Below are 56,293 nucleotides of genomic sequence, written 5' to 3'. Positions count from 1 at the left end.
GATGCCGGCGCCACATTCATGCTCGACCCAACACCACAACCACAAGAAAAACAATAACCATGCACTCAGGACTTGAATATATTGATGGTTAGTGGCATGTCGGGGATCCCGGTATCGGACCAGAGGAAGACTGGATGATCAGCGTTGCTGAACTTATGCTGTGCTTTATCACCATTCATACCGATAATGGCAATCATGAGTTCTTCTTCGGCGCGAATCCCGTGATGGTTTTCGGCGTTGAACCGGAGCTGGTACCGGATTATGACATTGATGAATTCATCGACTTCTTTACCACTGCTTACCCGGATGCAGTAGAGGGTATCAACCGTTTTGTAGATACCTACCGGGTGGTGTCTACAGATACTGAACCGCGGTATCGATCTGAAGCGTCCTGGGGTTTTAATTCCGCTTCATTTGCGACCCTGTGTTGATGGGCCGGGTGGAAAACATCCGGGGCGCCCCACTATGGCGCTCCCCACGTGGGCACCTGGTATCCAACACCATCCACCTCTACGGAGCGATGACGCTCCTGTATGGGAGGTAACTAGCGCAGGATGTCACGGCCGTACTTCAGTGCGGCCGTGAGTAGGCCTGCCCATTTCTCGGGAGCCAGGCCTTCCGGGCCACCGATGGGCACGATGCGCTGCTCAGCGACGGTACGGGACTCGGTGTACTTGAGCAGACCACCGTCGCCGTGGCGGCGGCCCACGCCGGAGCGCTTCCAGCCACCCATGGGGGCGCCGATGGAGGACCAGCCGGCGGAGTAGCCCTCGTTGATGTTCACGGTACCGGCCTCCAGGTGGCGCGCGATCTCCTGCGCGGTGGAGCTCTTGCCGAAGATGGACGCGTTCAGGCCGTACTCGGTGTCGTTGGCCTTCGCGATTGCCTCCTCATGCGAGTCGACGACCTCGATGTACACCACCGGACCGAACACCTCTTCGCGGTACAGGCGTGCGTCTTCCGGCACGTTCAAAAGTACGGTCGGGGCGTAGAAGTTCGGCCCGATGTTCGGCAGGCGCTTGCCACCGGTGGCGACGGTAGCGCCCTTAGCCACGGCATCGTCGACGAATTCGGCGACGGTATCGGCGTGGTCTGCAGAGATGAGGGAGCCCATGTCGATGTCCCAGTCGTGGCCCGCGCCGATCTTCATCTTCTCCACGCACCGCACGAACGCCGGGATAAACCGATCCGCCACGTCACGGTGGACGTACATGCGCTCAATGGAGATGCACAGCTGGCCCGTGTTGGAGAAGCATGCGTGGCGTACGCCAGATACAGCCTTATCCACGTCCACATCTGCCGTCACAATCAACGGATTCTTCCCACCCAGCTCACCGGAGAAACCGATGAGGCGTTCACCGGCCTGGGCAGCGAGTTTGGCACCGGTGGCGGAAGAACCAGTGAACATGAGGTAATCGACTTGCTCCACGAGAGCTTGGCCCACTTCGCGGCCGGAGCCAGGGATGACGGTGAGGACGTCCTTGGGCAGACCTGCTTCGGCGAGCAGTTCAGCGGCGCGCAGCGAGGTCAGCGGAGTGTTGGAGTCCGGCTTCAGCACCACGGTGTTACCGGCCAGGATCGCGGGGATGGCGTCCGAAATGGCCAGCACCAGCGGGTAGTTCCATGGGGCGATGATGCCTACAACGCCGACGGGGGCGTACTGGACCTGCGTCTTGGTGGCAATCGGCAATGCCACCTTCGCGCGGTCCGGCGACAGGAGTTTCTCCGCGCGGTAGGCGTAGTGGCGGGCAGTCAACGCGTTATCAAGCACCTCTTCGAAGGCGGCGCGACGGTTCTTGCCGTTCTCGTCCTGGATGATGTCCAGGAGTTCGTTCTGGTGCTTGAGCACCAGGTCGTGGTAGCGCAGCATGATCTTCTTGCGCTCTTTGACCGGGGTGGCTGCCCACTCGGGCTGCTTGGCGCGGGCGCGCTCCACGATCTGCGTGGCAGTTTCAGCGCCGTAGTAGTTCGTGGTGCCGACGATGGTGCCGTCGGCAGGGTTCTTGATTGTGATGGTCGTGTCAGAATCATTGTGCAGGCGCGTTGTCATAGTCCCCCAAGATAATGCACTTCTGCCTTTCGGGGCAGGGGGTTCGGGAGAAAACTTTCGCCTTAGAACACGAACTTGTGCACCAAAGAGCGGTACGCCTTCGTGGTCAGTTCCACATCTTCGATCTCAACGTATTCATCGTGCGAGTGCAGTTGGTCGAGTACTTCACCGAACCCACGACCAGCAGCGTGCAGAGCAAAACCGTAGCCCACTCCACCTTTGCGGCGGCCGAAGCGGAGGTCGGAACCACCGGCGGCAATCGTCGGCACGACGGGCACGCCGGGGAAGAACTCCCCGAAGGTTTCCACGATCGCCTCGTACAGCGGCCCGGAGGCGGGGGATACGGTGGCGTCTTCAGTGATCAAGTGCTCGATTTCCACCCGGTCCGCCAAATCGCCGAGCGCTTCCCGCAGTACCTCGTCGACTTCCTCCTGCGTCTGCCCAGGCAGCGGACGGATGTCCAGTTCAACGTACGCGTTCGACGGCAGCACGTTGATGGCTCCACCGGCACGGATCACGGTCGGCGCCACGGTGAGGTGGCTCATGGCGTGGGAGTAGCGGGCAAGAGGGCCAAGCGCCTCATAGTTTTCCCCGCGGAGCAGCTGCTGCTCCGTCGAGGGGTCGAAGCGGAAGGCACGGACGTAGCCTTGCCACAGGTCATCGGAGACAACAGGGGGCTCGATGCTGGCCAGTCGACGCGCAACTTCGCCCACCAGCCCCACGGTCAGCTCCCGCCCATATGGCGCAGACCCGTGGCCGGCGTCGCCGTGGATAGTGATGCGCCGTTGCGCCGCACCCTTCTCACCCACGACCACAACGAGAGCGTCGGGCAGGTGGGACCCAGAGGTCTCGGAGAGGCAGTTGCGCCAGCTGAACGCGTCCGGCTCGTGTTCGGCGATCCAGCCGGCGCCGAGTCCACCGCGGGCCTCCTCATCAGCGCAGCCCACGAAGGTCAGGGTGCCGCGCGGCCGCTGCGCCGACTGCGCCACTTCGCGCGTGACCGCCGCCATCGCTGCGGTGATGAACAGCATGTCCATCGCACCCCGCCCGTAGATACGTCCGTTCTCAATTTCCGCACCGAACGGATCCTTCGTCCATTTTGGCTTATCCACGGGCACCACATCCGTATGCCCCAACAACGTCAACGGCTCCGCCTCAGGGTCCGCCCCTTCGACGGTGAATGCGACGGACACGCGACCGGGGTGTGGCTCAAAACGCTGTACTTTCACATCCGTGTCGGCGAAGAACTCTTCCAGGGTTTCAGCGTTGCGTACCTCCTGGCCGGAATCCGGGGTGAGGTCATTGACGCAGGCGTTGCGGATGAGTTGGCGTAGCAGATCGATGGTGGTTTGTTCAGTCAACCTTTGCCTCCTTGAGATAGTCGGCGACCTGGGTGAGTGCCTCTTGGCAGTCTTCCTCGGAGCCGTCGAGGGAACGGGCAGCGATGGCGATGCCGTACGTGGTCTGGCCAACCGTGATGAAGCCGAATTGGCGGGTGTGCCATGATCCGTCGGGTGCATCGGACCAGCCGCCCTTGAATGGCACATTATCCAGTTGGCCTAGGCCGTAGCGATGTTCGTCCACAATTTTACGCATTTCGACGATCACTGGGTTATCCGCCGGCACCTCCGCCAACTGGTACCCGTACCGCGCCTGACCAGGCAAAGTCCACGATGTGGTGCCCCATGCAGGCTCCGGGGTGACCGTGACACCACTCTTAGCGATCTCCTCTGACACCAGTCGGCCCGCCTCCGCATCCGAACCAATGCAGACCCACAGCTGATCGGTGGCATCATTGTCTGACCACTCGATGGCCGCCTCTGTGAGTCCCTCTAGCGCACTCTCCCCGTATGGGCAGTGCTCTTGGGCCACCAACGCAATGGGCACTTTGATGGTGGACCACGCCGGCATGACGCCCACGGAACCTGCGGTGATGTCCTGTGTGCCGTCGAAAAGCGCCACGCCCACCTGGACACCCTGCTGCTTCTCAATCACAGCCACCTTCTTATCCAGGTCGCCCAATTCAAGGTGTGGTCCATCCGGAGCAGCAGACACCGGTCTCAACTCAGGCGACGGCAACTCCTCCACGCGCGAGCAACCGCCCAGGAGCACCCCAAAGGCGCCCGCCAGTGCCACATGCCGCTTATTCACACCGAGGATCTTATAGGCTTGGGCGGCATGGGGCAGTTGGATGTAGTGGGAAGTGTGAGTGAGGCCGTCGATAAGCTAAAAGAGCTGTATGCGGCGTCCTGTGCACGCGCGCGTGAATGCGTCGCTACCGGCGACTATGCGCGCTACAACGAGGTGCTGTACCCGAAAATCGCGGTGCGCATCACTGAATGGAAACCCATCGACCGCTCCCAACCCTTCGGCTACGTGGATGAGGCCGGCACTTACTCAGCGGTGATCTCGCGGCCCGACATGATGGAGGCCTACCTGCGCCACCAGCTCGAATGCCTGGCCACCAACTACCCGTGCGAGATCTCGGTCGGCTACTCCGACGTGGGCATTCCGCCCGAATACATCCGTGGCCACGTCCCCGTCAGCGAAGCACGCCGCACTGACATCCCGCGCCCCACGCTTGACGACGTCCACGATGCCATCATCGACGCCGACTGGGACGCCTTCCACGGCCCCGAAAAACCCCTCTTCCACTTCGGCCCCCAACGTTTCGACATCGCCTGCGAACGGATTGAGCACTACACCGGCATCGAAGTGGACTCGGTGCAGCGCTACATCCTGTTCACTAACTACGACATGCACACCCGCGAATTCGTGCGCTTCGGCTTGAGCGAACTCGCGCGGGAGGGAACCCGGTACACCGCCCTGCTGCTGCCAAATGGGCGACGTATCACCCCCGCTGACGTTGCGTCCGTGGACGAGATGGCTGCTGACGTGACCTCCAGCTACCAGATGCCACGCTACGACCTGGTGGCGGAAAACAATTCCGGCGTCACCATGATCAACATTGGCGTGGGGCCGTCGAATGCGAAGACCATCACGGACTGTTTGGCGGTGCTCCGCCCCGAGTGCTGGATCATGATCGGGCACTGCGCCGGCCTGGACGCCCGCATGCGGATCGGGGACCTCATCCTAGGCAACGCCTATGAGCGGCGCGACCACGTACTGAACAACCACATCGAGCGTGAACTGCCCATCCCGGCGATCCCAGAGATTCAGCGGACGCTGGAGAAGACCGTCAAGCGGATCTATGGGGATGAGGAGCAGTCCCTCATGCGCACGGGCACGGTGCTGTCCACGGATGACCGCAACTGGGAGTGGCAGACCCCGCGGGACCTGTGGGCGTGGCTGCGGGGGTCGACGGCGGTGGCGGTGGACATGGAGTCCTCCACCATCGCGGCGAATGGCTACCGCTACCGCGTGCCGTATGGGACGTTGTTGGCGGTGTCGGATCTGCCGTTGCATGCGGTGCCGAAGTTGCCGGCGGCGGCGCAGGCCTTCTACTCCAATTCGAAGGAGGCGCACGTGATGTGTGCCGTGCGGACGATGGAGAAGTTAGCTAAAAATCCGGAGCGGTTACGGACACGTAAGTTACGTCGCACACAAGGCGAGGTTCCCTTCCGCTGATTTGCCCATCCAGGGGGTATCTTTTTCACTGTGGAAACCGGTGAGAAGCGCAGTGTAAAACAATTCGCAGGTCAGGCAACGGTGGCGGGTGCGCTGCTTGTTGCGCTCGTGGTGTTTGTGTACCGGTACTGGGCGAATTTTGAAGAGTACAACAGTGTCTTCAAAACAGACATCCCCCTTGACCTGTGGATTTACCTGCGTGGCGGGGAGCGTGTCATCGCGGGAGAGGACCTGTACAGCGGGTTCCTTATTTTTGACCTGCCGTTTACCTACCCGCCGTTTTCGGGGCTGCTGTTCGCGTTCTTGAGCGTGCTCGATGACATCACGGTGACGGTGCTCTGGCACACCATGTCCATCCTGGGGACCCTGCTGGTGCTGTGGTTATGCTTCGTGCGGCTGGGGGTGAAGATGACGCCGGTGTTTGCCGTCATCCTTCCTGCTTTGGCCGCTTTCTTCCTTCTGGGTACGGAGCCGATGCACGCCACCCTGTTCTGGGGCCAGGTGAACATCCTGCTCATGGTGTTGGTGTGTTTGGATTTCCTGACCGGCAAGTACCGGCTGCCCGGTATCGGGGTGGGTTTGGCTGCCGGGATCAAGCTGACACCGGCGTTTTTCGGGTTGCTGTTTTTGGTGCAGCGACGGTGGGTGGCGGCGCTCGGGAGTATTGTCACGTTCCTTGTCACCGTCGTCGTGGGGTGGCTTGCGGTGCCGGACGCGAAGGCCTTCTGGACGGACGCCATGTTCTCCTCCGACCGCGTCGGTGACCACTCGAATCCGGGAGCGCAGTCCATCAAGTCGGTGTTGGTGCGCGACTTCGGCATTGAGTCCGGTGCGGTGTGGCTGGTGCTGGCCCTTGTCACCGTGGCGCTGGTGGCGTGGGCTGCGTGGCTGGCGGTGCAGCGCGATAACCTGCCCCTGGCGGTTGGCTTCGTGGGGTTGGGTGCGTGCCTTGTTTCACCGTTTTCTTGGTACCACCACTGGGTATGGATTGTTCCGCTGGGCGTGGCCATCCTCGTCGGTGTGAATCGTGCCGCGGCGCGCGTCATGCCGGCGCAGCTCGCGGGGTTAGTGTCCTGCCTCGCCTTGTTCCTCGTGATGGTGCCGTTCTCGGCGGTGAACATCGAACCCATCGTGGGCCAGCTGCGCTCCTCACTGTACGTATACACAGGTCTGGCGCTGATCATTGGCTACATTATCTACGCCCAGATCGCGCGCATCCGGCTACGCTAGGGCGCATGCTCTACAGCTTCGAAGGTGCGCACCCGGTTATTCACCCGACGGCGTTTGTGGCGAAGGAAGCCACGATCATCGGCAACGTCACCATCGGCCCGGACGCGGCGATCTTCCCTGGCGTGGTCATTCGTGGGGACGTCGGCGCCATCCACATCGGCGCCCGCAGCAATGTCCAGGACGGCAGCGTCATCCACGTCCAAACGGACACGGAGAACGTCATCGGGGAGGACGTGACCATCGGCCACCTCGCCATGGCCCATGGGGAGCGCATCGGCAACGGCACCCTCATCGGCATGGGTGCCACAGTCCTCGCGTACTCCACCATCGGCGCAGGCTGCATCATTGGGGGTGGGGCAGTGGTCCTTGAAGGTCACGACATCCCGGACGGCTCCCTCGCAGCCGGCGTTCCCGCCAAAGTCCGCCGCGAACTCAGCGCAGAGGAGCGCGCCGGGCTGATCACCCACGCAGCGAAGTACGTGGACCTAGGGCGTCGCCACCGCGAGGGGCTCACGGAGTACCAGGTCTAGGGCCACAGCCCGGGCAATATCGCGCACCATTTCGCGGTGCGTGGGAATCATCCGCAGGGACGCGTTCGGCAGGGCGGAGCGGACGGAGCGGGCGAAGAGGGAGGGGGCCAAGGGGTCGTCGATAAGCGCGGAACCTGCGACAACCAACGCGGGAGTCGAGTGCTCTTTCATGAGCTCTGCGGCGAGCTCGCCAAGTTTCTGCGCGCGCGCATCAAGCTTTTTGCGTAACGACGCATCCCCCGACGCCGCCTTAACCGCCTCAACCAGCGCCTGGCCGCCGAGCACCCCACGGGTGGTCAGATCCGGCCGGTCAACCGCGATGGGCAGCACCCCCTTGTCCTGAGTGACGGCCGCACCGATGGAATCGTCCGCGAACAGGGCCATCATCGGCGCACCATCCACCGTCAGTGCGGACTGGATCTCTGAACCGATGATCGCGGACACCGCCGACGTCACCTGCACGGGCACCGAGAACTGCTCCCGCATCTCGGAGCCGAACGGCGCATCTGTCCACCCCAGGTTCGGCGCGTTGACCACGCCGTCGGGGCTGACACTACCGGATGTGGTCACCCCCACCGTGGCCAGCGGGCGCCCCAAGTCCGCCATGAGGCGGTTGAGCCCAGCCATGATGTGCTGGATGAAGTCGTCCTGGCTCATATCGGCGACGTGGATATCCAGTTCGGAGTCGCGGATGGTGCGGCCTTTGATGTCAAAGAGCGCGATGTAGGTGGAACCAGTACCCACGGCGATGCCGGCGTGGATGGCGGGAGTGTCTGTCAGCTCTAGCGGGATGATGGGGCGACCGCGGCCCTGGGAGCGGGTGAGGTCGGTGCGCTCGGTGACGTACCCGGCCCCCATGAGTGCGGCGATGGCCCGAGTGACGGTGGGCTGTGAGAGGCCGGTTGCGGTGACGAGCTCACTGCGGGAGGTCACCTGGTTGAGCCGCACGAGGTGAAGGCATTTTGCCGTCGGGTTGTGCGGGCGCGAGAAGGCGGACCACTGGGTCTTCATAACGAATATATTACGGCCTACCTAGTCAAGGTCTGCTATCAGTGCGGGGAGGGCGTTCGCGGCGGTGTCCAGAAGTGTGACGGTGGCAAGCGGCGTGAGGTCGGTTTCCATGGGTGTGACCTCGATGATGGGGGTGCCTTGTTCGTGGGCAAGACGGGGGAGTCCGGCGGCGGGGTAGACCACGCCAGATGTGCCCACAATGACCACGAGGTCAGCCTCCCGCATGCGCCGTTCCGCCTCCTCCCATTCGCGCGCGGGGAGGGGCTCGCCGAACCAGACGACGCCAGGCCGGACGAGGTTGCCGCACAGGGGGCATTGCGGAGGCGCAGGCTTTTCCACGTCCCCCTTATACGGCCGCCCACACACCGCACAGCGGTAATGGAAAAGCGAGCCATGCAGGTGCACCACGTCGCGGGAACCGGCACGCTCGTGGAGGTCGTCGATGTTCTGCGTGGTCACGGTTAGGGGGGTATACGTGGCCCATTTCGCCAGTGCCAGGTGCCCCGCGTTGGGCTCCGCCTGGCTGGCGAGGTGGGCGCGCCAGCGATACCAGGCCCACATGGTGTCGGGGTCTTTGGCCCAGGCGTCGATGGACGCCATTGCGGTGGGGTCCACGTTTTCCCAGATGCCGGTGACGGCGTCGCGGTAGGTGGCCAGGCCGGAGTCGGCGCTTATGCCGGCGCCGGTGAACACTTCGACGCGGCGGGCGGTGGCTACGAGTTCGCGGGCGTGATCAAGGGCACGGTCTGATGCGGTCATGGGCCTCACTCTAATGGGGCGGATCATCGGTACACTCTTCTTTTATGTGTTCACCGGAGCGGCAGCCGTCCCTGCTTGATGCCACCTGCGAGGACTTTGTGTATGACCTTGCGGAGCTTTCGCCCACCTTGGCTACCACCTTGGGCATCGACGGGTATGACGACCAGTTGCAGGATTTCTCCCCGGAGCATTGGGGTGCGTTGGCGGATCGGATCAGGGATCTGATCGCGGACGTGGATGCCCTGAATGACGGGACGGATTCGTCGGACGATGATGATGATTTTGATTCCGTCGATTACGTTACCGGCGCCATCCTGCGTGACCGCATGGCGGTGGAGTTGGATCTGCACCACAGTGGTGAGGATCTGCGGATGCTCAATAACGTGACGTCCCCGGTGCAGGTGATCCGTAACTGTTTGACGGTGATGCCGAAGGAGACGCAGGAGGACCTGGATAACCTCACGACCCGGTTGTTTGCGGTGCGGACGTCGTTGGCGGGCTACCGGGAGTCTTTGGCGGAAGCGGCCAGTCATGGTGATGTGGCGACGCAGCGCCAGATTAATGCGGTGATCAGCCAGTGTGAGGCGCTGGGGGAGCACGGCTCCGTCCTGGAAACTTTGGGGCTTGCCGCTGATGCGGAGTCCGTCGCTGAGGCGAAGGACGCGTTCAGTGAGATGGCGGATTGGCTCTCCACTGAGCTTGCGCCGTTGGCCCACCACGAGGATGCGGTAGGCAGGGAGCGCTACGAGCTGTTTTCGGAGTTCTTCCTCGGCCGTTCGGTGGATTTGGATGATGCGTATGAGTGGGCGTTGGAGGAGTTGAGGGGGGTCGTCGATAAGCAGCAAGCTTTGGCGCGCGAGCTTTACGACGAATGCACACCCCGCAGCGCCTGCAAGCGCCTGGACGCGGACCCGAATTACACGATCACGGACCGCCATGCGCTGGTGGAGTGGATGCAGCGGACCACGGACCAGCTGATTGAGAAGCTGGACGGCACGATGTTCACTCTGCCGGAGGAGATCCGCACGCTGGAATGCCGCGTGGAGGAGACTGGCACGGGCGGCATGCTGTACACCCCGCCGTCGGAGGATCTCACGCGCCCTGGTCTGCTGTGCTGGTCTGTGCCGGAGGGCCAAGACGCATTCCACACGTGGCATGAGCTGGCGCGCATTTGCCATGAAGGTGTGCCCGGCCATCACGTGCAGCAAGGCATCGCCATGACGCAGCGCGACACCCTCAACTTGTGGCGCCGCGCCATCAATTGGAACGCCGCGCACGGCGAAGGGTGGGCCGTATACGCCGAGGCCCTCATGGGTGAGCTGGGGCTTTTCGACGACCCCGCCTACCGCATGGGCCTCCTCGACTCCCTGCGTTTGCGCATGGCGCGCGTGGCCGTGGACATCGGTGTGCACCTGCAGAAGAAGACCCCGGACGGCTCCGGCTACTGGGACGCCCCCTACGCCAAGGCTTTCCTGCGGGAGAACACCGCGATGAATGAGCAGAACCTCACCTTTGAGATCGACCGCTACATGGGCTGGCCCGCCCAAGCCACCTCCTATGCCCTGGGGTATCGCGACTGGATGGACCTGCGCTCCAAGGCCCGCGACCGCGGCATGACCCTGCGCGAGTTCCATGACAAGGCCCTGCGTTTGGGGTCCATGCCGATGGACATGTTGGCGCACCAGATCTTGGACGCCTAGCCGCGCCTAGCATCGGCTTTTAGTCGCGGCGTTTGTCCATGCGGCGCAGGATCGTGGGCAAGGCTGCTGCGAACACCACGATGCAGATGAGCCGAATCAGCTGCAACGCGACCACCGCTGGACCCCCACCGCCTTCGGCAGACAGCGCCAGCACCGTTTCAATCGCGCCGGGGCTGGTGGCTAGGTAGCCCTCGAAGTAGGTGATACCCAACCACTTGGCCACGCCCCATCCGGTGCCGGCACAGGCCCCCATGACCACGATGATGAAGGTGATGGTGGCGGGCAGCAGGCTGGCAAAGTGCTTCAAAGCAGGCACGCTGAGCCCCCCACCGCAGGCCCAGCCGATGGACAGGAAAGCCATGATGGCGAGTGGTTCGGGCGGGGCGAGGGGGATGGGGAGGAGACTGGCGATAATCGCTGTGAGGATCAGCGGCCCAAAAACCGCCGGTGCGGGGAGGTGGCACCAGGAGGCGATCGGTTTGCCGACCATGGCCACGGCGATGACCAGCAGCCACATCCACCAGGTCACTTCAATGCCCGCGGCGTGGTTGCTTCCTGGTGTGGGTAGGAAGGATGCGACGAGTGGCAGTGTCATGGATACCGCTAATAGCCGCAGGTATTGAGTGAGCGCGACGTAGCGCATGTTGGCGCCGAGTTCAGTGGCTAGCGCTGGCATGATGGAGGACCCGCCGGAGAGCATGGACAGCACACCAGTTTCGCGGCTGACGCCTTCGCCTCGTTTGGTGGAGTAGCGGGCAAGCAGAAGCCCGCCAACAAAGCCGATGCCCACGATCACGGCCGCGGACACGAGGCCCGGCACGAGGTAGCGCGCGAGTTCCCCCACTGGCACCCCCGCCAGGGGTAGTGCGGCGAGAACGCCGATGATGCCACGGCAGAACTGGTAGAAGGTGGCGTTGAGCTTCAGTTCTCGCCCGGTGCCCAGGGCGGAGGCGCCGGAGACGATGATCCCAGCCAGAATCCAGGCTGCCGGCACATGGAGCAGGGTCAACGCGTATCCAAGCAGTACCGACACGGGTGCCACGATCATCCATCGGCTGCGTTGTTCCACGTTTGGCATAGTAGCGTGGGCTTCCATGATTGCCCTATTGCTCGCCGCCGCTGCGCTTGCCGGTTGGGTGGATGCGGTGATTGGGGGTGGCGGCCTCATCCTCATCCCGGTGCTGATGGCGGGTACGCCGTTGCCGGGGGCGGCGGTTCTGGCGACGAATAAGGTGGCGTCGGTCTCAGGCACGGCGTCGGCAGCCTTCACGATGGTCCGTCGCGTGGGTGTGCCCCGCCGCACCTGGGCTTACGCTCTCATTGCGGGTGTGTTGTCTGCGGGTGGTGCGCTCATCGCATCGCTTATTAGCGACGCCCTCATCCGCCCCCTCATCCTCATCCTGCTCGTCGCCGTAGGGATCTTCGTGGCGTTTAAACCGGAGTTCGGCACGGCTGAGTCTGAGCCGGTGGTCACGCGCGCTCGACTCGCCGGCGGGGTGTGCCTGGTGGCGGCCATCGGGTTTTATGACGGCACCTTTGGCCCCGGCACCGGCATGTTCCTCATCATGGGGTTCACGGCACTGTTCGCGCAGAACTTCCTGCAGTCCGCCGCGATGGCGAAGGTGGTGAACACGGCCACGAACTTAGGCGCCCTCGGCGTGTTCATCGCGGCCGGATATGTTGATTGGGCTTTAGCATTGTCCCTGGCAGCGGCAAATATTGTGGGCGCGCAGATCGGCGCCCGGACGGTGCTCGGTGGCGGGGCGAAGCTAGTGCGCTATGCCATGCTCACCCTGGTGGTCGTACTGACGGTCTACCTGGCGCTCGACCTTTAAGCTTGCCTTGGTGCCGGATGTGTGCTTGTCGCTCGATTTTTAATCGAGTGACAAGGAGCCGTTCAGCAGTCCCACGACGGCAAAGATCGAGCCCACCACAACCACGAGGACCACGGCCCATTCGAAGGTGTTGAAGGGCTTTTCGCGCTGCGCCAGGCGGGTCCACACGTAGGCGATGAGGCCCGGGATCACGGCCAAAGCGCCGAAGAGGACGTACACCAGGTCCGCCGCGTAGATGAGCCACAGTGAGTAGATGAAGCCGATGATGCCGATGACTAGGTGGCGGCGGTTGTCGGGGGTGGAGACGGTGGGGCCGGAGTCGTCGAAACGCGTTCCGGCGTGGGGGTGTGACAGGCCCTTGCCGCGGACGGCGAGGAGCACGAGGTACAGCGACGAGAAGATGTACGGCAACAGGTACATGATGGTGGCCAGCTGCACCATGGCGTTGTAGGACGTCTCGTTGGCGAAGAAGACGATGACGAAGAACTGCACCACACTGGTGGACAGCAACTGGGCCATGAACGGTGCGCCGTTCGCGTTCTTCTGGGCGAGCTTGTTGGGCAGCAGGTTGTCGCTGGCCATCATCACGATGGGTTCTGCGCACAGCATCTGCCAGGAGATATACGCGCCCAGCACGGACAGGCATAGGCCGATGGAGATCAGCGCGCCACCCCACGGGCCGACGGCGGCTTCCAGCACGGCGCCCATGGAGTTGGACGGCAGCGCGGCGAGCTCTTCGCGGGTGAGCACACCATAGGAGAGCGTGGACACGGCAACGAGCAGCGCGAGCACCGACAGGAAGCCGATGACCGTCGCGCGGCCAATATCCTTACGGGAACGTGCCTGCTTGGAGTACACGGAGGCACCCTCAATACCAATGAACACCCACACCGTGAACAGCATGATGCCCTGGATCTGCTCCCGCAGCGGGATGCCGGAGTCCGCGCCCCAGAAGTCCAGGGTGAACTTGTCCCAGCTGAAGCCCACGAAGGCGATGAGCACGATGAACGCGAGGATAGGCACCAACTTCGCAATCGTGGTGACCAGATTCATCACCGCCGCCTGTTTCACACCGCGAGTAAGCGCGAAGAAAATGGCCCAGGTCAGCGCCGACACCGCCAAGGCCACGATCCACGGGTTCTCCTCATTGAAGAAGGGCAGGTAGTGCCCCGCAGTGCCAAAGAACAAGGTGGCGTAACCCACCTGCGCCATAACGGAACCCAGCCAGTAGCCCCAACCAGCAGTGAACCCGATGAAATCGCCCAAGCCCGCGCGCACGTAGGAGTACACGCCGGAATCCAGGTTCGGTTTGCGCCGCGCGAGGATCTGGAACACGAACGCAATGGACAGCATGCCCACACCGGCGATGACCCAGCCGATGAGCATCGCGCCGGGGCTAGCCACCGACGCAATATTTTGCGGCAAAGCGAAGATGCCGGAACCGACGGTGGAGCCGATGATCAGGGAGACCAGCGTCCAGATGGTCACTGTGTTCGCGCGGCTTGCAGCACTTGGCGCGCTGGGGGCGCTGTGGGCGTTAGTCATAACGCTTAAACATACTGGGTGGCCACCAATTTTTTAAAAAGTTCACATGCGGTTTTTGGTGCGCGCGGTGGCCTGCGCGGTCCAGGGGTCTTCGGGCCAGGGGTGTTTGGGGTAGCGGCCGCACATCTCTTTGCGCACCTCGGCGTAGGGGCCGTTCCAGAAACTCTCCAGGTCGTCGGTCACCGCGAGTTCGCGCCCCGCGGGGGAGAGGAGGTGGAAAAGTACGGGCATATTGCTTATCGACGCACCCCCCACCATCCCAAAACACTCCTGCAACTTCACCCGCACGATGGGCCGCCCCGTGGAGTAGTCGATGCGTGGGTGGGAGCCGGAGGGCACGGCGAGTTTTTCGGGGGCTAGTTCATCCATCCTTGCTGCTTCGGGCCAGGGCAGCTGGCGGGTCAGCGCGACGTACATGTCCAGGTTTTTGAGTGGCGTGCCGTTGGCCAGCTGCTGGATTTCGGGGGTGTAGTCGCCCTGGGTGACGTCGGGCCAGGGCTCGCCGTGTTGGGCGTGGAGGAAGTCAAGGCGGTGCTTGAGGACGTGGGCTTTCTCAGACAGTGGGAATTGGTCGAAGGTGATGCCCGCCAGGGCCTCGGCGGCGTCGGCGGGGTTGAGGGTGACGGGCGTGGAGGTCAGTTCGATAGCACCGATGGCGGTGGTGCGGCGGGCGCGGACTTTGCCGTCAACGAGTGAGGCTGTTGTCTTTTCTTCGATGCGGTCCGTGGGCAGGCCGATGGGTGCGGCGGCGCGGATGATGGCGCCGCTGCGGGTGAGTTGGACTTCAGCGGCGGCGATCCATTCGGTGGGTGTGATGCTGCTGTCCAGGGTGGCGCGGGTGCCGCTGGCAAGGAGGTATTCGCGGTCGTCGAGGCGTTTGGCCACCCATTCGGGAAAGGCTGTGGCCACGACGTCACCGGCGGGGACGGGGGCGGAGCTATCCACGAGCCTCGCCAGCCTCTCCACCACCCGCCTCGGTGCCCGCGCCCGGCTGAGGTCCCCGCTGAGCCCTTCCGTGAGAGCCGCAACAGTGTCCGCAGCACCCGAACCGTGGCGCAGCAACGCGGTGCCCAGGCGGGGGTCCATTGGCAGGGCAGCTAGGCGGCGACCGTGGGCGGTGATGGTGTTAGAAGCATCCAACGCCCCCAGCGCACGCAAGGTCGCGTGCGCTGCGTCCAACGCTGCGGCCGGTGGCGGGGTGAGCAGTGGCAGATCTGGGGACCCCCACGCCGCCATCGTCAGTGCTGCGGAGGTGAGATCCGCGGTGGTGATTTCCGCGGCGATGTCGGCGGCGAAGTGCTGGTAGTCCGACTGGGAATACGCCCGCAGCACCGTGCCGGGACCCAAGCGCCCGGCACGCCCGGCGCGCTGGTCGGCGCTGGTAGCGGCGGCGGAAACGGTGACCAGGCCCGTCATCGCGCGGCTGGCGTCACGCCGGGGCACGCGGGATAAGCCGGCATCTACCACGCGGCGGACACCGGGGACGGTGATGGAGGACTCGGCAATTGCGGTGGCCACCACCACGGGGGCATCCCCATCCAGCGCCGCGTCCTGTTCGCGGGAGCTCAACCGGCCGTGCAATGGTGCGGCATCCGGCAGGTGGCTACACACCAGCTCCACTTCGCGCACGCCGGGCACGAAGACAAGGGTGCGCTCAGAAGGGGGAGCACCACCCGCCAGGCGCGCCACGTGCTCGTAGAACTCCCGGGTGCCCTCCGCGCGGCCTGGGTGCGGGTGGTAGCTCACATCCAGGGGGTGGATGACGGACTCCGTGGACACCACCTGCGCACCCATGTGGTCGGCCAACGCTTGGGCATCCAAGGTGGCAGACATGGCGGCCAGGTAGAGGTCATCGCGCAGGTAGGCCACCTCCATCAGCATGGCCAAGACCAGATCGGTGTCCAGCTGGCGCTCGTGGACTTCGTCGATCACTACCGCACCCACACCAGTCAGTTCCGGGTCCTTGAGTAGCCGGTTGAGCAGCACGCCCGGGGTGAGAAACTCCACCAGTGAGCCGTCTTTGTGTTCGCCGCGGATGGAGTAGCCGATGCGGGTGCCTAAGGGGGAGGCGTCGAGAAGCGAAAGGCGACGTGCAGCCGCGCGAACCGCAACCCGGCGTGGGGCGACAACGAGTGTGGTGCCGTGCACGAGGTTGCTGATCGCGGGCGGCACGAGCGTTGTTTTACCTGTTCCCGGCGGTGCTTCGACCACGACGGGGCCACACGCGGGCAGCGAATCCACCATACCCGCGACCGGTAGGCCCGCCCCGATGACGGCGAGATCGAAGTGTGACACGCAGACAAATCTACATGCACACAAGAGTGGATAATTTTCCCTTTATGTTGCCGCCCGCGTGCTTTTAGGGTGAAAAACGAAGGGGGAAAACATGCTCATCAACACGTACACATTTCATTACCAGCCAGATATCGACGACACCTACTCGTTTCCGGCGGGATCTGTATGCCGACAAACTCGACGAATTCGGTGAAGAGAAAGCGGGATAGCTCCCGGGGGATAGACTCAGCTGCATGGCTGAGAATAAGGCTGAGAACAAGATCGCAGTAGTCACCGGCGGCTCCGCCGGGATTGGGGAGGCCACGGCCCGAGCCCTGGCCGCCGACGGCTGGACCGTTTACGTCGCCGCCCGCCGCGCGGAGGAGTGCGAGCGTATCGCCGCCGAGATCGGTGGCGTGGGCGTGGAGTTGGACGTGACAGATCAGACCAGCGTGGATGAGCTCGCGGCCCGGCTTGACCGGGTTGACCTGCTGGTCAATAACGCGGGCGGCGCGCGAGGCCTCGACTACCTGCGTGATGCCAAGCCGGAGGACTGGGACTGGATGTACCAGACCAACGTCATGGGCACGATGCGCATGATCAAGGCGCTGTACCTGCAGCTCGTGGCGGCGGAGGGTCTGGTGGTCAACGTCGGTTCCATGGCCGGGTGGGATGCCTACCCGGGCGGCAGCGGATACAACGCGGCCAAGTTCGGGTTGCGTGCCATCACGCGTGCTTTTAGGCGTGAAGAGGAGTCCACGCCCATCCGCATCACCGAAATTGACCCGGGCCGGGTGAAAACGGACTTCTCCATCAACCGCTTCGGCGGTGATGCCGAACGTGCGGCGGCAGTCTATGAGGGCAAACTCAACCTCACCGCCGAGGACATCGCGGAGGCGATCCGGTGGGTGGCGTCGCTGCCGAAGCACGTGAACATCGACACGATGAACATCATGCCGACGGACCAGGCAGAACGCTAGGCCCAGCTCGACCATGACCATTTCCACATACGTGGCGCTGGTGGGCATTTGGGTTGCCGCCATCGCCAGTCCTGGCCCGGACCTGGTGCAGATCATCCGCCTGGGTGCTAAGTCTCGCGCGGTCGGCGTGGCCTGCGCCGTGGGCATCATGCTGGGCAATACCGTCTGGATCGCGGCGTCGCTTCTGGGCCTGAGCGCCCTGATCAAGGCGGTGCCAGAGGTGCTGGCGGTGCTGCAGCTCGTCGGCGGCATCTACCTGCTCTTCATGGGGGTGGGGGCCATACGTGCCGGCCTTTCAGCGCGGAAACTCCAGGTTGCCGAACCGGGCACCGAACAGGCCAGCGCGCACGCAAACAGCAAAGAACTCACCACCGCCCAAGCCCTGCGCATCGGGGTGTACACCAACCTGTCCAACCCCAAGGCGGTCCTGTTCTTCGGGGCCGTGTTCGCCCAGTTCATCACCCCGGGCATGGGGTGGGAGTGGATGCTGCTCATCCTGATCACGCTGGTGGTCATTGGGTTTGGGGGGTTCGTGGGGTTTGCGGTGCTCGTGGATAAGCTGGCTAGCTTTTTGGCGCGCTGGGGGCACGTGGTGGACCTGGTCACGGGCCTTGTCTTTGTGGCGTTGGCCGTGTGGATGCTTGTCGGCGCTTTCCAAGTAGTGTTAGGGGCATGATTCTTACCACTACTCCGACCGTTGAAGGTCGCACGATTGTTGAGTACATGCGCATCGTCGGCGGTGAAACCATCACCGGCATGAACATGTTTAAGGATATTGGCGCGGGTTTCCGCAACTTGGTTGGTGGCCGTGCAAGCTCGTGGGAGGCGGAGCTGGTCGGCGCCCGCGACAGTGCGCTCAATGAGCTGTGGGAGCGCGCCCGCCAGATCGGCGCGGATGCCGTGGTCAGCGTTGAGTTGGACTACTCGCCGATGGGTGCGGACGGCTCGATGATGCTCGTCGCCGCTACCGGCACCGCTGTCAGGCTGGGTTAATGCAGGTTGAGATCAGCGGCGGGAGCATTAAGCTCGGCCAGTTTCTGAAACTCGTGAACCTGGTGGAATCCGGTGGTCACGCCAAGGAAGTCATCGCCGACGGCCTCATCTATGTCAACGGTGAGCCCGCCTCATCGCGGGGCCAATCGCTTATCGACGGCGACGTCGTCTCCGTCCCTTCCACCGGCGACTCGGTGACCATCGTGGCCGATGGTGCTAGCCCTGAAGAACGCTCTGTTGAACGGAGGAACCCCTAAACCATGCCTGCTTTTGAAGCCCAGCCGGGAATGCCCTACTGGATTGAATTGGCAACGACGGAGGCACGGAAGTCCTCCTACTTCTACTCCCGCATTTTTGGGTGGGAGATGGGGGACGCCGGTGACACTGATGGCCCTGCCAGTGATTACCGCGTTGCCCGCCTGCAGGGGATGCCGGTGGCGGGCATGCTGGAACAGGACTCCATGCCGGATACGTGGATGACGTACTTCTACACCACCGACATCGCCCGGGATTCCGCGCGGGTGGCAGAACTCGGTGGGCGCGTGCTCTCTGAGCCGATGGAGGTATCCCTGGGAACCATGGCGTTGTGCGCGGATGTTTCCGGCGGCTGGTTCGGGTTGTTCCAGCCGGCGGGGGAAGAGGCGTTCGTGGCGGCGGGGGAGCCGGGGACGCCGGTGTGGTTCGAGTATGCGTCGACAAGCAATGTGCGCGCTGTCGCTGACTTTTATGGCGAGCTTTTTAGCTGGGACATTGTGGAAAATGAGGGCTACCTGCTGATCATGCAGGATGGTGCTGCGTTTGCGGGTATGTGGGATGCCTCCGGGCAGATTCCGACGGACGTGCCCAGTTTTTGGAGCTCCTACCTGGGCGTGACCAACATTGCGGAAGCGCGCATGAAGGTGCAGGAATTCGGTGGGGAGATCCTGCGTGGCCCGGAGAATTCCCCCTTCGGTCTGCTGCTCACCGTGGCTGATCCCAACGGCGCGGTGGTCACGCTGTGTGAGGTCGATGAGCCTGTGGATGAGGAAACTCTCGACGAAGACGAGTCCATCCTGCACCTGTAGAAAACCATGCGGGTGAAACGTGTGGCGGCGGTGGCCGCGTGTTTGTTGGTGGCGTTGGTGCCAGCACCAGCAGTGGCTCTTGACGTGCTGCCGGGTGATCCTGGCGAGCGCACCGACATGGCCGTGTACCACGATGGTGGTCGCTGGAGCGGCAGCCCCGGCGCCAAAGACCCCCGCCCGGCATTGTCCTTGGCCAAGCTGTACCTCGGCTACTGGATCCTCCACAACGGGAAAACGGAGGACAAGGGCAAGGTGTGGCGGATGGTCCGTGCCTCCTCTGATGGCCTGGCGGTGGAGTTGGACCGCAAGTACCCGAAGGCGATTGATGAGGTAGCTAAGGAGTTTGGTCTCACCTCCACGGTGAGCGCCGGCTACTGGGGGCGGTCGTCCACATCCCCGTACGACATGGCCAAATTCATCAACCTGGTCAAAGATGACCCGGTGGCCGAACCCATGATCCGCGCGATGGTCAACCACACGCTGTATGCGGAGGATGGGTTCGCGCAGGACTTTGGGACGGATCGGTTGAACGGGGTCATCGGTACCAAATTCGGCTGGTCCGATGACCGTTCAGGTGCGGTGGCGTCCGTGTCTTTCGGCCGGGATTTCGCCGTGGCAGCCATGACATACGGGGATGTGGACGACCACACCGAGGACGTCCTGGAGTGGATCGACCAGACGGAACAGAGCCGTCGCGTCTTCGGGCGCGCCGGGCAGGTTGCTGGTACCACTGGTGCCGCAGGGGAGATGCCGTGGTGGCTGGGCCCTCGCGGCCAGAAGCGCCCGGTGCCCACGCTGAGGCCCGTGGGCGCGAGCCGCTAGTCCACCCTGCTAATCCACACTGCGGAGGAATTCCGCGATGTCCCGCACCCGCCGGCGGTTCTCCGCTGGGGTAGCAATGCGGTGGGTGGAGTGGTATTCCGCCACCTGCACGGTGTCGCTGGCGTCGGAGATGTCCGGACGGGCAGCGATTTCGTCTTTGAGGGCGATCTGAAGAAGGGTCTTCGGCCACTCGGTGGGGAAGGGCACGGTGTGGCCCCCACGCAGATCCTCAGGCAGATTAGCCACGGAGTCCAGGTCGGGGAAGGTGAGCACGAGGGCGTCAACGTCCGCGGCAGCCAGCGCCGCTAACGCGCCACCGGAGCTGTAACCCCACAGTGTCACCGAGGCGGGTTCCTGGGCGCGCACGTAGCCGATGGCCTTGCGCACACTGTCCAGGATTTCGTCCAGGTCCGCTTCGGGGGCCAGCGGGTGGTCCAGGTCCAGGATAGTGGTACCGGACAGTTCTGCCGCTGCAGCTACTTCCGGGCGCCACTGCAATTCCAGAGCTTGCCCGGATCCGCGCCACCAGCCACCGGAGTGGAGGGACACCGCCCACCGGCCGGTGGGGGCAGTGGGCACGAAGATGCGCGCCGGAATGTCCACCTGGCCGGGCAGATCCGGCAGATCAGACAAGGCCGGCAGTTCGCGGGTGGTGCGGATGTTCATGCCGTAGGCCACGCCCGGCATCGTGTGGTCCAAGCCGGAGCCCAGCATGAGCATCGCGGCGTGGGTGATGCGGTCTGGCAGGTTAGCCACGTAGCGGTCCGCATCACCAGGATCGCCGCTGCCGCCCTTCCACGGCGGGGTGAAGTCGGGCACCGGGTAGGTGGCATCCATGTAGCTGACTAGCTGCTCCAGCTGCTCCTCGGGCGGCAGAGTGCGTTCCACGCCGCCGACATTGAAGTCCTCATTGCCTTGGTCATTGAGGGGGTAGGCGGTGTTGGAGGGGCCCGCCGGGAGGTCTTCTACCGGTGGGGCCGGTTCCGGGATGTGGCGCATGCGCTCTTGGCTGGCGCGGTAGTCGGGGGTGTTCATGGCTACCAGATCACCACCCTGTCAGCCTCAGGCACGAGGGCTTCAGCCGATGGGAACGCCTCATAGAACTCGGCGATGTTGCCCGCCACGATGTTGCAGCGGAACTCCGCCGGCGAGTGCGGGTCAATGGCCAGGTACTGTGCGGCCATCTCCGGGCGGATGGCGGTGCGCCACACCCGTGCCCAGGCGAGGAAGAGGCGCTGCAGGCCGTCAAATTCCTGGCCGTCGACCTCCGCGGTCGCGCCGGGGGCGTGGAAGGTCTGCACCGGGCCGCGCGGGTCCAGGCCCTGCTCAGCGAGGTAGTTCTTGTATGCGATCACAGCGATGCCCAGCCCACCCAGGTCACCGATGTTCTCACCCAGCGTGAACTCACCATTGACACCACGGGATTCGCCGCGGCCTTCCAGCACGGTGGGCACTAGGCCGTCATACTGCTTGACCAGCTTGGCGGTGAGCTCCTCAAACCGGGTGCGGTCCTCGTCGGTCCACCAGGAGTTGAGGTTCCCGTGGCCGTCGTAACGCGAGCCCTGATCGTCGAAGCCATGTCCGATCTCATGGCCGATAACAGCGCCGATGGCACCGAAGTTCTCCGCCGCATCCGCTGCCGGGTCGAAGAATGGCGGCTGCAGGATCGCGGCCGGGAAAGTGATGTCATTGACCACCGGGTTGTAGAAGGCGTTGACGGTCTGCGGGGTGGCCACCCACTCATTGCGGTCCGCCGGTTTGCCCACCTTGGACACCTGGTAGTCATGCTCAAAAGCAGCACCCGCGCGCACGTTGGCCACCAGGTCACCGCCTTCGCGGGAAAACTCAAGGCCCTCATAGGAACGCCAGGTGTCGGGATAGCCGATCTTCGCGTTGAACAGGCGCAGCTTCTCCAGTGCGCGCTCGCGCGTCTCCGGTGACATCCACGGCAGGGTGGAAATGCGCTGCTCATAGGCATCCACGAGGTAGTCCACGAGCTCGAGCATCTGCGCCTTGGAGTCAGCCGGGAAGTGCTTGTCCACGTACGCCTTGCCCAGGTCCTCACCCACGAGGGATTCCGCTAGCGCCACGCCACGCTTCCAGCGGTCACGCTGCTCCGTCGCGCCGGAGAGCACGGTGCCATAGAACTCGAAATTCGCCGCACCCACATCCTCCGTCAGCACGCCCGCGCGGGAACGCAGAATGGCCCAGGTGGCCCAGAGTTTCCAATCGGTCAGCGGGACGCTGATAAGCAGCTCTGCAAGCTTTTCCACGAAGGACGGCATCATCACAATCACCCTCCCCTCCGGCAAACCGGAGGCTGTGAGGAGAGTCTGGATGATGTCGGGGAGTTCACCGAGCGTGGTCGGGTTGTAGGTTTTCAGCGAATCGCGCGAGGCGACGACGTCCCAGTGGTGGCTGGCGATCTGCGCCTCAAGGTCAACGATGCGCGACGCGGCATCGGCCGGACTGGCACCAAAGAGGCGGTCTGCGTCGAGGAAACCGAGCATCCGTTCCACGTGCGCGCGGTAGGCGGCGAGCGTCTCAGCGTGGGCGGGCTCACGGTAGTACGCCTCATCCGGCAGGCCCAGGCCCGACTGGATGAGGTAAGGCACCGCGGTGTCCCCGAGGGAATCCTTCTCCACCCAGAAGGTCAACGGCGCGCCAACACCGGTGCGATCCAGCGCGCCGAAGGCGGCGGCGAGCTCGGTGGGGGAGGAGACGTCGATAAGCGTGAGATCCTCCTCGATGGGGCTCATTCCCGCGATGTTGATCTCGTCGGTGTCCATGAAGGAGGCGTACAGGTCACTGCCACGGTCCGTGCCGTTTTCTAAGAGGGCGTGGACGTCTTCTTCCGCCTTGTCCCGCAGCGCGTGGAAGGTGCCATCCACACCGCGGTCAGACGGGATGGCGTGACTGTCCAGCCACGGGCCGTTGACGGTTTGGTAGAGGTCTTTCATACTGTTCTCCTTCTACTCTCTTGTCTTTTCGTACGGGTCGCGGATCTTCATGTCCGACGGGTGCCACACACCGGAGCGTGTCACCGTTTCATAGTCAATCTTCGCCAGCATCGGCTCCTCGCCGCGCGAGTTCGTGCGCAGAACGTAGCGGTGCACGGAACCCCAGTCCCGGCCCCAGTCCCGGTCAAGGTAACCCGGGATCTCGTAGGCGGAGTTGACTGCCTCCGATGTTGCCAGAGCGCCGCCACCGAGGAAGTCCATGAAGTCAGACAGTTCCTCCTTACCAGGGGCGTCCGGGCTGATGCGGAACTGCGGGATCTCAGCCACGCCGGCGTAATGGTTGAAGGTGCGGTGGCAGGGGAACTGCAGCGCCACGGTCCAGTCCAGCAGGCCGGGGGTGTCTTTGTCGAAGACATCGGTGAGGTGCTCCAGCTTCGGATTGCGCAGCGGGGTGACGGCCATCCACTCGAACGGGTCGAGGTTGATGTCCTCGCCGACGAGGCGCACCACGTTGGCGGAATCCGGCAAGTCAGCGATAGGGTAGCGCAGGTTACGCCACTTGATGGCTGGGCCCGGATCGAACATCTCTAGCTCACCGATGTCGCTGACAGAGCCGTCCTCATTTCGGGTGCCGTACTGCAGGACGAGGGTTTGGCCCTTCTGTTTCACACCATTGATGTCGTGGTGGGAGATGCGGCCGGCGACGGAGGTGACCAGCAGTGGCGCGTCCTCGGTGGCCTCGGGCAGCTCGTACCAGGAGGTCTTGAGTTCCGCGGTAGCCTGCGTGGATGCAGCGAAGCTGCCCAGCACTGGCACGCGGTTGTAGTCCAGGTTGAACGGCAGGCGCACGGTGGAGCCGTTGATGCCCACTTTGTCTTCAGAGCGGTTGCCTTGCGTGGTGGTGCGGGAGGTCGATTGCGCTTGCTCATCGTTCGGATCAGCGTTTGCATCATTGCTTGTCTGCGCTTCCTGCACCACCTGCGGCTGCCCCATTGACCCAATATTCGGCACACCCTTGCGCTCCGAGTTGATGAAGGCGGGGACACCACCCGGGTGGAAACCACGGACAGTGCCCGATTCGAGGGAGCGGCCCAGGGGCACGCCATCGACCGGGGTGAGGAAAGAATCATTCGTATTGGTTTCCACCAACACGTCGCCGGAGAGCTGGCACGTGTCGCCCTTGAGGGAACGCAGGTTGCCCATGCCCACGGAGTAGGCCGGCGCCTGGGTAGCAAATGCCTTAACAAAGGTGAGGCAGGAGAACGTGACAACGAGGATGCAGGCCACGGCGATCGGTGCCTTCATTATCTGGCGCATGCGCAGCGAGGCCACTGAATCAGATTCTTTGTCCGACGCCTTCTCGCGCTTGTTGTGTGAGAAGGACTGGTAGATGCCCACCGCCACGATGATGAAAGTGATAGCCAGCAAGACAGAAGCGGCTTCGATCCGCTTGACCTGCACGCTCTTATCCCACCAGGGAACGCTGAAGGAGGAGATGTACCACCAGGCGTTCGCGCCGGCAAAGGACAGCGCCAGGATGAACGTGATTGCAGCCAGCGCGAAGGTCCGCGCACGAGCAGAGCGCGCCGTGATCTCCGACAGCGCCACTGCACCCAGGGCGGCAGCCGCACCGGCCAGGCCGGCGTAAATGCCAAAGTGGTGCGTCCACTTCGTCGGCGTGAACATGAGGAAGAACATGGACATGCCAAAGATGGCCAGCAGGCGCTGCGTGGGGGCCTTATTCGCGCCGGGCACAGCGTCCCAGCGGGTGAGTGCCCACAGCACCAAGCCCAGGCAGAACAGCAAGGTCAGCATGGCAAAGCGGCGGGCCAAAGAACCGTCCGCGCCCGGCTCAAAGAGGTTGGCGTAGCGGACGAACTCGTGGTACCACTCCAGCGCCGGGCCGACGTAGGAGCGCACGGAAGTGGATTCCAGCACCGCGGCCAGAGTTTGGTCGTGGAAGACCGGCACCATTACGGCAAAACCAACGGCCAGGAACGGGGCCACCATGGAGGCCATCGGCGCGTAGACGCGGCGCTCGCTCACGATGCGCAGCACCTGCGGCAAGCACACGAGAAACACGCCCACAGCCGTCAGACCCGTCGGGCCACATGCCAGGGTGAACGCCGCGAAGATCGTACCCATCGCTGCCGGCAGCAGGCGGCGGGAGCTGATCGCCGATTCAAAGGACGCCCACGTAGCAATGGCACCCAGCGCGATAATCGGCTCCGGGCGCAGACCGTTGTCATACGGCAGCCAGAACGCCAGGAACATGAACGCCGCCGTCCAGTAGGCCACGCGGCGGGTAGCAATTTTTTCACCCAGGCGCGGCAGGATCTCGCGGGACAGAATCCACCAGATGCAGATGCCGGCGATGAGCGTTGGCAGACGCATCCACGCCGAGGCTGTACTCACCTTGGCCAGCAGCGACAGCACGTCGTAGAACGGCGAGCCAAACGGCGCTTCCGGCACGCCGTACCAGCGGTAGTAGTTGGCCATGTAGTCCGAGTCATTGGCCACCCGCGCCATGGTGAGCAGGAAGCCATCATCAGACGTATTAGCGCCGAAGATATGCCAGAAACCAAGAACGCCCAGCACAACACCATCGAGTGGCTTGAAGGTCTTCCACTCCGGGCGCAGCAGAGGTAGGCGGCGGCCATCACGCAGATCCAGCTTTGCCAGTGCCCACAGCGCCACCAGGCCAGACAGGCTACCCAGGATCATCGCCGCCCACTTGATGGTGGACGGGGAGGAGGTGAAGCGGGAGTTGATGTCAACGTGGGCGGTCAAGCCAGCGTCGATAAGCTCCCGTGCCTTCTCCCCAGAAAGCTCGGTGTAAATACCGGTGACCTGCGGGCGCATGTCATCTGCAATCTTGGTGTCGTACTTGGTGCCCGGCGCGTCAACGCGCACCATGTCACCATCGACCGTGATGCGCAGCGAGCCATCACGCATCTGCGCAACCTGCCCCGCATCCAGTTCAAAGATCACCTCATTGAGCGTGGACACGTTAATCCCGCCATCCTCCGGGGCGTTTACAAACAAGCCACGGTCCAGCGCTTCCGTGGAATCCTCCGGCAGCGTGGACAACACCGTGGTCTGCCCCGGATTCATCGCCTCTACCGCCGCCAATGGGACGGTGATGTCCAGCTTCTCCGGCGCCAAAGAAATCAACGGCGCATTCACTGACGTGAGATTCTCATCCTGCGGCCAATTGAAAGAAGACTGCACCTGCTTCACCGGTAAAAACGGCAAAGCAAAGAAGAAGAGGAAGGCTAACAACCCCGACACCAGCGCGGTGAGCGGAATCCACTTCTGCGTGGAATGGGGCTGACGGGTTTGGTTCACATTCTTATTCATCTGTGTATGTTTCTGCGTACTGTTTTGCCTACTCATCGGTTACGGACCACCACCACGAACGGACCAAACTGCTCCGTGGTCCAGTCAGCGGAGTCAAAGGCATCCGGATTGAAGAAGAGGCCCTGATAGCGGATATTAGGCTCGCTGGGGAAGATATCGTGTGCGACGTGCGTCTTCCACGGGGCATCTTGGTCCTTCTTGCTGCCGCGGAAGATGAACACATCGGGTGCGCGCCACGGCGACGCATCAATCTCTGCGATCATTGCCTTCGGGTCTTGCAGCTGCTCGTAAGAGTCATGCGCCCACTGCGCCACAAGTTCATTGCGGGCCACAAACTGCCCAAGCGGATTGGCATAGTGGCTGGTGAAGGCGTTGAAACCGTGGTACGGGTGGTAGGCCAAGAAGTTGATCTCATCGGTGAACAGCACCGTCTCAGACGGGTTGTAGCCCTGCTCCTGAATGAACTCGTGCATCTGCCCGTAGTAGCGGCCCACGTCAGATTCGCGGCGGTCAGCGCGCTGCCCATCACCATTCGTGTCGCTGTAGGCCTGATCCAGGAAGACCTGATTCTTATCGGGGATCTGCTGCACGTAACTCAGCATCGCTAGAGCCAGGCCAGCAATAAACACGGTGGTGATCGTGCAGTTAGTGCGCTTGCTCAAACCGGTGGGGTAGAGGCGGTCAACGCCGGTGAGGCGGAGGTCGATGAGGGCGAGAACACCGGACGTCGATAAGAGCAAAGCGATGAGAACCTCAACCCGGAAACCGAGCAGCGTTGTGCCAACAAGAGTGATCACCATCGAGGCAACAACCCACACGTAACACACGGCTGTTGCGATACCTAGCGCTGTGAACGCGGGCTCGCGGTGTCGCACGATGATGTACAGCAAGCCGAAGAAACTGAGCACACCCACCAAGGTGAGGTGGAAGAACGGCAGAGGAACCGTGGTGCCCTGCGACGGCAGGAAGTGTTGTGCCGCCGACGACACATCCTCGGACGCCGTGAACAGCGCGAACAGGTACGGGCCCCACGACAGCAGCGCGATGCAGATCGAGCCCACACCCATCGCTACAAGGTGCACAAACGGCTTCACCGTACGCTTGCCGCGCCCCATCGCGATGAAAGCGATGAACGCCAGCACGATCATGGTCAGCGCCATAATGCCTGTGTACAGCGTGTAAAAACATGCCGACGCCCCCAGATACAACGCCACAGCAATTGTCGACGTCCACGAGCCATGCATCGCCCGATACCCCAACACCGCCGCCGCCGGAACACCCATGGCCACCACTGCGGCATAGGGCTCTTCCGGCACCATGGTGAGAATCACCGCTGTGGTCACCAGCGCGATCGCCGTCGCCGCCGGCAAAGACCCAGTGATCCTGCGCCACAACGGCACCAACGCCGAACCCGCCGCCGCCAGCGACACCAGCGCCCACGGTTGGTACACCTCCCAACCCGGCATGTTCAGCAGGTTGGCCATGCGGCCACCCAGCCAGAACCAGCCGATGGGATAGAAAGACGGCATGTCCACATAGTTCATGTCCTGGTTGGACATCGTCTCCGTCATGCGGGTGAGAAACTGGGTACGGAAGCCCTGGTCAACCTGGATGCCATCCAAGTACAGCTTGGTAGCGGACAGCGGAATAGCTATCGACGACACCACCAACCCCGCCGGCGCCAGCCCACACACAGCCTCCGTGAGCACCCGGCGCCACGCCGGTCGCTCCTTGCTGCTCGTACGGTCCCGCACCCACAGCCACAGCAACACCGTGACGGCGATGAGGACGAACAGCGAACCCGCCGTGGCCAACGCCCGCGTCACCATAGACACGTTGAACGCCGCCAGGGTCACCTGCTTCAACGCGAAAAACGCCACAAGCGCTAGAAGACCCCCGGCCACGGCGACGACGACGATGCGCACAATGGCGCTCGACGTGCTCACCTGGTCGGGGGCAAAAGCCTGTAAACGAGGCTTCTCACGGTCCTGAGCTTCCGCTTTCGTGTCAGGCTCAGCCGCATCACTGTCCTCCACAACGACCCCGCCTTCAGCGGAGTCGAGTGGTTCGTTGTTGTCCTCGGGGCGCTCTGTCATAGGTGACAGTCTCCCATAGAAGCCCCGTTAAACGGGCATTGAGCAGACGAGATAGCGGGCTTGTTTAGAAACTGAGTTTGCGCATGATCGGCGCCGGAATGTGCTGCAGCACAAGGGAGATCGGGCCGAAGAGCTTGTGTACGAACACGTTCGACTTGCCCGCCAGTGCAGCGGACACAGCAGCCTTGGCTACATCTTCCTTGTTCACCGTCAGCGGTGCCTCATCGAGACCCTCCGTCATCTTGGTGCGCACCTGGCCCGGACGGACCACGGTCACGGTCACGCCGGAATCACGCAGTGCTTCACCGAGCTGGGTGTAGAAGCCGTCCATGCCGGCCTTGGTGGCGCCGTACACGAAGTTGGAGCGACGCACCTTCATGCCCGCCACCGAACTCATGGCAATGATTTTGCCGTGGCCCTGCTCCTTGAACTTCTGGCCCAGCAGCACACCGACGGACACCGGTGCGGTGAAGTTTGTCTGTGCCGAAGCAACAGCAGCTTCCTGGTTCTGCCAGAGTTCTTCCTGGTCACCCAAGGTGCCAAAGGCGACGATGGCGATATCCACGTCACCCTCCGCAAACGCCGCATCAATCACTGCCGGGTGGGAGGCGGTATCAAATGCGTCAAAGTCCACTAGGCGCACCTCGCCGGCGCCGTGGGAGGTCACTTCCTCCACCGCCGCCTCCAAGCGGGGGGAGTTTTCGCGAGCTGCCAGCGTGACGGTGGGATTGCCACCGCGGGAGACCAACTCGTCCACGATCGCGAGACCGATCTCGGAGGTACCACCGAGCAGCAAGATGTGTTGTGCTTGTCCTACAGCGTTAAGCATTGTGTTCTTTTACCTTTTCTTGTTGTGGGGCCGAACCGTTCCTATGAACTAATTCAGCTCCAAGCGGCGGGACATGTCGGAGGCGAAGACCCCGGTCGGGTCGATGGCGCGGCGGGTTTCTAGCCAGTTGCCCATCTCTGGGTACATCTTGTGGAAGTTCTCTGCGGATGTGCGGGACTCCTTGGCCAGGTAGAGGCGGCCACCGAATTCCATGACCTGGTCGTCGAGGCGGTCCAGGAAGGAGTGCAGGCCGTCGCGGATGGGGAAGTCCACGCATACGTTCCAGCCACGCATTGGGTAGGACAGCGGTGCGCGGTTGCCTTCGCCGAACAGCTTGAACACGTTGAGGGCGGTGTAGTGGCCAGAAGCCTGAATGTCGTAGATGATCTGCTTGAACGGCTCCACCGCATCCGTGGGAACCACGAACTGGTATTGCAGGAAGCCGGCCTTGCCGTAGCCACGGTTCCACTCCGCGATCATGTCGAGCGGTTGGTAGAACTGCGTCAGGTTCAAAATGTCATTCGTGCTGGGGGAACCCATGCGGTAGTAGGCCTCACCGATGGCCATGAGGGACAGCTTGTTCATGGTCCAGGAGGGGAAGATGTCCGGCACCGTCATGAGCTGGGGTGCGGAGAACTTCAACGGGTCCTTAGCCAGCTTTGGTGCGTATTCCTCCAGTTGTGCCAGGGTGGCCAGCGAGCCGCGGGAGATGGTGGAGCGACCGGTCTTCGGCGGTGCGGAGATCGCATCAAACCAGGCAGAGGAGTAGGTGTAGCCCTCTTCCTGGCCATGCGAGTGCTCCTCAATCGTCTCGTCCAGGGTCGTGGTGCGCACCGTGTCGGAGATGAAGTAGGCGGTTTCCGTGCGCGTCATCTTGATGCGTGCGCGCAGGATGATGCCGGTGAGTCCCATGCCGCCGACGGTTGCCCAGAACAGCGTGCCGTCCGGGTCATCGGCAGAGCCTTCTGGCTCAAGGTGCAGCACGCGTCCATCAGCCACGAGCAGTTCCATCGACACCACGTGGTCACCGAAAGACCCCGCGGAGTGGTGGTTCTTGCCGTGAATATCCGGGCCGATTGCGCCACCAATGGTCACTTGGCGGGTACCCGGCAACACCGGAACCCACAGGCCGTAGGGCAGCGCCGCCTTCATCAGCTGATCCAGCGTCACGCCCGCATCCACATCGACGATCGCGGTCTCCGCGTCGATCGAGTGAATCGTGTTGAGCGGTTGCATATCCACGACGAGTCCGCCGCCATTTTGCGCCGGGTCACCATAGGACCGGCCCATACCGCGGGCGATGACGCCGCGGCGCTTGTGTTCAGGCAGCGTGGAGTTCTCATCCGCGATCTGCGCCACGGCCTTCTTAATGACGTCAACGTCAGCCGTGGCAAGAACCTGCGCTGTCGACGGGGCGGTACGGCCCCAGCCATGCAGCGATTGAGTGGTGGTGATCAATTCCATGCGCCCAAGCCTACTCGGGGAATATCCCGTTGCCGGTCAGGCGCGTTGGGGTGGGCGTTAAAGCTCCATGATCTCCCGGATGCGCGCCGGGAGTTCTTCCTGGCTGGTGATCACTGGTTTGCCTGCTTCTTTGTGCGCACGCAATTCGTCATAAACAATGCCTCGGCTTGTGCTGTCCAGGATGGGAAGTTCCTGGGCGATAAGGCGCGCCATGAAATCATCCAGCGGTACGTTGACCAGCTGAGCAGAAATGTGTGGGGTGTCTTCGGAATTGGCCATGTGCACAGCCTACTTGGCGGTGCCACCCCGCTAAGATGGCGCCCATGACGGAGACTATTCAGGAGATTACGGGCGAGACTCGCGTTGATTACAACGCACTGGACAACACCACTGGGGGCCGCCTTCTCCAGGCGGCGTTCGCTGGGGCGTTTACGGCGGTGCCGGACTATGCTCAGTCCACTCCGGCACGCGTGGCGTCGTGGGTGGGCATCGCCGCCACGTTCACTGGCACGGTGGCGGCGTTCAATGCTTTTGATGAGGATCCGCGTAATGACCTCACCACCACCGTCGATCGCACCTCTGGCACGGGCAGTCCGGCCAAGACGTGGGGGCTTCTCGCCGGCGGTACCGCACTGCTCATCGGCGGTATTCGCATGGGCATTGCTGTGGAGAAGAAAATGGCAGAAGGCCTGCGCCGCCGCGGTGCGAAGCGCCCGTACACCCTGCTTGGTGTGGGTGGTGCAGCCCTGCTGTTTGCGGCGACGGAACTTGATGCCCGCGTCAACGCTTCCTAAATCTCATTAGGCTGGGGTCATGCCTAGCACGCTGCATCGTCTGCACCGCCACGACCAAGTGGCGGCTGTTGTCGATCTTGATGCAGCACGCGCGTTCCTTCGGGGAGACCAGCCCACTCGGGCGCGCACGCTGTTGATCCGCTGCGCCACCCAGCGGGCGGATGAGGAGGTCATCCGGTACCTCGGTGTGGATGCGGATAGCACGCTCGAGGAACTCCAGCGGGCGCTTGGTATCTCTTTCGCTGTCCCCGGTAGTACCCCTGCTCCAGCACGGTTTACGCGGGAGGAAGAGGACAGTGGTCGCTTGGATTGTGCAGCCACGATCGGGGATTATCTGACTGAAATTGGGGATGCCCTCTATTTTCACTGGGGTTTGTGGCGGTTCACTCTCTTGCTCAGTGATGTTTTTCCGCGCGACGCCGGTGCCCCGCATGCATTGTGTGTGGCGGGCGACGGCGAGTTCGGTGGCCATCCCTTTGATATTGCCGCCATCAATGATCAGCTCCACGCCACCACTGGAAGAGACTGAGAGACATGCCTGTACCCGCCTACTTCTGTGGTGCGCCGGTTACCGGTAAGGTTGTCCGGCGTGTCAACCAAGCCTGAAAACTCGCAACCCACTAGCGCCAAGCAGCAGCTCGTGCGGTTCATTATTGTCGGCATCTTTTGTGCCGTGCTCGACTTCGGGCTGACCTACCTGCTCACGCACGCCGTCGGGCTTGACCGCGTTACCGCGAAGATTTTCGGCTGGTGCCTCGGCACCGCGGCGGCGTACCTGTTGAACTCCAAGTTCACGTTTGAAGCGAAGATCACCGGCAAACGCGCGTTTGCCGTTCTTGTGCTCTACCTGTCCACCCTTGGTGTGCAAACGCTGTTGTACTGGATCACCGATGGCCCGCTCATCGCGTTGGGCTTGGTGGATCCGTGGAAGGATGGCGTGTCCTTCGTTATCGCCCAGGGTGTGGCTACGGTGACCAACTTTGTTCTGCAGCGCGTGCTCATCTTCAACGAGCCTGCGCGCGTGGTTATCGAGGAAGAACCGACCCGCTAATTTAGGCGCCGGGCCGCTGGAAGTCCTCGTTGGCACCCATGCGCAGGAGCTTCAGCCACTCCTTGAATTCCGCCGGGCTGCGGCGCTGAATAAGGAAGAACCAGCCAAAACGCACCAATTCCTGCAGTTTCATCTTCTGCATACCGCGTTGGTTAATGATGTAGCCGCGGTTGCGGTACGTGAAATACCGCTTCGTATCATTGTCCGGCCACTGCGCGTGCGCGCGGCCGCCCATGATCGGGTGGAATTCCGCGGAGCCGTCCGGGTGCAGGTACGCCGTGGTCAGCGCCGTGCCGTAGTTCAGGCCCGATTGCGCTAATCGACGGTGATACTCCACCTCATCCCCCCGAATAAACAGCCGATAATCCGGTACACCAATCCGTTCCATCGCCTTCGCGCTAATCAGCGCGCCGTTGAACAGGCTGGCGTACTGGGGAAGATAATCCCCTTCCAGCTCATCCCGGCGACGGTGCCATGTCAGGCCTTGGCGCAGGGGGAAGGCGAGCTTGTTCGGGTCATCGATGTTGCACACCACCGGCGACACCTCTGACAGCTGCTCGCGTTGCGCGACCCGGTACAGCGTCTCCAGAACATGCTCATCGGCGGGGCGGCCATCATCGTCAGCGCACCAAATGGCGTCCGCGCCCAGCGCCAAAGCGTGCAGGAAGCCATAGGCGAACCCACCAGCACCGCCCAGATTGGTGTGGGAGGCCAGGTAGACCGCTTTATCGCCCGCGAGTTCAGTGAGGAGCTCGCGGACCTCATCCTCGGCGCCGTTATCCACCACGACCACCCAGTCCACCGGGTGCGTTTGCGCCACCACCTGTTCCAGAGAGTGTTTGAGCAGCTCAACCCTCTTGTGGGTGACAATCACCGCCGCCGTTGTGCCGTTGGGGTCCAACACCGGTGATGCCGCTGGCGCTTGGGAGTTCATGGGGTTCATTGTGCCACTACCCGGCAGCCGTTCGAGATATCTGACAAGGGGTCTGTCGTGCGCACTGAAAAAAGGCAGGTAGGGGAGTTAGTGGATAAACCTATGAGAGTTATAGTGTCAGATTTCTCGATTGTTGCCCTCAGACTCCTCTTCCTCATTAAAGCGGACCAGCAGATCCCGGACGTACTGGCCGGCTTCGGGGCCCTCGTAGGCTTCCACGACTTCGTCGACAAGCCCAGCCTTCTTGATCTGGCCCTTGTCCACCCACAGGGCGGTGTTGCATAGCTGTGCCAGGAAGTCGTTGGAGTGGGAGGCGAAAACGAGGATGCCGGAGCGCTCCACGAGTTCAGCCAGGCGGACGCGGGCTTTGGCCATGAACGCGGCGTCGACAGCGCCGATACCTTCATCGAGCAGGAGAATCTCCGGCTCAATGGAGGTGACCACACCTAGCGCGAGGCGCACGCGCATACCGGTGGAGTAGGTGCGCAAGGGCATGTCCAGGTAGTCGCCGAGTTCAGAGAATTCCGCGATCTCATCCATCTTGGCCTTCATCTGCTTGCGGGTCTGCCCGAGGAAGAGGCCACGGATGATGATGTTCTCGTAGCCAGAGATCTCCGGGTCCATGCCCACGCCCAGGTCGAAGACGGGGGCGACGCGGCCACGGACATCGGCGACGCCGCGGGTGGGTTCATAGATGCCAGACAGCAGGCGTAGCAGCGTGGACTTGCCGGCGCCGTTGTGGCCGACTAGGCCAACGCGGTCACCTTCACGCAGGTGCAGGTTGATGTCCTTGAGAGCCTCAACGACGACGGTGTTCGAGGCATTCTTGCCAATCGCGCCGCCAGCGGAGCTCATCACGGCTTTCTTGAGGGAGCGGGACTTGGCGTCAAAAATAGGAAAGTCAACGCAGGCGTTGTAGGTGTCAATGGAAACCATCCGAAAATCCTTTCTGTGGCGGTGACGCCGTTACACCCAGTAGGGGACCCGGTAGCGCCATTGGCGCATGACAACGAGTGCGACTAGCAGTCCAACAACAGTGAACGCGAGCACAATCCACCAGTGGTAGGCAGCCACGTCCTTGCCAATGAGGGGGGCGCGGACGATCTCAAGGTAGTGGTACAGCGGGTTGAGCTCAGCGATGCGGGCGCGCTGCGCGACCTCGCCGCCCTGCTGCTTGAGGGTCTCCGTGGTCCACACGATCGGCGTGACATAGAACAGCAGTTGCACCAACGTTTCAAGCAGCGGAGCCACATCACGGAAACGCGTAGCGACGATGCCAAACAGCATGGTCACCCACACCCCGTTCAGCACCAACAACGCAAAACCAGGAACAAACAACAACGCCGACCAGCCCAGATCCAGCCGGAAGGCCAACACCAAAATGAGCCAGATAACCATGTTGTGCGCAAAGAACAGGATCTGGCGCCACACCAGGCGATACACATGCACCGACAGGGCGGAGGGCAGCTGATTGATCAGACCCTCATTCTCAATGAAGACATTGGCACCATCCTTGATGCACCCCGAGATGAACCCCCACACGATGAAGCCCACGGTCACGTGCGGCAGGAACTCCCGCACGGAGATCTGGAACAGCATCGAGTACAGCAAACCCAACGCCAAGGCCATGACGCCGGTGGCGATGGTGATCCACAGCGGACCGAGCGTACTGCGGCGGTAGCGCTGCTTGATGTCCTGCCAACCGAGCTGGAGCCACAGCTCGTACTGGCCCCATCCGCGCGCGAGGTCGCCGGCGGCCGTGCCAAAGGTTTGGGACGTGGAGGCCGGGGTGTTGTCGTTGGGGCCGGACGTCATGCGGGAGACGTCGGCAAGCAATTGCTTCTTGTCGTGCACGAGTATCACCCTAGCGTCAGCTGGTGAAAAACCGGGTAAGGGGGCGAAGGTGCGTAGCGCAACAGCGGCAGGCATAATTGTTGCGAATGTGTCGTGTGGTATTGAATAGCCCCCCACACGAAGAACACAAGAGAAGTCGGGGAAGGAGTGCGGCAATGGCATATGACGTTGCCAGTGTGCGTGGCCTGTACACCTCCCTGTCCGATGGGTGGACGTACCTCAACGCGCACGATTGCCCGCAGATCCCGGAGCGCGTCTCCTCAGCGGTGGCACGCTCCTTCCGCCTAGCGCCCTCAGTGCCAATACCTGAAGGGCGCGGCGGGTCCCACTCGCGCCAGACTTTGGGACGACCGGAGGCAGACAACCTTCTGGCGGGCGCGCGCCACGCGGTGGCAGATCTTGTGGGCGCCAGCGCAGACTGTGTGGTGCTCGGTCCTAGTTTGCCGGTACTGTACTCAGCGCTCGTTGTGGCGATGAGCCCGCAGTTCAGGTCCGATTCCTCGCTCATTGTCAGCCCGCTTGACCGGCCCGAGCTCACCGCGGCTTTATGCACCGCCAACGTTCAGGCGCGCGCAGCCCACGCGGACCTGGGTACCGGGGAAGCACCTGCATGGCAGTACAAGGAACTCGTGGACGGCACATCGCGTCTCATCTCCTTGCCCGCAGCGCACCCGCAATTGGGCATCGCCACCGACATTGCCGGCATCGTGGATATTGCCCGCGAGCGGTCCCGCGCTTGGGTGGTTGTGGACGCCAGCGCATACGCTCCTTATTACTGCATCAACTTTGATGAGTGGGGTGCAGACATCATCGGTGTGGACCTTGGCCAACTCGGCGGACCGCAGCTGTCAGCCCTGGTGTTCCGCGACAGTGCCATGTTCAACCGCCTCACCGTTGATCCGCTGCGCCTAGCAGGGCTGGGCCTCTCGCCAGGATTGGCTGGTGGCGTGCCGGCATTGGTGGACCACCTAGCCAACTTGGGCCCCGTGCCGGAAGGTCGCAGCACGCGCCGGGCACGGCTCGTGGCATCCATGGAAGAATTGTCCGCCTACCTGCGTAGTCTCCGGGATGACCTGTACACCTTCCTGGGTACATGGCCGGACGTGCACATCCTCGGCGCCTCGGGTGAAGCCGCCGCGGGCGCCACCATGGAGCGCCTGCCGCGCCTCACCTTCGGTGTGCAAGGCGTGCCCGCGGCAACGGTGCATGAGCGGCTCTTTGACAACGGCATCATCACCACGTTGGCCGCCCCCACGCCGCTACTCACGGACATGGGGTTGGAGGAAATGGGTGGCGCCGTCACCGTCGGCCTCGGACCCTTCAACACCTACGCGGACATTGAACAGCTCATCCGCGTGGTGGCCTCCCTGGCCTAGTGGTCGACCACTAGAACGGTTTTGCCCATCGCGTTGCCGGAGTCGAGGTGGTCGTGGGCCAAAGCAGCGTCGCTAAGCTGAAAAACCTTGTTCAACTGGTGTTTGATGGCTCCGCTTTCAATGAGTGGCCACACGTGCTCCTCCGTCGAACGGCAAATGACGGCCTTCATTGGGCGCGGGCGGGCGCGCAACGTGGTTGCGTGAACGGACAGGCGGCGCGGCATCATGCGGCCCAGGCTGAGCTCGCCCTTCGGTCCGCCTTGCACTGCGATGACGATGAGCTTGCCGTCGGTGGCCAGCGATTTAATGTTGTCCTCAAGATACGGCCCGCCGACCACATCAAGGATGACATCGCATGAGCCGTGCAGCTTATCGACGAAATCCTCTTCCCTATAATTCACCAAAATATCCGCCCCAAGCTCCTGGCAGTAGTCGAGCTTCGCGTTGGATCCGGCCGTGACAGCGACCTCGGCACCGAGTGCCTTGCACAGCTGAATGGCAAAGGAACCGATACCGCCCGCACCACCGTGGATGAGCACGCGATCCCCCTCACTGACCCCGGCGAGCATGCCCAAGTTGGACCACACGGTGGTGGCTACCTCCACCACTGCGGCGGCCTCCGTCAAAGTGAGGCCCTCCGGTATGCGCATGAGCTGGCCTTCCGGCACCGCCACATACTCGGCGTAGCCACCCCCAGCCAGCAGGCACGCAACTTCCTCACCCACTTGGCGGCCCGTGTCCCCCGCATCAACGATGGTGCCAGCACATTCAAGCCCAATGATCTCTGATTCACCCTTCGGAGCCGGGTACTTACCTTCCGCCTGCACCAGGTCAGCGCGGTTCACACCAGCTGCTACAACCTTGACCAGGACCTCGCCGGATTGCAGCTCCGGCATCGGGATTTCAGTCAGTTCAAGGGAACGCGGATTATCGGGATTAGTCACCGTGATTGCCTTCATGCCCACCCAGGGTAGTTGGGTGAAGGTCTACGTGCTGTAAAGTTTCTCCTTGCTGCCGTTGGTAGCAAGGAGACGTGGCAGAGCGGCCGAATGCACTGGTCTTGAAAACCAGCGAGGGTCACACCTCCGCGGGTTCAAATCCCGCCGTCTCCGCAAATTTTTGCCCTGGTTGACAGGGCCTTAGGGCTACTTGTCGCTCTTGTCCTTGGAGCGGACTGCGTTGAACACGCCCTCCACAACCCAGGACGCCAGGGCCATCACGATGGCACCGAAGAACGCTGCCCAGAACCCAGAGATGTGCAGGCCGTTGCCCAGGCCGTTGGAGATCCAGCCGGTGAGGGAGAACAGGAAGGTGTTCACAATCAGGGAGAACAGTCCCAGGGTGAGGATCTTCAGCGGAAAGCTGAAAAAGTTCACGACGGGGGAGATGAACGCGTTCACGAACATGAACACCAGCGCCACCCAGACGAACGCCCAGAAGCCGCCGAAGATGTCTACGCCAGGCACGATTTGAACAACCAGCCACAGGGCGATCACGGTGGCTAAAACATCAACGAGAAAACGAGGCATGATGAACCTTTCTAAAAGGGATTAAGACTGTGTACTACTAACAACATCCCACGCGGAAAGAAATTCCGCAGCCTCATCGCGGTTGGTCACGGTGATGCGCAGGCCCTCGGGGAAGGCGCGGGTGAGCACGCCGTGCGCAGCCAGCTGGGCGGCAATCCGTGGTGCCCACTCCGGGTCCGGGGCAGGGAGCCACACAAAGTTGGCTTGGGAATGCTGCGCCCCAATATGATCAGCAACCTCATCGCGCACATCCACGGTGTCTTCCACTCGTGCCAAGAGTTCATCGGCGTGCTTCAGGGAGGCCAGTGCCCCTGCCTGAGCCACGGAATTGACCTGGAAAGGTACGCCCACCTTGTTCATTGCGGTGATCAGTTCCGCGTTGCCAAAGGCGTAGCCCACGCGCACACCGGCCAGGCCGTATGCCTTGGAGAATGTCCGCAGACACACAACATTCGGGTACTCGCGCCAGATCTCTTGGCCGTTCACGGCGTTCGAGTCTCGGTTGAACTCGAAGTAAGCCTCATCCAACGCGACCGTCACGTGCGGCGGAACCTGCGCCATGAACTCGGCGAACTCATCGGCCGTCACCACAGCACCCGTTGGGTTATTCGGGGTGCAAATGAACACCAGGGAAGTGGTGTCATCGATGGCGGAGAGGATGGCGGGGAGGTCCAAATGCCCGTCGATAAGCAAAGGAACCGGACGTGGTTCCGCGCCGCAGATGCGCGCGAAGATGGGGTACGCCTCGAAGCTGCGCCACGGAAAGACAATGCTATTTCCGGGCAGTGAGGTGGCTTGCGCGAGTTGCTGGCATAACGCGGACGATCCGCAGCCAAGCGCCACGTTGGAGGGCTCCACCCCAAGGTGGCGCGCAAGCGCATTGATCAGCGTGGATGCGCCCATGTCCGGGTACCTATTCGCCCCGGCAGCAGCTTGTGTCATCGCCTCTACCGCCGTGGGCAACGGCGCCCCCGTGACCTCGTTGGAAGACAACTTCAGGGCCTCTGGATCTGATGTTCCGGGGACATAGGGCGGGATGGCAGCAAGGTCAGCACGGATCATGGTGCGCAAGTCTAGCGTGGCGGGGTTTTGGTTGCTTGCATGATTATGGGTAATCTGTAACCCGGTCTGGAGATGTGCCAGAGTGGCCGATTGGGGCTCCCTGCTAAGGAGTTGACCTTTCACGAGGTCCGCAGGTTCAAATCCTGTCATCTCCGCCATGCGCCCGTAGCTCAACGGATAGAGCATCTGACTACGGATCAGAAGGTTGGGGGTTCGAATCCCTCCGGGCGCACCAATTTTTTTGGGGTGCGTAAGCTGGCCGAGGATCATCCTCTCCGACCTGTCCGGATAAGTTGTCACCTCAAAAAAAGGGGGCGCGGCCATGACTGCGGTTGAACAGTTCGATGTGTATGAGCTTGAAAAGCAGGTAGAAAATCTTCTTCGCAGCCATGATGCGGAGAAAGTTTCGGAGCTGCTGGATGCGGCCAAGCTGAACGACATCATCAGTCTGATCGAGCGCACCTCCCTGAAGCGTGGCGCTGTGATTTTCCGCCTTCTGCCGCCGGAGCGTGCCGGCCTGGTTTTCGATGCCCTTGACCCGTACCACCAGGCTGCCATGGTGCACGCGCTGGGTAGTGATGGTGTCGGGTCTTTCTTCGAAGATCTCGGTGCGGAAGACAGGGCCATGCTTATCGACGAGCTTCCGCCCGAAGTCGCCGCTCGCCTCATGCGCGAACTAGACGAGTTGGATCAGGAGCACACCAACGTTGTCCTGGGGTATGAGCGTGGCACCGTTGGCCGCGCGATGTCACCGGAGATCGCTGAGATCTACATGGACATGACTGCCCATGAAGTCCGTGAGCTTCTGCGGGAGCAGCACGAAGACCTGGAGACCTTGTACACTCTCCCGGTCATTGACCGTGGCCGGAACGTTCAAGGCATTGTGAAAATGCGCGACCTCTTCCTTGCGGACGATGGCGTGAAGATGTCTGAGCTCCTCGTGGACACCCCCACCGTGTGCGTCACGGATGACGCGGAGGAGACCGCGCGTTGGTTCCTCCCGCTATCGCTGTTGGCGGTGCCGGTGGTGGACACCAACGGAAAACTCGTGGGTATTTTTACCTTCGACGAGGCCCAGGACATTGTTGAGAGTGAGGACACGGAGGACTCCGCCCGCCAAGGTGGCGCAGAGGCCCTCAAGACTCCGTACCTGGCCACCCCACTGATCACGCTGGTGAAGTCCCGTATTGTCTGGCTGCTCGTGCTTGCTGTCTCCGCCACGCTGACGGTCCAGGTGCTGGACATCTTCGAGGGCAAACTGGAACAAGCCGTTGTGCTCTCCCTGTTCATCCCGCTTCTCACCGGCACTGGTGGCAACACCGGCAACCAGGCCGCCACCACGGTGACAAGGGCACTCGCGCTCGGCGACGTACACAAGTCCGACATCCTTAAAGTCATGTGGCGCGAAGTCCGCGTGGGCCTCATGCTCGGCGCGGTCCTCGGCTTCCTGGGGTTCCTCGCCGCCTGGCTGTTCTTCGGCCTGGACATCGGCATCATCATCGGCACCACACTGTTGTCCGTGTGCACCATGTCCGCCACCGTCGGTGGGGCTATGCCCATCGTGGCCAAGACCGTTGGTGCTGATCCCGCGGTGTTCTCCAACCCGTTCATCTCCACCTTCTGCGATGCAACGGGTCTGGTGATCTACTTCCTCATCGCAACATCCGTCCTGGGCCTCTAACGCCTGAATCGGTGTTCTGAGCAGGTAATTTTGCCTTCATGTCACCGTGGTGTAACGTTGTGCCTCGTTGCAAACGCTGCCACTGTGTTGAATAGTGTTGATAGCCAAGCAGCGGATGCGCCCGTAGCTCAACGGATAGAGCATCTGACTACGGATCAGAAGGTTGGGGGTTCGAATCCCTCCGGGCGCACCACAGAAAAACCCGCACTGACGTGCGGGTTTTCGCGTTTCCCCTGTGGCCGCTGGGCCCTTGAGTGCTCGCCGCCGCGTACATCTGTGTAAAGTTTTACATTGCGCCGGCAACTATCACTCAATAGAAATTGTCTACCAGGGAGTTCGTCCGAGCCGATTTTTCGCAATGTATCCGTTTACACACACCCAGCGAAGGAAAGCGACCAAGGACAACCCTCGCCCCCTTACCCCTTCATCACGCGCTGCGGTAGCAGTCAGGCTTTTTCTACTTGACCTCTAGAACACGTCTTGACCTCTAGAACACGTCGATACGCCCACCGAGCGATTCGGTCTGCTGGAGTGTTTTGACCCAGCCGGGTGCGCCGAGTTGGACGCGCATGACGGGGCGGGAAGAAATCTTGATGGGGGAGACGGACTCGAAGCGGGCGCCGTGGCGGGCGCCCATGCGGGTGGAGGCGCGGTAGCCGGCGCCGGCGAGCTGCTCGATGGAGGGGGTGGGGGCGGCGAGGGATTCGCGGGCGCTCTGCAGCAGTTCCAGCATCTCGTCGAGGGTTTTCACAACGGCATCAGCGTTGGTTTCGCACATGGCGCGGACGAGTTCAGGTTCCGTGCTAGCAACGCGGGTGGCGCCGCGGAAAGAACCGGCGGCGAGGGATTGGGCAAGCGTGCCACCACGGTCGCCGACAATGGAGAGTGCTTCCGCCAGGACGTGTGGCAGGTGGGAGACGCGGGCAACGGCTTCATCGTGTTTGGCCACGGAGACGGGGACGGCTTCGGCGCCGCAGATGCGGGCGAGTTTGCACACGTTGTAGAAGAGGTCGATCCAGTCGCGGGGGACGGAGTAGCCGGCGGCGTCGCATTCCACGGCGTAGTCATAGGTGATGGCCCAGGCGGCCCGTTTGAACAGGCCTTGCTTGGAGGCGCCCCAACCAGAGTCCTCGGTGCCCGACATGGGGTGGCCACCGACGTAGCGTGGTTGCATTCCGCGTTCCTGAATAAGTTCGTAGACCCCCTGTTTCACACTGACTACGTCGGTGACACCGCAGTTCGGCGCGTACATGGCAATGGCATCGAGGATGTCAGCCACGGCGTGCATGGGTACGGCGATGATGATCAAGGCGTTGGTGGAGGAGGCACGCGACAATACCGCGGTGAGGTCATTGTGCGCATCAAAACCTTCACGGGTGGCGGCGCGCACACCAGCCTTGGTGTGGGTGTAGCCGAAGACAGTGATGTTTTCGGCCGCGAGGTCGCGCATGATGGATCCGCCGATGAGCCCTAGGCCCACGATGCAAATGGGAGGGAGAGAGCGCTGTGCGCTTGAAATTGAGTCAGGGCGGAGTTGGTCGATCACGCTGACAAGTTTTCCATAACCCGAGTAATCTCACTAGGCATGAGTGAGGCAGGCTTCGAGGATGGCTACGCGGTGACGGTTGCGCGCCGTGATGGCGGTTGGCGTGTGGCGGAGTTTGAGGACTCTTTTGAGACCTTAGATACCTCTGTCCAGGCCGTTCGGAGTTTGCGTAGTGAGGGCGCGGCGTTCGCGCTACTCAACGTGGAGGAGGAGTACCTGGTCATCGTGCGGCCAGGTCCGTCGCGCATTCGGGTGCTTATTTCTGACGCGACGATGGCCGTAGACGATGATTTTGCAGCGGATATCTGTGATCAGGCTGGCCTGGAAGTGCCGGATATTGAGCCGGATGAGCTGGATAACGTCGACGGGTGGGCCGACGGGGACTTTGCCATTTTGGAGGATATTGGCTTGTCGGAGGAGGTCCTCGCGGTGCTCGTGGATGATCCGATGGCGGAGCCGTCCGCCGTCATTGAGGCCATCGCGGAGGAGCTCGGTTTCGCTGATGAACTGGATGACGCGCTCCAGTGAGCCAGCCGCAACGTCGCGCGCAGGAGCGGATGCGCCGTGCTATTGAGGTCGCTCGCACTACGCCACTGGGCGATATTCCGGTCGGCGCGGTCATTTACGGCCCGGATGGGCGCGAGGTAGCTACGGGGACGAATCGGCGCGAGTGTGATCAGGATCCGGCGGGGCATGCGGAGATCGTCGCTATGCGTGCTGCGGCGGCTGCGCTGGGGACCTGGCGGTTGGATGGGTGCGAGCTCGTGGTCACGCTTGAGCCTTGCACGATGTGCGCGGGTGCTGCGCTGGGGGCGCGTGTGAGCTCGCTTGTTTTCGGCGCGTATGAGCCAAAAACGGGAGCAGTCGGATCGCTTATCGACGTGGTGAGGGACCCCACCCATCTTCACACCGTCGAAGTGCGCGGTGGCGTCCTGGAGGCTGAAACAGCAGGTCTGATGACGGAATTCTTTGATCGTTTGCGCTGATGAGAAGCTTCCTGTGCGGATTGACACTGAATTGTTACCCAGTAGGCAGGTGAACGTCCCTACCATGGGGCCCACTGTTGCAAACGAGATTAAAGGAGAGATCATGGCTGATTTTGAAGCTACCGCTGACCAGCTCAAGGGCAAGGGCAAGGAAGCTCTGGGCAACCTGACCGAGGATAAGGGTCTAGAGAACGAGGGCAAGGCTGACCAGCTTGCTGGCCAGGTGCGCGAGAAGGTGTCCGAGGTTGGCGAGGCAGCGAAGGACAAGTTCAACGAGGTTGCTGCCAAGATCCAGGACAAGCGCGACGAGGCTTAAACTTCTTCCGCTAACGCGACCGAGGTGCTGGAGAAATTTGGTTCCCCGGTCGCGTTGCCGTTACTCTGTGTGGCGGTAGCGTGTCCGAGCGGCCGAAGGTACTCGCCTCGAAAGCGAGTGAGGGTAAAACCTCCGCGGGTTCAAATCCCGCCGCTACCGCCAGTTTTAAGAAGTTCGTGGTTTGGGTAAAATTCGGTGGATAATCGCCGTTTTTACCGCTAAACCACGAACTTTTTTCGTGTGAAGGGAGCCTTGTGGCGACGATCCTCTACCGACTGGGTAAGTGGTCCTTCCTGAACAAGTGGAAGGTCCTTGTCGCCTGGGTGATTCTGTTTGCGGCTGGCATGGCGGGCGCGTTAAGCCTGATGAAGCCGTTGTCGTCGGACTTTGCTATCTCGGGCACTCCGGCGATTGATGCGTTGGTGTCGCTGCAGAAGAACTTCCCGGATCAGTCCGATCCGGTGCAGGCCCCGGGGGTGAATCTGGTGTTCGCCGCCCCGGAGGGGCAGCGCTTAGATGAGCCGCAGAATATGCAGGCGATTGATGCCACGGTGGGTTACATCCGCGACAATCTGGATGGGCTCACGGGCACCCAACGTTTTGGCAATCCGGTTGAGGTGAACCAGCAACTCTCCGAGCAGATTGTGTCACAGATGACGCAGATGGGCATGCCCGAGGAGCGCGCCCAGGCGGACGCGCACAATGTGCGGTTGCTGTCGGATGATGCCCGTATTGGTTACACCACCTTCGAGTTCGGCGCGGAGACCTCCATGCAGGTCACCGAAGAGGAACGCGAGGTAGTCAACGAAGCGCTGCGCATTGGCCGTGACGCGGGCCTGCAGGTGGAGGCCGGTGGTCCTGGTTTTGGTGATCCGATTGAGATCAAAGCTACCTCTGAGGTGGTGGGTATCGCGGTGGCCTTCGTGGTCATGATTGTCACCTTTGGTTCCCTGATTGCCGCCGGCATGCCGGTGATCACGGCGGTGCTTGGCGTGGGTCTGGGCACCTTCCTCACCCTTCTGGCTACCCGGTGGGTGGAGCTCAATGAGGTCACCCCGACCATGGCCGTGATGATCGGCCTGGCGGTGGGCATTGACTACGCCTTGTTCATCCTCTCCCGTTACCGGGCAGAACGCCGCCGCTTGCCTGGGCCTGAAGCAGCCGGTTTGGCGGTGGGTACGGCTGGTTCCTCCGTGGTCTTTGCGGGGGCCACGGTGTTCACCGCGCTCGTGGCGCTGGTGCTCGCCCGCATTGAGTTCCTCACTTGGATGGGTTTGTCCGCTGCTGTCACCGTGGTCATCGCGGTGCTGGTGGCCATCACTTTGCTGCCGGCGCTGATGGGGTTGCTCGGGGACAAGATGTTCGCGGCCAAGATTCCTGGCCTCGCCGGCAACCCTGGTCCAGGTAAGCGTCCAGCGAAGGACCTGAATACCCGTTCCCTTGGGCGCACGTGGATCACCACCATCAAGCGTGCCCCGGCACTGGTTATGGTGGTCGTGGTGCTCATCCTCGGCGGCTTGAGTGTCCCGGTTCTGGGTATGGAGATGTCCTTGCCGTCGGATGGGAACAGTGACAAGGACACCACCCAGCGCAAATCTGCTGACCTCATGGCGGAGGGTTTCGGCCCGGGCGTGAACTCGCCTTTCCTGCTCATCGTGGACGGCCACGGCGCTAACCCGGAGGCAGAAGCCCTTAAGCCGTACATGGATTCCATCCCGGATGAGGCTGTGGACAGTGACCAGAAGAAGGCGGCGCTGGCTTCCTTCATCTACACGATGGAGCGTGCTGGCAGCGTCAACGGCATTATCCATGCCCAGCTCGTGGGTGTAAGTGATGACATGATGGCTGCCCAGATCCTGGCTACACCGGCGACTGGTCCGGATGATCAGTACACCGTGGATATGGCTCATGCTCTGCGTGAAACGGACGCGGAGATTGAGGACGCGACGGGGGCCGACATCGGTCTCACCGGTTTCACCGCCGTCCAGATGGACATCACGGAGGAACTTGCCGCCGCGATGCCGCTCTACCTGGCCATCGTGGTGGGTCTGGCCATTGTGTTGTTGGTCTTGGTCTTCCGTTCGCTGCTCGTGCCACTCGTCGCCGGATTGGGCTTCCTGCTCTCCGTGGGCGCGGCATTTGGCGTCACGGTTGAGGTTTTCCAAAACGGTGTCACCGGCTTGGTCAACACCCCCGGCCCGATTCTGTCCTTCCTCCCGATCCTGCTCATCGGCGTCACGCTTGGCTTGGCTATGGACTACCAGGTCTTCTTGGTTACGAGGATGAGGGAGGAGTACACGCGGCGTCGAAACGCTGATGATGACGCTGATGCGATCCTCGCGGCCGTGGAACATTCGACTGTCGAAGGCTTCGTCCGTGGCGCGCGTGTGGTCACGGCTGCGGCAATCATCATGATCTCTGTCTTCGTCGCCTTCATCGATCAGCCGTTGCCGTTCATCCAGATCTTCGGTTTCGCGCTTGGCGCCGCCGTGCTTTTCGACGCTTTCTTTGTCCGCATGGCCCTCGTCCCCGCCACCATGTTCCTGCTGGGCACCACCGCCTGGTGGATGCCCGCGTGGCTCGACCGCATCCTGCCCGACTTGGACGTCGAAGGCGAAGCGCTCGAGCGCCAGTTTGAATCTCAAGGAGTTCCCGCATGACCGACACCACGTTTGAACTGCGCACAACGCTTTATAGCGAACCCGGCCGCCACGGTCGCACCGGCACCATCCATACTCCCCACGGCCCGATTCAAACGCCCGCGTTCATCCCGGTGGCCACCAAAGCCACGGTGAAAACTCTGACTCCGGAGCAGGTCCGTCAGACCGGTGCCCAGGCGATTCTGTCGAACGCGTATCACCTGTATCTTCAGCCCGGCCCCGACATCGTTGATGAGGCAGGTGGTGTCGCTGCCTTTGAAAACTGGCATGGCCCCACCTACACCGACTCTGGTGGCTTTCAGGTGATGAGCCTGGGTGTCGGCTTCAAGAAAGTCCTGGCCATGGATGTTGCCGGTCTCACCGATGAGGACATCCGCGCCGCTAACAAGGAACGCATGGCGCGTGTCGACGATGACGGCGTGGACTTCAAATCCTTCATCGACGGCTCCTCCCACCGCTTCACCCCGGAAGTGTCCATGCAGATCCAGCACCAGCTGGGTGCGGACATCATGTTCGCCTTCGACGAGCTGACCACCCTCGTGGACACCCGCGCTTACCAGGAACATTCCGTGGAGCGCACCCACCAATGGGCCCGCCGCTGCCTGATTGAGCACGAACGCCTCACCCAGGCCCGCCCGGACAAACCGCTCCAATCGCTGTGGGGTGTGGTGCAGGGCGCGCAGTACGAGGATCTGCGCCGCCAGGCCACCCGTGGTCTTCTCGCCCTTGATGAGGAAGCCCGCGCTGAGGGCCGTCGTGGCTTCGGGGGCTTCGGCATCGGTGGCGCCTTGGAGAAGGAAAACCTGGGCACCATCGTCGGCTGGGTCACTGATGAACTACCGGCCGATAAGCCCCGCCACCTGCTGGGCATCTCCGAGCCCGATGACCTCTTCACCGCCATCGAGGCCGGCGCCGACACCTTCGACTGCGTCGCCCCCACCCGCCTTGGCCGCCGCGGTGGTGTGTACACCCTCGACGGTCGCATGAATCTCATGGCCGCCCGCTTTCGCCGCGACTTCACCGGCGTGGACGAAGAATTCGGCGGCTACGTCTCCGAGAACTACTCCCGTGCCTACATCCACCACCTCCTGCGCGCGAAGGAATTCCTCGCCGGCACCCTGTGCACCATGCACAACCTGGAGTTCATGATCCGCCTGGTGGACAACATCCGCGCCGCCATCGACGCCGGTGACTACGAGGCCTACCGCGACGAGTTCCTCGGGCGCTATTACGCCGGGCGCTAAAAGTGGGCTCTGTTCCCAGGGTCGAGATATCTGACAGTTTCGGCCTCGCGCCCCCGACATTTCCCCAGGTCGCTCCTGGGGCCATGTTAGATAATGCGAACCTGGGGCTAAGCCACTACCGCACTCGCTCGCTCTTCGGCCCGGCGCACGGCGGCGATGGTCGGGTAGGTGATTGGCAGCAGGACGACCTCCATGAGGGTCTTCCACAGAAAGCCAACCACGACGTAGTTAATAAAGGTGCCTGCGGAGTCAATGCCGATGACGCCGGCAGCGATGGAACAGAACAGCAGCGTGTCGGCGAACTCACCAACGATGGTGGAACCGATCAGACGCGCCCAGAGGCGGTCTTTGCCGAAGCGGTCCTTCATCTTCTGCAGCACCCATGCGTTGAGCAGCTGACCCACGACGTAGCCGGTCAGCGACGCCAAGATAATGCGCGGCAGCAGACCCAGGACAGCGGAGAACGTGTCCTGCATGTCGTAGAAGTCAGCGGCGGGCAACCAGATGGCGATGTAGAAGGACGCCACCGCCAGCAGGGCAACGCCAAAACCAGTGAACACAGCACGGCGAGCCGCTTTGAAGCCGTATACCTCCGCGATCACATCACCGATGACGTAAGAGATGGGGAACAGGAAGAATGCTCCATCGGTGACGAGGGCTCCCAGTTCAACGCCCTTCTGTGCAGTGATATTGGAAATAAGGAAGACAGCGCAGAACACCGCCAGCAAGTATGGGTACGGGGAGCGCGCGACGGGGTGCGGATGGGGTGCGGGAGTAGGCATGCGCAATATCATTGCACACTTCGCCGAGAAGCGAATTCTTGCCGCGCGCAGGCACTATCACACGGCTACGGTTTTTCGGTTGGCGACATAGTTAGTGTCCATAGTAACCTTTATCGGTTGTAAGTCAGTTTCGTGTCAAGCGTTTCACGGCGCCGCTGGTCGATGTTTTAAGGATCGCCCCATGCCCACACGAAGAAATTCCAATCTATTTAAGAGGATGAGCACGGTCTTCGCGCTCATTTTCACAATGGTTTTGGCACTGCCCACTCCAGGTGTCGCCGAGCCAGTAGCTGAGACCGCGACGGCAGAACAGCCTGCTGGTGAGTCCGTTGTGCCAGCCACAGCTACTGCGACGGTGGAGGAGCCTGCCGACGAGCAAGCGGCAGACACTACAGAATCGGAAGAATCTGTCCTCGAGTTCGACGCACCGATTATTCCCTTTGCAACGACGGACGGATCCGCCGGCGAGCTCGGTGAGCCCGGTGAGACGCAGGCCGTTGAGGTGGGTGGCGGAAACGTCCAGTACGGCCTGCGGCTCGCCCGCGATGGCGGCGCCGGCTGTGTGATCAGAAAAGAAAACGGTTATGAACCAGGGGACAACAACGACAGGGACAGCAACATTTGTGCCGGTGACGTCGCCCATTACAGCATTGACCTCAACGTCAAAACGGTGGGCGAACCGATTACCTTCACCCTTACTCCAACCTGGCTCAGCGCCGAAGCCCGCGCGACTGGCCTGCCGGAACCCACAACTACGCCAACCCTGAAAACAGGGTCCGCTAGCTACGGCGGCGTTTCAGTCACGGTCGATGCCCAGGGCGTGGCCACCGTGACGGCGGACGCTAACGTCAACGCGACAGTTTCTTTGGAACTCACTGCCTCCACCATTAAGACTTTGGAGCTTCGCGACGGCACTAACCCGGAGGGCACCTTCAACCTTGGACTCAAGGCAGTCCAGGATGGCACTCCACTCACAACCGCGGTAGCAAACAAGAAGCTCAACGTGCTTGTTGAGCCACGTTTCGATCAGCGTATCGACGAGCCGCAAAGCGACGTCAACACCACCACCCGCGACGGCATCGAATACATCGGCATTAGCGCTCGCTCCGGACTGCCTTCTTACCCGAGCGATCAGAAGCACAGCCCAGCGCCGGATACTGGACTTCCTAACGGTCGTATCTTGCCGATTGATCCTGAAACCATCAGCCGCTACACGCTGGTGATGCCTGACAATGCGCCGTTTAAGGCTGATGAAGTGCTCGTCTCCTATTACGGCAGCGAGTGGCAGAAAGCCAAGGTTGATGCCAACGGTAACCCATATGTCGACGGCAAGTATGACAAGAGCAACCCGCCGTTCCGCTTCCTGATTCCTACTAAGGGTCTGCCATCGGGCAAGACGGACTTTACGACGCGCATGGATATCGTCGATAAGCAAGGCAATCCAACGCGAATCAAGGACAGCCGTGGTGTGCCCTCGAACATCCCCACCACGGCGGGCAATAAAGCACTCGGCGACAACACTGCTGATCCGGGTGGCATTAGCGAATGCAATGCGTCCACCGCTGATGAAAAGCAGGGCCTGCGTGCGGGGCAATACGGCTTCCCGAACAACAACTGCGCTAAACAGACTGTGGACCTGACCCAGTGGAAGTGTAGCCTCCCCGGTGGCTGCCCGTCTGCCAAGGACGACATCGGCGTTAACTGGATGGAAACCGAAGAAGCAGGCAAGCCAGCCTTCAAGGGTAAGCAGGCGCTGACTACTGCAAACGTGCGACTTAATGTCACACCAGTTGATGTTAAGAACAACCCGACCATCTGTGCTGCATGGCAGCCGGGTACGCAGCGCGTTGTCACCTCCCCCTCGAACGTCTACGTGCCTACCGTGCAGGTAGGTTCCGGTAAGGCCAACATTGAAGACGTGTTTCCGAACGCCAAGGTGTACATCACCAAGGAAGACAAAACGAATGGCGGAAAGCCTGACTGCGCAGGCGATGCAGGCTGGGAAGTTTTCTATGACGCCGAGGCCGACGTGAAGGGTAATACCTTCGATGAGCCTGGCAGCATGAAGCCGAATGAAATCTCCGGTATCAAGATTGTGATTCCGGGTGAAAATGTCATCCAGCGGCCAACCATTTTCCGGTACGCGGCTACAACCGGTGATCCTCGCGTGGTTTCCACCCTGCCTTCGGTGAAAGCCAAGAAAGGGGATGCGGAGTACTACAAGACCACCAACTACGCGGCCACCTATGAAGGCAATGAGAAGCGTCGCGACATGCAGGACGTGATTCTTGCAGAGAAGCCAGCTGCAGGTGTCCGCGACATCTGGGGCGACCTTGGTGAAGTCCGTCTTGGGGGCATCGGCGAGCAGAAGCAGACGCTCATTACCGCCGGGCAGGTTGTTGTGAACAACGGCACCCTCGCTGCTGTGAACTCGAAGGATGCGGACGGCAACCCAACACGCGTTCACATGCGCATCTACCTGTCTAAGTGTGTGACTGCGGATGAGGAATCACTGTCTCCCGGTATGACGTATCACCGCGGTGAGATTTCCACCAACCCGAATGATTGTGCTCCATCCGAGGACAATTACATTGAGCGCACTTGGGCGTTATCGGATCAGAAGAATGAGACTGGTGATCCGAAGAATGATCCGTTCTTCCCCATTGATTGGGCCACAAAGAATGCTGATAAGTCCACTGTGTTCTTCCAGCCGTGGGACAACGGGCAGCCAAAGCCCAAGTTCACTGTCGTGACCCCGGCATGGTCTGGACCAAAACAAACCTTCGATGTGGTTCATTCTTACCGCATCACAGGTACCCCGGAGCTGGATCTTGACAAGGCGATGCCGGCCCTGAAGAAGGACAAGACGATCAAGTCTTCTTCCAGCCAGGACGCCTTCACGCCGGCTAAGGACAACGCGAAAGAATACTTTCCGCTGAACTCGATGGCAGCCCTGTCCACGCTGACGGTGCCTAACGTCTTGGCGGCCGGCTTGAGTAAGTCGACTGACGACAAACTCGTTCCGGGTAACACCCCGTTCCAGCACTCGCTTGAATTGAAGAACCTCACTGAGGCGCAGCTGGGTACCACTCAGTTCATCGATGTTTTGCCATTCAACGGTGACTGGCGTGAAACCAAGTTCAATGGCGAGTACTGGCTGAGCAAGGTCCCGGAGAAACTGGGGTCGAACACGTTCGACGGCCAGCAGATCTACTACACGTACGACGACCCGAAGACGGTGTCTGTCTGCCCCACCAACGCTAAGGGCAAGGATGACCTTGATGCATGTGTCAATGCGGCTAAGGCAACCAAGCGCGACATTGATAAGAAGCCGAGCAACACCACGTGGGCGCCGCTGACCCAAGAGGTTATTGACGCACAAGCGAAGCCGGGTGCCAAACACATTACGGCGCTGCGTTTTGAGAGCCCGTTGTTGAGCCAGCAGTCGAATGACAAGTATGTTCTGGACTTCCAACCCCACGGCAATAAGCACGGCGATAAGTACGTTAACTCCACTGGCGTGGCCACGATGCATGCAGTCCGCGGCGATTCCGCAGATGCTACGGGTCTTGGTGCGTTGCCTGTGCCACAGCCGGATCCTGTCAAGACTGAGGTCTATGCCGCGTCAATCTCGGGCACCGTTTACCAGGACGTGAACCGGGACGAGAAGCAGCAGGATAATGAGAAGAAGCTGCCTGGCTATACCGTGACCCTCTACGAGGTCGATGAGAACGGTGAGATCAAGAAGGGCGAGAACGGCGAGCCTGTTGTTAGTCAGATCGCCACATCCGATTCGAACGGTAACTACTCGTTTGAGGCTGTGAAGCCGGGTAAATACCGCGTGGTTGTGAGCCCGCTTAAAGAGACTGATATCAACACTGAGGCAGGCAAGGGCACTGCCGGTTCCTGGAACGGTGAGGTCATCGACGTGACCGCGCCCACCCCTGAGAACTACGACCCCAGCAAGCCTCAGGTCCACCCCGACTATGACTTCGGTGTGCACCAGGCTGAGCCGAAGATCACGCTGAAGAAGACCGTTAACGGTAAAGAGTCGGATCAGCTGGCGCTTGGCGCTGAGGCGAAGTTCGTCCTAGCCGGTGAAAACAACGGCAATGTTGATCTTGAGCAGGTGAAGCTGGTTGACGCGTGGGTTGAAGGCAAGGAACCGCTTGACCTGACGTGTTCCATCACGCCGAAGGCTGGTGGCGAATACGCAGGTAACGCTACCGAGGATCTCCTTGGCGGCACGGCCAAGCTTGCCGTGGGTGACACCTATGAGTGCTCCGGCACTTACACCGTTAGCCAGGAAGATATTGACAACCAGGCAGAGATGCCTAACGACGCCAACGTCGAAGGCAAGTACCCGTACACCTCCGCCACGACCGGCGAGCCAAAGGAAGAGCTCGTCAAGGCCGACAGCAAGGCAACCGTCACGGTGCCTGAAGCTAAGCCGGCGCTTGATGTGACGAAGACGGTTGATGGTCAGAAGTCGGTTGAGAAGAAGGCCGGTGAGACGGCTGCGTGGAAGATTGTTGGTAGGAATACTGGTGATGTCACGCTGCATAATGTGAAGCTGACCGATGAGTGGACCGGTGGTGACATTGAGTTGACGTGCAAGATCGGTGAGGACGTGGTTGATGTTCTGGCCGGTAATGTGACGTTGCCGGTGGGTGCTGAGTTCACCTGTGTGGGTGAAAGTGAGATCACTCAGGATCAGGTTGATGCTGGTGACGCTTTGCCGAATAAGGTCACGTTGACTGGTTCTTCGAAGCCGGAGGGCGGCGAGGAGCTGAAGTCTGAGGACACCGCGACTGTGACGGTGCCTGAGGCTAAGCCGGCGCTTGAGCTGGTGAAGACTGTTGACGGTCAGAAGTCGGTTCTGAAGAAGGCTGGTGAGAAGGCCGAATGGAAGATCACCGGTAAGAACACCGGCAACGTCACGCTGTACCTCCTGCAGCTGACTGACGAATGGACCGGTGGCGACATTGATCTGACCTGCACCATGGACGGGGAAGAAATCGATGTGCTGGGCGGTAAGGGAACTTTGCCGGTCGGTGCTGAGTTCACCTGTACTGGTGAAAGTGTGATCACTCAGGAGCAGGTTGATGCCGGTAAGGAACTGCCGAACAACGTTACGTTGACGGGCACTTCGAAACCGGAGGGTGGTCAGAAGGTCAGCGCGAAGGACACCGCGACTGTGACGGTGCCGAAGACCGAACCGTCGCTCTCACTGCAGAAGACTGTGACGAACTGGTCTGAGGATGCTGAACCGCTGACTGTTGGTGACACGATTGAGTACAAGTTCATCGTGTCCAACAACGGCAACGTGACCGTTAAGGATGTCAAGGTTGAGGATCCGCAGGTCGATAACCTTGATTGTGGTGACAGCAGTACAACGCTGGCGCCGGGTGAGTCGCTTGAGTGCACTGCGTCGCATGTCCTGACCGATGAGGACGTCAAGGATAAGACCGAGTACGTCAACACGGCTAAGGCCACCGGTTCCACGACGCCGGGTGATCCGGTTGAGTCGAACGAGGACGAGGCCAAGGTCAAGCTTGGTACTCCGAAGCTGGATCTGAAGAAGGCAGTCCAGGACAAGAAGGACAGCTACAAGGTTGGTGAGAAGGTCACCTACGTCTTCACCGTGACTAACACTGGCAAGCTCACCTTGAGCAACATCAAGGTTGATGATGAAATGCTCAAGGAAGCCAATGATGACGTCACCTGTGAGGAGACCACCCTCGCACCGGGTGCTTCCACCACCTGCACCTCCGGTGAGTACACCGTGACTGAGGCCGATGGGGTCGCCGGTGAAGTGGTGAACACGGCCGAGGCCACAGGCTCCACGCCAACGGGTAAGCAGGTTAAGTCGAACGAGGATAAGGCAAAGATCAAGGTAGAGAAGCCGAGCAAGCCGAAGCCTCCTACGCCTGGCAGCCCGAACGATCCGACGCCTGGCAACCCGAACCAGCCGGGTGGCCCGACCCCGGGTGAGCCCGGCCAGCCGCCACAGGTGAATGCGCCGGAGGCTGGTGAACCTGGCAAGCCGCAGGATCAGGGCGGTGAGAAGTCGTCCCTGGCTCGTACGGGCGCTAGCGTTATCGGCGCTGTGCTTGCAGGTCTGGCACTGGTAGCCGTTGGCGGAATGCTGGTGTTCGGAAGCCGCAGGCGCCGTAACTAAAGCGCAACTAGTGTGCAGTAGCTAACCAGCTGCGCTAACGCGCAAGGGCCGGTAGCACCCGATGAGGTGCCGCCGGCCCTTTTGCGTCTACCCCGAAGCATGTGTAGTGGCACAGCTCCGATTGATCAACAACGTTGAGCGCTCATTAAAAGTGAGCGCCATCGGGGGCTAGTGCAGGCTTTGCTGGGTGGCCTGGTGCGCGGCGCAATATCATTGCAGGCATGCAGTATTCACAACCCGCCGGCCGTTATGCCCCGAGTCCGAGTGGGGATCTCCACTGTGGCAATCTTCGTACGGCGCTTCTCGCGTGGCTGTTTGCGCGGCAGTCGGGCCGGGCGTTTTACATGCGGGTGGAGGATATTGATTCGGAGCGTTCCAGCATGGAGTCGGCGCGCCGCCAAATGGAGGACCTCGCGGCGTTGGGTCTTGAGTGGGATGAGCCGGTGGTCTACCAGCATGAGCGGGGTGCCGCGTATGCGGAGGCGTTGGCCACGCTGGACACGTATGAGTGTTACTGCACCCGCCGCGATATCCGGGAGGCTGCGTCCGCGCCGCATGTCCAGCCAGGGATGTATCCAGGCACGTGCAGGGATCTCACAGAAGAGCAGCGTGCTTATCGACGTTCCCAGCTCTCCTCCCAAGGCCGCCTCCCCGCCATCCGCCTGCGCGCACACGTAGGGGAGTGGACCGTCACCGACTATTACAGGGGTGAGTTCACCGGCCCGGTCGATGACGTGATTCTGAAGCGTGGCGGAAACGTGAAACAAGCGCAGGCAGGGGACTGGGCGTACAACCTCGCCGTCGTGGTTGATGACGGTTACCAGAACATCGATCAGATCGTACGGGGCGATGATCTTCTGGGTTCCGCGCCTGCGCAGGCGTATCTAGCGCATGAGCTGGGACTGCCCCAACCGCAGTACGTGCATGTTCCGCTGGTGGTGAACGCGAAGGGGGAGCGGTTGGCCAAGCGCGATGGCGCGGTCACGCTGCGGGAGATCCTGGAGGGTAACCCGGGTTCTACTGTGGCTGACGTACTTGGCCAGCTCGCTGCCTCGCTTGGCATTGAAGGCGTGACCAGTGCTGATGGGCTGCTGGAAAGGTTTGATCCTCGTGCACTGCCCCTTGAGCCCGGCTTAAGGGACATTTCGTGTGGATAAACCGATACGGATTCCCGAGGCAGCCTGGGATAATACGGTGATCTTGATTT

Annotated in this window: 47 protein-coding genes and 5 tRNA genes; 29 read left to right on the top strand and 23 right to left on the bottom strand. The window is 61.7% G+C overall.

The window, feature by feature from the left end; all coding sequences use genetic code 11:
* The first annotated feature begins 134 nt into the window (after positions 1 to 134).
* Complete coding sequence (locus tag QP994_RS09200; protein ID WP_284856304.1) at positions 135 to 431, top strand: hypothetical protein; 297 nt, start codon at positions 135 to 137, stop codon at positions 429 to 431.
* A gap of 113 nt (positions 432 to 544) precedes the next feature.
* Here QP994_RS09200 and QP994_RS09195 read toward each other — a convergent pair whose 3' ends face one another.
* The 3 genes from QP994_RS09195 to QP994_RS09185 form a co-directional block, all read right to left on the bottom strand.
* Positions 545 to 2,050: a succinic semialdehyde dehydrogenase gene (locus tag QP994_RS09195; RefSeq protein ID WP_284855664.1), complete on the bottom strand. Its 1,506-nt coding sequence runs from the start codon at positions 2,048 to 2,050 to the stop codon at positions 545 to 547.
* Positions 2,051 to 2,112: 62 nt separating this feature from the next.
* Entirely contained in the window at positions 2,113 to 3,411 is a 1,299-nt protein-coding gene (locus QP994_RS09190; RefSeq protein ID WP_284866378.1) for a M20/M25/M40 family metallo-hydrolase, read from the bottom strand.
* On the bottom strand, positions 3,404 to 4,201 hold the full coding sequence (locus tag QP994_RS09185) for a serine hydrolase (protein ID WP_284866376.1): 798 nt from the start codon (positions 4,199 to 4,201) through the stop codon (positions 3,404 to 3,406). The genes QP994_RS09190 and QP994_RS09185 overlap by 8 nt, the downstream gene beginning before the upstream one ends.
* A gap of 27 nt (positions 4,202 to 4,228) precedes the next feature.
* On the opposite strand from QP994_RS09185, the gene amn reads away from it, so the two are divergent.
* The 3 genes from amn to QP994_RS09170 are packed head-to-tail and all read left to right on the top strand — an operon-like array spanning position 4,229 to position 7,398.
* Positions 4,229 to 5,638, top strand: coding sequence for an AMP nucleosidase (gene amn / locus QP994_RS09180; protein WP_284866374.1), 1,410 nt, complete (start codon positions 4,229 to 4,231; stop codon positions 5,636 to 5,638).
* A gap of 30 nt (positions 5,639 to 5,668) precedes the next feature.
* The gene (locus QP994_RS09175) at positions 5,669 to 6,868 is read left to right on the top strand and encodes a glycosyltransferase 87 family protein (protein ID WP_284855670.1); all 1,200 of its coding nucleotides are present in this window, start codon (positions 5,669 to 5,671) and stop codon (positions 6,866 to 6,868) included.
* A gap of 5 nt (positions 6,869 to 6,873) precedes the next feature.
* Positions 6,874 to 7,398 (top strand): gamma carbonic anhydrase family protein, encoded by a 525-nt coding sequence (locus QP994_RS09170; protein WP_284855671.1) that lies wholly within the window; start codon positions 6,874 to 6,876, stop codon positions 7,396 to 7,398.
* Here the strand turns inward: QP994_RS09170 and QP994_RS09165 are convergent.
* Both QP994_RS09165 and QP994_RS09160 read right to left on the bottom strand, forming a co-directional pair.
* Entirely contained in the window at positions 7,354 to 8,409 is a 1,056-nt protein-coding gene (locus QP994_RS09165) for an ROK family protein (protein WP_284866372.1), read from the bottom strand. The genes QP994_RS09170 and QP994_RS09165 overlap by 45 nt on opposite strands.
* 21 nt (positions 8,410 to 8,430) lie before the next feature.
* Positions 8,431 to 9,168: an NAD-dependent deacylase gene (locus tag QP994_RS09160; protein WP_284866371.1), complete on the bottom strand. Its 738-nt coding sequence runs from the start codon at positions 9,166 to 9,168 to the stop codon at positions 8,431 to 8,433.
* Positions 9,169 to 9,212: 44 nt separating this feature from the next.
* On the opposite strand from QP994_RS09160, the gene QP994_RS09155 reads away from it, so the two are divergent.
* The gene (locus QP994_RS09155; RefSeq protein ID WP_284866369.1) at positions 9,213 to 10,868 is read left to right on the top strand and encodes a DUF885 domain-containing protein; all 1,656 of its coding nucleotides are present in this window, start codon (positions 9,213 to 9,215) and stop codon (positions 10,866 to 10,868) included.
* Positions 10,869 to 10,887: 19 nt separating this feature from the next.
* On the opposite strand, the gene QP994_RS09150 is transcribed toward QP994_RS09155, so the two are convergent.
* Entirely contained in the window at positions 10,888 to 11,946 is a 1,059-nt protein-coding gene (locus tag QP994_RS09150) for an AbrB family transcriptional regulator (protein WP_502870037.1), read from the bottom strand.
* 16 nt (positions 11,947 to 11,962) lie between these two features.
* On the opposite strand from QP994_RS09150, the gene QP994_RS09145 reads away from it, so the two are divergent.
* Positions 11,963 to 12,703 (top strand): TSUP family transporter, encoded by a 741-nt coding sequence (locus QP994_RS09145; protein WP_284855677.1) that lies wholly within the window; start codon positions 11,963 to 11,965, stop codon positions 12,701 to 12,703.
* Between the two features lie 39 nt (positions 12,704 to 12,742).
* Here the strand turns inward: QP994_RS09145 and QP994_RS09140 are convergent, their stop codons facing one another.
* Both QP994_RS09140 and QP994_RS09135 read right to left on the bottom strand, forming a co-directional pair.
* Complete coding sequence (locus tag QP994_RS09140; RefSeq protein ID WP_284866367.1) at positions 12,743 to 14,248, bottom strand: amino acid permease; 1,506 nt, start codon at positions 14,246 to 14,248, stop codon at positions 12,743 to 12,745.
* Positions 14,249 to 14,290: 42 nt separating this feature from the next.
* Positions 14,291 to 16,492 carry an ATP-dependent RNA helicase gene (locus tag QP994_RS09135; RefSeq protein WP_284866382.1) on the bottom strand — a complete coding sequence of 734 codons (2,202 nt, stop codon included), beginning with the start codon at positions 16,490 to 16,492 and terminating at the stop codon, positions 14,291 to 14,293.
* 284 nt (positions 16,493 to 16,776) lie between these two features.
* On the opposite strand from QP994_RS09135, the gene QP994_RS09130 reads away from it, so the two are divergent.
* From QP994_RS09130 to QP994_RS09105, 6 genes are read left to right on the top strand one after another with little or no spacing between them, the layout of a single operon-like run.
* Positions 16,777 to 17,502 (top strand): SDR family oxidoreductase, encoded by a 726-nt coding sequence (locus QP994_RS09130; protein WP_284866365.1) that lies wholly within the window; start codon positions 16,777 to 16,779, stop codon positions 17,500 to 17,502.
* A gap of 13 nt (positions 17,503 to 17,515) precedes the next feature.
* Positions 17,516 to 18,178, top strand: a complete 663-nt coding sequence (locus QP994_RS09125; RefSeq protein WP_284866363.1) for a LysE family translocator — start codon at positions 17,516 to 17,518, stop codon at positions 18,176 to 18,178.
* Positions 18,175 to 18,495 (top strand): heavy metal-binding domain-containing protein, encoded by a 321-nt coding sequence (locus tag QP994_RS09120; protein WP_284855682.1) that lies wholly within the window; start codon positions 18,175 to 18,177, stop codon positions 18,493 to 18,495. The genes QP994_RS09125 and QP994_RS09120 overlap by 4 nt, the downstream gene beginning before the upstream one ends.
* On the top strand, positions 18,495 to 18,752 hold the full coding sequence (locus QP994_RS09115) for an RNA-binding S4 domain-containing protein (protein ID WP_284866361.1): 258 nt from the start codon (positions 18,495 to 18,497) through the stop codon (positions 18,750 to 18,752). Before QP994_RS09120 ends, QP994_RS09115 begins: the two co-directional genes overlap by 1 nt.
* Positions 18,753 to 18,755: 3 nt before the next feature.
* Positions 18,756 to 19,559, top strand: coding sequence for a VOC family protein (locus tag QP994_RS09110; protein WP_284866359.1), 804 nt, complete (start codon positions 18,756 to 18,758; stop codon positions 19,557 to 19,559).
* A 6-nt stretch (positions 19,560 to 19,565) separates the two neighbouring features.
* Positions 19,566 to 20,381 (top strand): hypothetical protein, encoded by an 816-nt coding sequence (locus QP994_RS09105; protein ID WP_284866358.1) that lies wholly within the window; start codon positions 19,566 to 19,568, stop codon positions 20,379 to 20,381.
* 9 nt (positions 20,382 to 20,390) lie between these two features.
* Here QP994_RS09105 and QP994_RS09100 read toward each other — a convergent pair whose 3' ends face one another.
* The 7 genes from QP994_RS09100 to QP994_RS09070 all read right to left on the bottom strand — a co-directional run bounded on the left by QP994_RS09100 (position 20,391) and on the right by QP994_RS09070 (position 31,369).
* Complete coding sequence (locus QP994_RS09100) at positions 20,391 to 21,380, bottom strand: alpha/beta hydrolase fold domain-containing protein (RefSeq protein WP_502870038.1); 990 nt, start codon at positions 21,378 to 21,380, stop codon at positions 20,391 to 20,393.
* A 38-nt stretch (positions 21,381 to 21,418) separates the two neighbouring features.
* The gene (locus QP994_RS09095; protein WP_284866357.1) at positions 21,419 to 23,341 is read right to left on the bottom strand and encodes a M13 family metallopeptidase; all 1,923 of its coding nucleotides are present in this window, start codon (positions 23,339 to 23,341) and stop codon (positions 21,419 to 21,421) included.
* Between the two features lie 12 nt (positions 23,342 to 23,353).
* On the bottom strand, positions 23,354 to 26,701 hold the full coding sequence (locus tag QP994_RS09090) for an arabinosyltransferase domain-containing protein (protein WP_284866355.1): 3,348 nt from the start codon (positions 26,699 to 26,701) through the stop codon (positions 23,354 to 23,356).
* Between the two features lie 32 nt (positions 26,702 to 26,733).
* A complete protein-coding gene (locus tag QP994_RS09085) occupies positions 26,734 to 28,797 on the bottom strand; it encodes a galactan 5-O-arabinofuranosyltransferase (RefSeq protein ID WP_284866353.1) in 2,064 nt (687 codons plus the stop codon).
* A 64-nt stretch (positions 28,798 to 28,861) separates the two neighbouring features.
* Positions 28,862 to 29,626: a decaprenylphospho-beta-D-erythro-pentofuranosid-2-ulose 2-reductase gene (dprE2, locus tag QP994_RS09080; RefSeq protein ID WP_284866351.1), complete on the bottom strand. Its 765-nt coding sequence runs from the start codon at positions 29,624 to 29,626 to the stop codon at positions 28,862 to 28,864.
* A 48-nt stretch (positions 29,627 to 29,674) separates the two neighbouring features.
* Positions 29,675 to 31,090 (bottom strand): decaprenylphosphoryl-beta-D-ribose oxidase, encoded by a 1,416-nt coding sequence (gene dprE1, locus QP994_RS09075; RefSeq protein WP_284866349.1) that lies wholly within the window; start codon positions 31,088 to 31,090, stop codon positions 29,675 to 29,677.
* Between the two features lie 57 nt (positions 31,091 to 31,147).
* On the bottom strand, positions 31,148 to 31,369 hold the full coding sequence (locus QP994_RS09070) for a hypothetical protein (protein WP_034663650.1): 222 nt from the start codon (positions 31,367 to 31,369) through the stop codon (positions 31,148 to 31,150).
* A gap of 44 nt (positions 31,370 to 31,413) precedes the next feature.
* Between QP994_RS09070 and QP994_RS09065 the strand changes: the two genes are divergently transcribed.
* The 3 genes from QP994_RS09065 to QP994_RS09055 are packed head-to-tail and all read left to right on the top strand — an operon-like array spanning position 31,414 to position 32,935.
* Positions 31,414 to 31,884, top strand: coding sequence for a hypothetical protein (locus QP994_RS09065; RefSeq protein WP_284866347.1), 471 nt, complete (start codon positions 31,414 to 31,416; stop codon positions 31,882 to 31,884).
* Positions 31,885 to 31,903: 19 nt separating this feature from the next.
* Entirely contained in the window at positions 31,904 to 32,413 is a 510-nt protein-coding gene (locus QP994_RS09060) for a plasmid pRiA4b ORF-3 family protein (protein WP_284866345.1), read from the top strand.
* A gap of 60 nt (positions 32,414 to 32,473) precedes the next feature.
* A complete protein-coding gene (locus QP994_RS09055; protein WP_284855695.1) occupies positions 32,474 to 32,935 on the top strand; it encodes a GtrA family protein in 462 nt (153 codons plus the stop codon).
* Between the two features lies 1 nt (position 32,936).
* Here QP994_RS09055 and glfT1 read toward each other — a convergent pair whose 3' ends face one another.
* From glfT1 to wzm, 3 genes are all read right to left on the bottom strand, one after another.
* Positions 32,937 to 33,869, bottom strand: coding sequence for a galactofuranosyltransferase GlfT1 (gene glfT1 / locus QP994_RS09050; protein ID WP_269965673.1), 933 nt, complete (start codon positions 33,867 to 33,869; stop codon positions 32,937 to 32,939).
* Positions 33,870 to 33,986: 117 nt separating this feature from the next.
* Complete coding sequence (wzt, locus tag QP994_RS09045; RefSeq protein WP_284866343.1) at positions 33,987 to 34,805, bottom strand: galactan export ABC transporter ATP-binding subunit Wzt/RfbE; 819 nt, start codon at positions 34,803 to 34,805, stop codon at positions 33,987 to 33,989.
* Positions 34,806 to 34,835: 30 nt separating this feature from the next.
* Entirely contained in the window at positions 34,836 to 35,684 is an 849-nt protein-coding gene (gene wzm / locus QP994_RS09040; protein WP_284866380.1) for a galactan export ABC transporter permease subunit Wzm/RfbD, read from the bottom strand.
* Positions 35,685 to 35,878: 194 nt separating this feature from the next.
* Here wzm and QP994_RS09035 point away from each other — a divergent pair, with 194 nt between their 5' ends.
* Positions 35,879 to 37,099: an aminotransferase class V-fold PLP-dependent enzyme gene (locus QP994_RS09035; protein WP_284866341.1), complete on the top strand. Its 1,221-nt coding sequence runs from the start codon at positions 35,879 to 35,881 to the stop codon at positions 37,097 to 37,099.
* On the opposite strand, the gene QP994_RS09030 is transcribed toward QP994_RS09035, so the two are convergent.
* On the bottom strand, positions 37,096 to 38,058 hold the full coding sequence (locus QP994_RS09030; protein ID WP_284866339.1) for an NAD(P)H-quinone oxidoreductase: 963 nt from the start codon (positions 38,056 to 38,058) through the stop codon (positions 37,096 to 37,098). The genes QP994_RS09035 and QP994_RS09030 overlap by 4 nt on opposite strands.
* 68 nt (positions 38,059 to 38,126) lie before the next feature.
* On the opposite strand from QP994_RS09030, the gene QP994_RS09025 reads away from it, so the two are divergent.
* Positions 38,127 to 38,211: transfer RNA gene (locus QP994_RS09025), tRNA-Ser, on the top strand.
* 33 nt (positions 38,212 to 38,244) lie between these two features.
* Here the strand turns inward: QP994_RS09025 and QP994_RS09020 are convergent.
* Positions 38,245 to 38,628 carry a phage holin family protein gene (locus QP994_RS09020; RefSeq protein ID WP_284855700.1) on the bottom strand — a complete coding sequence of 128 codons (384 nt, stop codon included), beginning with the start codon at positions 38,626 to 38,628 and terminating at the stop codon, positions 38,245 to 38,247.
* 21 nt (positions 38,629 to 38,649) lie between these two features.
* On the bottom strand, positions 38,650 to 39,690 hold the full coding sequence (locus QP994_RS09015) for a histidinol-phosphate transaminase (RefSeq protein ID WP_284855701.1): 1,041 nt from the start codon (positions 39,688 to 39,690) through the stop codon (positions 38,650 to 38,652).
* A 68-nt stretch (positions 39,691 to 39,758) separates the two neighbouring features.
* Here QP994_RS09015 and QP994_RS09010 point away from each other — a divergent pair.
* The 4 genes from QP994_RS09010 to QP994_RS08995 all read left to right on the top strand — a co-directional run bounded on the left by QP994_RS09010 (position 39,759) and on the right by QP994_RS08995 (position 41,564).
* A tRNA-Ser gene (locus tag QP994_RS09010) sits at positions 39,759 to 39,848 on the top strand.
* 1 nt (position 39,849) lies between these two features.
* A tRNA-Arg gene (locus QP994_RS09005) sits at positions 39,850 to 39,925 on the top strand.
* An 87-nt stretch (positions 39,926 to 40,012) separates the two neighbouring features.
* Positions 40,013 to 41,371, top strand: coding sequence for a magnesium transporter (mgtE, locus tag QP994_RS09000; RefSeq protein WP_284866338.1), 1,359 nt, complete (start codon positions 40,013 to 40,015; stop codon positions 41,369 to 41,371).
* A gap of 117 nt (positions 41,372 to 41,488) precedes the next feature.
* Positions 41,489 to 41,564: transfer RNA gene (locus QP994_RS08995), tRNA-Arg, on the top strand.
* A gap of 294 nt (positions 41,565 to 41,858) precedes the next feature.
* Here the strand turns inward: QP994_RS08995 and QP994_RS08990 are convergent.
* Positions 41,859 to 42,917: a prephenate dehydrogenase gene (locus QP994_RS08990; protein WP_284866336.1), complete on the bottom strand. Its 1,059-nt coding sequence runs from the start codon at positions 42,915 to 42,917 to the stop codon at positions 41,859 to 41,861.
* Between the two features lie 39 nt (positions 42,918 to 42,956).
* On the opposite strand from QP994_RS08990, the gene QP994_RS08985 reads away from it, so the two are divergent.
* The 6 genes from QP994_RS08985 to tgt all read left to right on the top strand — a co-directional run bounded on the left by QP994_RS08985 (position 42,957) and on the right by tgt (position 48,123).
* On the top strand, positions 42,957 to 43,445 hold the full coding sequence (locus QP994_RS08985; RefSeq protein WP_284866334.1) for a tRNA adenosine deaminase-associated protein: 489 nt from the start codon (positions 42,957 to 42,959) through the stop codon (positions 43,443 to 43,445).
* 29 nt (positions 43,446 to 43,474) lie between these two features.
* Entirely contained in the window at positions 43,475 to 43,903 is a 429-nt protein-coding gene (locus tag QP994_RS08980; RefSeq protein ID WP_284855769.1) for a nucleoside deaminase, read from the top strand.
* 103 nt (positions 43,904 to 44,006) lie between these two features.
* Entirely contained in the window at positions 44,007 to 44,219 is a 213-nt protein-coding gene (locus QP994_RS08975; protein ID WP_284855705.1) for a CsbD family protein, read from the top strand.
* Between the two features lie 74 nt (positions 44,220 to 44,293).
* Positions 44,294 to 44,381 (top strand) — tRNA-Ser (locus QP994_RS08970).
* A gap of 92 nt (positions 44,382 to 44,473) precedes the next feature.
* On the top strand, positions 44,474 to 46,879 hold the full coding sequence (locus QP994_RS08965) for an MMPL family transporter (RefSeq protein ID WP_284866332.1): 2,406 nt from the start codon (positions 44,474 to 44,476) through the stop codon (positions 46,877 to 46,879).
* Complete coding sequence (gene tgt, locus QP994_RS08960; protein ID WP_284866330.1) at positions 46,876 to 48,123, top strand: tRNA guanosine(34) transglycosylase Tgt; 1,248 nt, start codon at positions 46,876 to 46,878, stop codon at positions 48,121 to 48,123. The genes QP994_RS08965 and tgt overlap by 4 nt, the downstream gene beginning before the upstream one ends.
* Positions 48,124 to 48,230: 107 nt before the next feature.
* Here the strand turns inward: tgt and QP994_RS08955 are convergent, their stop codons facing one another.
* Positions 48,231 to 48,905, bottom strand: coding sequence for a queuosine precursor transporter (locus QP994_RS08955; protein WP_284866329.1), 675 nt, complete (start codon positions 48,903 to 48,905; stop codon positions 48,231 to 48,233).
* A gap of 217 nt (positions 48,906 to 49,122) precedes the next feature.
* On the opposite strand from QP994_RS08955, the gene QP994_RS08950 reads away from it, so the two are divergent.
* Together QP994_RS08950 and gluQRS are read left to right on the top strand one after the other, a co-directional pair.
* Positions 49,123 to 55,086: a CLIPPER-2 domain-containing protein gene (locus tag QP994_RS08950; protein WP_284866327.1), complete on the top strand. Its 5,964-nt coding sequence runs from the start codon at positions 49,123 to 49,125 to the stop codon at positions 55,084 to 55,086.
* Between the two features lie 221 nt (positions 55,087 to 55,307).
* Positions 55,308 to 56,243 carry a tRNA glutamyl-Q(34) synthetase GluQRS gene (gluQRS, locus tag QP994_RS08945; RefSeq protein ID WP_284866324.1) on the top strand — a complete coding sequence of 312 codons (936 nt, stop codon included), beginning with the start codon at positions 55,308 to 55,310 and terminating at the stop codon, positions 56,241 to 56,243.
* Positions 56,244 to 56,293: the final 50 nt, after the last annotated feature.

The sequence above is a fragment of the Corynebacterium sp. MSK044 genome (assembly GCF_030232825.1).
Lineage (GTDB): Bacteria > Actinomycetota > Actinomycetes > Mycobacteriales > Mycobacteriaceae > Corynebacterium.
Note: the sequence above shows the minus strand (reverse complement) of the source record. Positions and strands in the feature narration are given on the sequence as shown.

What these genes read in the sequence shown, in the direction of transcription:
- QP994_RS09200 (WP_284856304.1), top strand. Translation starts at nt 135, where the DNA reads ATGATCAGCGTTGCTGAACTTATGCTGTGCTTTATCACCATTCATACC.
- QP994_RS09195 (WP_284855664.1), bottom strand. Translation starts at nt 2,050, where the DNA reads ATGACAACGCGCCTGCACAATGATTCTGACACGACCATCACAATCAAG.
- amn (WP_284866374.1), top strand. Translation starts at nt 4,229, where the DNA reads ATGGGGCAGTTGGATGTAGTGGGAAGTGTGAGTGAGGCCGTCGATAAG.
- QP994_RS09170 (WP_284855671.1), top strand. Translation starts at nt 6,874, where the DNA reads ATGCTCTACAGCTTCGAAGGTGCGCACCCGGTTATTCACCCGACGGCG.
- QP994_RS09165 (WP_284866372.1), bottom strand. Translation starts at nt 8,409, where the DNA reads ATGAAGACCCAGTGGTCCGCCTTCTCGCGCCCGCACAACCCGACGGCA.
- QP994_RS09160 (WP_284866371.1), bottom strand. Translation starts at nt 9,168, where the DNA reads ATGACCGCATCAGACCGTGCCCTTGATCACGCCCGCGAACTCGTAGCC.
- QP994_RS09155 (WP_284866369.1), top strand. Translation starts at nt 9,213, where the DNA reads ATGTGTTCACCGGAGCGGCAGCCGTCCCTGCTTGATGCCACCTGCGAG.
- QP994_RS09150 (WP_502870037.1), bottom strand. Translation starts at nt 11,946, where the DNA reads ATGCCAAACGTGGAACAACGCAGCCGATGGATGATCGTGGCACCCGTG.
- QP994_RS09145 (WP_284855677.1), top strand. Translation starts at nt 11,963, where the DNA reads ATGATTGCCCTATTGCTCGCCGCCGCTGCGCTTGCCGGTTGGGTGGAT.
- QP994_RS09140 (WP_284866367.1), bottom strand. Translation starts at nt 14,248, where the DNA reads ATGACTAACGCCCACAGCGCCCCCAGCGCGCCAAGTGCTGCAAGCCGC.
- QP994_RS09135 (WP_284866382.1), bottom strand. Translation starts at nt 16,492, where the DNA reads ATGGTGGATTCGCTGCCCGCGTGTGGCCCCGTCGTGGTCGAAGCACCG.
- QP994_RS09130 (WP_284866365.1), top strand. Translation starts at nt 16,777, where the DNA reads ATGGCTGAGAATAAGGCTGAGAACAAGATCGCAGTAGTCACCGGCGGC.
- QP994_RS09125 (WP_284866363.1), top strand. Translation starts at nt 17,516, where the DNA reads ATGACCATTTCCACATACGTGGCGCTGGTGGGCATTTGGGTTGCCGCC.
- QP994_RS09120 (WP_284855682.1), top strand. Translation starts at nt 18,175, where the DNA reads ATGATTCTTACCACTACTCCGACCGTTGAAGGTCGCACGATTGTTGAG.
- QP994_RS09115 (WP_284866361.1), top strand. Translation starts at nt 18,495, where the DNA reads ATGCAGGTTGAGATCAGCGGCGGGAGCATTAAGCTCGGCCAGTTTCTG.
- QP994_RS09110 (WP_284866359.1), top strand. Translation starts at nt 18,756, where the DNA reads ATGCCTGCTTTTGAAGCCCAGCCGGGAATGCCCTACTGGATTGAATTG.
- QP994_RS09105 (WP_284866358.1), top strand. Translation starts at nt 19,566, where the DNA reads ATGCGGGTGAAACGTGTGGCGGCGGTGGCCGCGTGTTTGTTGGTGGCG.
- QP994_RS09100 (WP_502870038.1), bottom strand. Translation starts at nt 21,380, where the DNA reads ATGCGCCACATCCCGGAACCGGCCCCACCGGTAGAAGACCTCCCGGCG.
- QP994_RS09095 (WP_284866357.1), bottom strand. Translation starts at nt 23,341, where the DNA reads ATGAAAGACCTCTACCAAACCGTCAACGGCCCGTGGCTGGACAGTCAC.
- QP994_RS09090 (WP_284866355.1), bottom strand. Translation starts at nt 26,701, where the DNA reads ATGAATAAGAATGTGAACCAAACCCGTCAGCCCCATTCCACGCAGAAG.
- QP994_RS09085 (WP_284866353.1), bottom strand. Translation starts at nt 28,797, where the DNA reads ATGACAGAGCGCCCCGAGGACAACAACGAACCACTCGACTCCGCTGAA.
- dprE2 (WP_284866351.1), bottom strand. Translation starts at nt 29,626, where the DNA reads ATGCTTAACGCTGTAGGACAAGCACAACACATCTTGCTGCTCGGTGGT.
- dprE1 (WP_284866349.1), bottom strand. Translation starts at nt 31,090, where the DNA reads ATGGAATTGATCACCACCACTCAATCGCTGCATGGCTGGGGCCGTACC.
- QP994_RS09070 (WP_034663650.1), bottom strand. Translation starts at nt 31,369, where the DNA reads ATGGCCAATTCCGAAGACACCCCACACATTTCTGCTCAGCTGGTCAAC.
- QP994_RS09065 (WP_284866347.1), top strand. Translation starts at nt 31,414, where the DNA reads ATGACGGAGACTATTCAGGAGATTACGGGCGAGACTCGCGTTGATTAC.
- QP994_RS09060 (WP_284866345.1), top strand. Translation starts at nt 31,904, where the DNA reads ATGCCTAGCACGCTGCATCGTCTGCACCGCCACGACCAAGTGGCGGCT.
- glfT1 (WP_269965673.1), bottom strand. Translation starts at nt 33,869, where the DNA reads ATGAACTCCCAAGCGCCAGCGGCATCACCGGTGTTGGACCCCAACGGC.
- wzt (WP_284866343.1), bottom strand. Translation starts at nt 34,805, where the DNA reads ATGGTTTCCATTGACACCTACAACGCCTGCGTTGACTTTCCTATTTTT.
- wzm (WP_284866380.1), bottom strand. Translation starts at nt 35,684, where the DNA reads ATGACGTCCGGCCCCAACGACAACACCCCGGCCTCCACGTCCCAAACC.
- QP994_RS09035 (WP_284866341.1), top strand. Translation starts at nt 35,879, where the DNA reads ATGGCATATGACGTTGCCAGTGTGCGTGGCCTGTACACCTCCCTGTCC.
- QP994_RS09030 (WP_284866339.1), bottom strand. Translation starts at nt 38,058, where the DNA reads ATGAAGGCAATCACGGTGACTAATCCCGATAATCCGCGTTCCCTTGAA.
- QP994_RS09020 (WP_284855700.1), bottom strand. Translation starts at nt 38,628, where the DNA reads ATGCCTCGTTTTCTCGTTGATGTTTTAGCCACCGTGATCGCCCTGTGG.
- QP994_RS09015 (WP_284855701.1), bottom strand. Translation starts at nt 39,690, where the DNA reads ATGATCCGTGCTGACCTTGCTGCCATCCCGCCCTATGTCCCCGGAACA.
- mgtE (WP_284866338.1), top strand. Translation starts at nt 40,013, where the DNA reads ATGACTGCGGTTGAACAGTTCGATGTGTATGAGCTTGAAAAGCAGGTA.
- QP994_RS08985 (WP_284866334.1), top strand. Translation starts at nt 42,957, where the DNA reads ATGAGTGAGGCAGGCTTCGAGGATGGCTACGCGGTGACGGTTGCGCGC.
- QP994_RS08980 (WP_284855769.1), top strand. Translation starts at nt 43,475, where the DNA reads ATGCGCCGTGCTATTGAGGTCGCTCGCACTACGCCACTGGGCGATATT.
- QP994_RS08975 (WP_284855705.1), top strand. Translation starts at nt 44,007, where the DNA reads ATGGCTGATTTTGAAGCTACCGCTGACCAGCTCAAGGGCAAGGGCAAG.
- tgt (WP_284866330.1), top strand. Translation starts at nt 46,876, where the DNA reads ATGACCGACACCACGTTTGAACTGCGCACAACGCTTTATAGCGAACCC.
- QP994_RS08955 (WP_284866329.1), bottom strand. Translation starts at nt 48,905, where the DNA reads ATGCCTACTCCCGCACCCCATCCGCACCCCGTCGCGCGCTCCCCGTAC.
- QP994_RS08950 (WP_284866327.1), top strand. Translation starts at nt 49,123, where the DNA reads ATGAGCACGGTCTTCGCGCTCATTTTCACAATGGTTTTGGCACTGCCC.
- gluQRS (WP_284866324.1), top strand. Translation starts at nt 55,308, where the DNA reads ATGCAGTATTCACAACCCGCCGGCCGTTATGCCCCGAGTCCGAGTGGG.